This window comes from Kribbella deserti (genome assembly GCF_042434725.1).
GTDB lineage: Bacteria > Actinomycetota > Actinomycetes > Propionibacteriales > Kribbellaceae > Kribbella > Kribbella deserti.
This window is the reverse complement of sequence record NZ_JBHLTC010000018.1, coordinates 629369-684625: the sequence shown is the minus strand read 5'-3', so window position 1 is coordinate 684625 and position 55257 is coordinate 629369. Positions and strand designations below refer to the sequence as shown.

Annotated in this window: 54 protein-coding genes and 1 riboswitch (2 of these 55 only partly in view); of the genes, 28 read left to right on the top strand and 26 right to left on the bottom strand. The window is 68.2% G+C overall.

Annotation, left to right across the window (positions count from 1 at the left end):
• The 6 genes from ACFFGN_RS16465 to ACFFGN_RS16440 all read right to left on the bottom strand — a co-directional run.
• Positions 1 to 1596 carry the 5' portion of a copper resistance CopC/CopD family protein gene (locus tag ACFFGN_RS16465; RefSeq protein ID WP_380048336.1) on the bottom strand. The gene continues 111 nt to the left of window position 1, outside the view, so only the first 1596 of its 1707 coding nucleotides appear in the window; it begins with the start codon at positions 1594 to 1596; its stop codon lies beyond the left edge, outside the window.
• Positions 1596 to 2285, bottom strand: a complete 690-nt coding sequence (locus ACFFGN_RS16460) for a YcnI family copper-binding membrane protein (protein WP_380048334.1) — start codon at positions 2283 to 2285, stop codon at positions 1596 to 1598. The genes ACFFGN_RS16465 and ACFFGN_RS16460 overlap by 1 nt, the downstream gene beginning before the upstream one ends.
• 72 nt (positions 2286 to 2357) lie before the next feature.
• Positions 2358 to 2963 (bottom strand): hypothetical protein, encoded by a 606-nt coding sequence (locus ACFFGN_RS16455; protein WP_380048332.1) that lies wholly within the window; start codon positions 2961 to 2963, stop codon positions 2358 to 2360.
• Between the two features lie 43 nt (positions 2964 to 3006).
• Positions 3007 to 3366: a hypothetical protein gene (locus ACFFGN_RS16450; RefSeq protein ID WP_380048330.1), complete on the bottom strand. Its 360-nt coding sequence runs from the start codon at positions 3364 to 3366 to the stop codon at positions 3007 to 3009.
• A 94-nt stretch (positions 3367 to 3460) separates the two neighbouring features.
• Positions 3461 to 4522 carry a ribosome small subunit-dependent GTPase A gene (rsgA, locus tag ACFFGN_RS16445; RefSeq protein ID WP_380048328.1) on the bottom strand — a complete coding sequence of 354 codons (1062 nt, stop codon included), beginning with the start codon at positions 4520 to 4522 and terminating at the stop codon, positions 3461 to 3463.
• Between the two features lie 154 nt (positions 4523 to 4676).
• Positions 4677 to 5801, bottom strand: coding sequence for a YihY/virulence factor BrkB family protein (locus tag ACFFGN_RS16440; protein WP_380048326.1), 1125 nt, complete (start codon positions 5799 to 5801; stop codon positions 4677 to 4679).
• 78 nt (positions 5802 to 5879) lie between these two features.
• On the opposite strand from ACFFGN_RS16440, the gene ACFFGN_RS16435 reads away from it, so the two are divergent.
• Positions 5880 to 7487, top strand: a complete 1608-nt coding sequence (locus ACFFGN_RS16435; protein ID WP_380048323.1) for an acyl-CoA dehydrogenase family protein — start codon at positions 5880 to 5882, stop codon at positions 7485 to 7487.
• 2 nt (positions 7488 to 7489) lie between these two features.
• Positions 7490 to 7572: riboswitch (ZMP/ZTP riboswitch) on the top strand.
• A gap of 23 nt (positions 7573 to 7595) precedes the next feature.
• Positions 7596 to 9044: a glycine hydroxymethyltransferase gene (locus ACFFGN_RS16430; RefSeq protein ID WP_380048321.1), complete on the top strand. Its 1449-nt coding sequence runs from the start codon at positions 7596 to 7598 to the stop codon at positions 9042 to 9044.
• 61 nt (positions 9045 to 9105) lie between these two features.
• Here the strand turns inward: ACFFGN_RS16430 and ACFFGN_RS16425 are convergent, their stop codons facing one another.
• Entirely contained in the window at positions 9106 to 9816 is a 711-nt protein-coding gene (locus tag ACFFGN_RS16425; RefSeq protein WP_380048318.1) for a hypothetical protein, read from the bottom strand.
• A 108-nt stretch (positions 9817 to 9924) separates the two neighbouring features.
• Positions 9925 to 11868 (bottom strand): glycoside hydrolase family 9 protein, encoded by a 1944-nt coding sequence (locus ACFFGN_RS16420; RefSeq protein ID WP_380048316.1) that lies wholly within the window; start codon positions 11866 to 11868, stop codon positions 9925 to 9927.
• Between the two features lie 283 nt (positions 11869 to 12151).
• Here ACFFGN_RS16420 and ACFFGN_RS16415 point away from each other — a divergent pair, with 283 nt between their 5' ends.
• Positions 12152 to 12316: a mycothiol transferase gene (locus ACFFGN_RS16415; RefSeq protein ID WP_380048313.1), complete on the top strand. Its 165-nt coding sequence runs from the start codon at positions 12152 to 12154 to the stop codon at positions 12314 to 12316.
• Here the strand turns inward: ACFFGN_RS16415 and ACFFGN_RS16410 are convergent.
• A complete protein-coding gene (locus ACFFGN_RS16410; RefSeq protein ID WP_380048311.1) occupies positions 12299 to 13072 on the bottom strand; it encodes an MFS transporter in 774 nt (257 codons plus the stop codon). The genes ACFFGN_RS16415 and ACFFGN_RS16410 overlap by 18 nt on opposite strands.
• A gap of 34 nt (positions 13073 to 13106) precedes the next feature.
• A complete protein-coding gene (locus tag ACFFGN_RS16405) occupies positions 13107 to 13673 on the bottom strand; it encodes an ArsR/SmtB family transcription factor (RefSeq protein ID WP_380048309.1) in 567 nt (188 codons plus the stop codon).
• A 412-nt stretch (positions 13674 to 14085) separates the two neighbouring features.
• Here ACFFGN_RS16405 and ACFFGN_RS16400 point away from each other — a divergent pair, with 412 nt between their 5' ends.
• The 9 genes from ACFFGN_RS16400 to ACFFGN_RS16360 all read left to right on the top strand — a co-directional run bounded on the left by ACFFGN_RS16400 (position 14086) and on the right by ACFFGN_RS16360 (position 23080).
• On the top strand, positions 14086 to 15786 hold the full coding sequence (locus tag ACFFGN_RS16400) for a nitrite/sulfite reductase (RefSeq protein WP_380048307.1): 1701 nt from the start codon (positions 14086 to 14088) through the stop codon (positions 15784 to 15786).
• Positions 15783 to 15932 carry a hypothetical protein gene (locus ACFFGN_RS16395; RefSeq protein ID WP_380048305.1) on the top strand — a complete coding sequence of 50 codons (150 nt, stop codon included), beginning with the start codon at positions 15783 to 15785 and terminating at the stop codon, positions 15930 to 15932. The genes ACFFGN_RS16400 and ACFFGN_RS16395 overlap by 4 nt, the downstream gene beginning before the upstream one ends.
• On the top strand, positions 15929 to 16615 hold the full coding sequence (locus ACFFGN_RS16390) for a phosphoadenylyl-sulfate reductase (protein ID WP_380048303.1): 687 nt from the start codon (positions 15929 to 15931) through the stop codon (positions 16613 to 16615). The genes ACFFGN_RS16395 and ACFFGN_RS16390 overlap by 4 nt, the downstream gene beginning before the upstream one ends.
• Positions 16612 to 17514, top strand: a complete 903-nt coding sequence (gene cysD / locus ACFFGN_RS16385; protein ID WP_380048301.1) for a sulfate adenylyltransferase subunit CysD — start codon at positions 16612 to 16614, stop codon at positions 17512 to 17514. Before ACFFGN_RS16390 ends, cysD begins: the two co-directional genes overlap by 4 nt.
• Positions 17514 to 18803 (top strand): sulfate adenylyltransferase subunit 1, encoded by a 1290-nt coding sequence (locus tag ACFFGN_RS16380; RefSeq protein WP_380048299.1) that lies wholly within the window; start codon positions 17514 to 17516, stop codon positions 18801 to 18803. The genes cysD and ACFFGN_RS16380 overlap by 1 nt, the downstream gene beginning before the upstream one ends.
• Positions 18800 to 19582 carry a sirohydrochlorin chelatase gene (locus tag ACFFGN_RS16375; protein WP_380048297.1) on the top strand — a complete coding sequence of 261 codons (783 nt, stop codon included), beginning with the start codon at positions 18800 to 18802 and terminating at the stop codon, positions 19580 to 19582. The genes ACFFGN_RS16380 and ACFFGN_RS16375 overlap by 4 nt, the downstream gene beginning before the upstream one ends.
• Before the next feature lie 166 nt (positions 19583 to 19748).
• Complete coding sequence (locus tag ACFFGN_RS16370) at positions 19749 to 20558, top strand: alpha/beta fold hydrolase (RefSeq protein WP_380048295.1); 810 nt, start codon at positions 19749 to 19751, stop codon at positions 20556 to 20558.
• A gap of 9 nt (positions 20559 to 20567) precedes the next feature.
• Positions 20568 to 21464, top strand: a complete 897-nt coding sequence (locus tag ACFFGN_RS16365; protein ID WP_380048293.1) for an SDR family NAD(P)-dependent oxidoreductase — start codon at positions 20568 to 20570, stop codon at positions 21462 to 21464.
• Positions 21461 to 23080, top strand: coding sequence for an AMP-binding protein (locus tag ACFFGN_RS16360; RefSeq protein WP_380048291.1), 1620 nt, complete (start codon positions 21461 to 21463; stop codon positions 23078 to 23080). The genes ACFFGN_RS16365 and ACFFGN_RS16360 overlap by 4 nt, the downstream gene beginning before the upstream one ends.
• Before the next feature lie 6 nt (positions 23081 to 23086).
• Here the strand turns inward: ACFFGN_RS16360 and ACFFGN_RS16355 are convergent, their stop codons facing one another.
• From ACFFGN_RS16355 to ACFFGN_RS16345, 3 genes are read right to left on the bottom strand one after another with little or no spacing between them, the layout of a single operon-like run.
• Complete coding sequence (locus ACFFGN_RS16355) at positions 23087 to 23875, bottom strand: citryl-CoA lyase (RefSeq protein ID WP_380048289.1); 789 nt, start codon at positions 23873 to 23875, stop codon at positions 23087 to 23089.
• The gene (locus tag ACFFGN_RS16350) at positions 23872 to 25086 is read right to left on the bottom strand and encodes a CaiB/BaiF CoA transferase family protein (RefSeq protein ID WP_380048287.1); all 1215 of its coding nucleotides are present in this window, start codon (positions 25084 to 25086) and stop codon (positions 23872 to 23874) included. The genes ACFFGN_RS16355 and ACFFGN_RS16350 overlap by 4 nt, the downstream gene beginning before the upstream one ends.
• The gene (locus ACFFGN_RS16345; protein ID WP_380048285.1) at positions 25073 to 25870 is read right to left on the bottom strand and encodes an IclR family transcriptional regulator; all 798 of its coding nucleotides are present in this window, start codon (positions 25868 to 25870) and stop codon (positions 25073 to 25075) included. The genes ACFFGN_RS16350 and ACFFGN_RS16345 overlap by 14 nt, the downstream gene beginning before the upstream one ends.
• Before the next feature lie 109 nt (positions 25871 to 25979).
• On the opposite strand from ACFFGN_RS16345, the gene ACFFGN_RS16340 reads away from it, so the two are divergent.
• The 5 genes from ACFFGN_RS16340 to hrpA all read left to right on the top strand — a co-directional run bounded on the left by ACFFGN_RS16340 (position 25980) and on the right by hrpA (position 33574).
• Positions 25980 to 26990, top strand: coding sequence for a Bug family tripartite tricarboxylate transporter substrate binding protein (locus ACFFGN_RS16340; RefSeq protein WP_380048283.1), 1011 nt, complete (start codon positions 25980 to 25982; stop codon positions 26988 to 26990).
• Positions 26987 to 27487, top strand: a complete 501-nt coding sequence (locus tag ACFFGN_RS16335; protein ID WP_380048281.1) for a tripartite tricarboxylate transporter TctB family protein — start codon at positions 26987 to 26989, stop codon at positions 27485 to 27487. Before ACFFGN_RS16340 ends, ACFFGN_RS16335 begins: the two co-directional genes overlap by 4 nt.
• Positions 27484 to 29046 (top strand): tripartite tricarboxylate transporter permease, encoded by a 1563-nt coding sequence (locus ACFFGN_RS16330; protein WP_380048279.1) that lies wholly within the window; start codon positions 27484 to 27486, stop codon positions 29044 to 29046. The genes ACFFGN_RS16335 and ACFFGN_RS16330 overlap by 4 nt, the downstream gene beginning before the upstream one ends.
• A gap of 33 nt (positions 29047 to 29079) precedes the next feature.
• On the top strand, positions 29080 to 29469 hold the full coding sequence (locus ACFFGN_RS16325; RefSeq protein ID WP_380048277.1) for a universal stress protein: 390 nt from the start codon (positions 29080 to 29082) through the stop codon (positions 29467 to 29469).
• 136 nt (positions 29470 to 29605) lie between these two features.
• Entirely contained in the window at positions 29606 to 33574 is a 3969-nt protein-coding gene (gene hrpA / locus ACFFGN_RS16320) for an ATP-dependent RNA helicase HrpA (RefSeq protein ID WP_380048275.1), read from the top strand.
• 79 nt (positions 33575 to 33653) lie between these two features.
• Here hrpA and ACFFGN_RS16315 read toward each other — a convergent pair whose 3' ends face one another.
• Positions 33654 to 34046, bottom strand: coding sequence for a VOC family protein (locus tag ACFFGN_RS16315; protein ID WP_380048273.1), 393 nt, complete (start codon positions 34044 to 34046; stop codon positions 33654 to 33656).
• 145 nt (positions 34047 to 34191) lie between these two features.
• Here ACFFGN_RS16315 and ACFFGN_RS16310 point away from each other — a divergent pair, with 145 nt between their 5' ends.
• The 3 genes from ACFFGN_RS16310 (at position 34192) to ACFFGN_RS16300 (ending at position 36979) form a co-directional block, all read left to right on the top strand.
• The gene (locus ACFFGN_RS16310; protein WP_380048271.1) at positions 34192 to 34476 is read left to right on the top strand and encodes a YiaA/YiaB family inner membrane protein; all 285 of its coding nucleotides are present in this window, start codon (positions 34192 to 34194) and stop codon (positions 34474 to 34476) included.
• Positions 34477 to 34509: 33 nt separating this feature from the next.
• On the top strand, positions 34510 to 35283 hold the full coding sequence (locus tag ACFFGN_RS16305) for a fructosamine kinase family protein (RefSeq protein WP_380048269.1): 774 nt from the start codon (positions 34510 to 34512) through the stop codon (positions 35281 to 35283).
• A gap of 70 nt (positions 35284 to 35353) precedes the next feature.
• Positions 35354 to 36979, top strand: coding sequence for a beta-N-acetylhexosaminidase (locus tag ACFFGN_RS16300; protein WP_380048267.1), 1626 nt, complete (start codon positions 35354 to 35356; stop codon positions 36977 to 36979).
• 62 nt (positions 36980 to 37041) lie between these two features.
• Here ACFFGN_RS16300 and ACFFGN_RS16295 read toward each other — a convergent pair whose 3' ends face one another.
• Complete coding sequence (locus ACFFGN_RS16295) at positions 37042 to 37314, bottom strand: protealysin inhibitor emfourin (protein WP_380048750.1); 273 nt, start codon at positions 37312 to 37314, stop codon at positions 37042 to 37044.
• 474 nt (positions 37315 to 37788) lie between these two features.
• Here ACFFGN_RS16295 and ACFFGN_RS16290 point away from each other — a divergent pair, with 474 nt between their 5' ends.
• Both ACFFGN_RS16290 and ACFFGN_RS16285 read left to right on the top strand, forming a co-directional pair.
• Positions 37789 to 37992 (top strand): cold-shock protein, encoded by a 204-nt coding sequence (locus ACFFGN_RS16290; protein ID WP_325057449.1) that lies wholly within the window; start codon positions 37789 to 37791, stop codon positions 37990 to 37992.
• 90 nt (positions 37993 to 38082) lie between these two features.
• On the top strand, positions 38083 to 38571 hold the full coding sequence (locus ACFFGN_RS16285) for a DUF6328 family protein (RefSeq protein ID WP_380048264.1): 489 nt from the start codon (positions 38083 to 38085) through the stop codon (positions 38569 to 38571).
• On the opposite strand, the gene ACFFGN_RS16280 is transcribed toward ACFFGN_RS16285, so the two are convergent.
• Positions 38568 to 39449 (bottom strand): LLM class flavin-dependent oxidoreductase, encoded by an 882-nt coding sequence (locus ACFFGN_RS16280; protein WP_380048262.1) that lies wholly within the window; start codon positions 39447 to 39449, stop codon positions 38568 to 38570. The genes ACFFGN_RS16285 and ACFFGN_RS16280 overlap by 4 nt on opposite strands.
• A gap of 120 nt (positions 39450 to 39569) precedes the next feature.
• On the opposite strand from ACFFGN_RS16280, the gene ACFFGN_RS16275 reads away from it, so the two are divergent.
• Together ACFFGN_RS16275 and ACFFGN_RS16270 are read left to right on the top strand one after the other, a co-directional pair.
• Positions 39570 to 41348 (top strand): BCCT family transporter, encoded by a 1779-nt coding sequence (locus tag ACFFGN_RS16275; RefSeq protein WP_380048260.1) that lies wholly within the window; start codon positions 39570 to 39572, stop codon positions 41346 to 41348.
• 79 nt (positions 41349 to 41427) lie between these two features.
• Positions 41428 to 42219, top strand: coding sequence for a dioxygenase family protein (locus ACFFGN_RS16270; protein WP_380048258.1), 792 nt, complete (start codon positions 41428 to 41430; stop codon positions 42217 to 42219).
• On the opposite strand, the gene ACFFGN_RS16265 is transcribed toward ACFFGN_RS16270, so the two are convergent.
• From ACFFGN_RS16265 to ACFFGN_RS16255, 3 genes are all read right to left on the bottom strand, one after another.
• Entirely contained in the window at positions 42216 to 43205 is a 990-nt protein-coding gene (locus tag ACFFGN_RS16265; RefSeq protein WP_380048256.1) for an SMP-30/gluconolactonase/LRE family protein, read from the bottom strand. The genes ACFFGN_RS16270 and ACFFGN_RS16265 overlap by 4 nt on opposite strands.
• A gap of 43 nt (positions 43206 to 43248) precedes the next feature.
• Positions 43249 to 44745, bottom strand: a complete 1497-nt coding sequence (locus ACFFGN_RS16260) for a carboxylesterase/lipase family protein (protein ID WP_380048254.1) — start codon at positions 44743 to 44745, stop codon at positions 43249 to 43251.
• A 68-nt stretch (positions 44746 to 44813) separates the two neighbouring features.
• Entirely contained in the window at positions 44814 to 45314 is a 501-nt protein-coding gene (locus ACFFGN_RS16255) for a DinB family protein (RefSeq protein ID WP_380048252.1), read from the bottom strand.
• A 98-nt stretch (positions 45315 to 45412) separates the two neighbouring features.
• On the opposite strand from ACFFGN_RS16255, the gene ACFFGN_RS16250 reads away from it, so the two are divergent.
• Together ACFFGN_RS16250 and def are read left to right on the top strand one after the other, a co-directional pair.
• The gene (locus tag ACFFGN_RS16250) at positions 45413 to 46222 is read left to right on the top strand and encodes an LLM class F420-dependent oxidoreductase (protein WP_380048250.1); all 810 of its coding nucleotides are present in this window, start codon (positions 45413 to 45415) and stop codon (positions 46220 to 46222) included.
• Between the two features lie 60 nt (positions 46223 to 46282).
• Positions 46283 to 46882, top strand: a complete 600-nt coding sequence (gene def, locus ACFFGN_RS16245) for a peptide deformylase (RefSeq protein ID WP_380048248.1) — start codon at positions 46283 to 46285, stop codon at positions 46880 to 46882.
• A gap of 16 nt (positions 46883 to 46898) precedes the next feature.
• Here the strand turns inward: def and ACFFGN_RS16240 are convergent, their stop codons facing one another.
• Positions 46899 to 47456 carry an AAA family ATPase gene (locus ACFFGN_RS16240; protein ID WP_380048247.1) on the bottom strand — a complete coding sequence of 186 codons (558 nt, stop codon included), beginning with the start codon at positions 47454 to 47456 and terminating at the stop codon, positions 46899 to 46901.
• Between the two features lie 148 nt (positions 47457 to 47604).
• Between ACFFGN_RS16240 and ACFFGN_RS16235 the strand changes: the two genes are divergently transcribed.
• Positions 47605 to 48171, top strand: coding sequence for a hypothetical protein (locus ACFFGN_RS16235; RefSeq protein ID WP_380048246.1), 567 nt, complete (start codon positions 47605 to 47607; stop codon positions 48169 to 48171).
• Here ACFFGN_RS16235 and ACFFGN_RS16230 read toward each other — a convergent pair.
• From ACFFGN_RS16230 to cobT, 3 genes are read right to left on the bottom strand one after another with little or no spacing between them, the layout of a single operon-like run.
• Positions 48133 to 48984, bottom strand: coding sequence for a TrmH family RNA methyltransferase (locus ACFFGN_RS16230; protein ID WP_380048244.1), 852 nt, complete (start codon positions 48982 to 48984; stop codon positions 48133 to 48135). The two genes, ACFFGN_RS16235 and ACFFGN_RS16230, sit on opposite strands and share 39 nt — an antisense overlap.
• Positions 48981 to 50237 (bottom strand): uroporphyrinogen-III C-methyltransferase, encoded by a 1257-nt coding sequence (cobA, locus tag ACFFGN_RS16225; protein WP_380048242.1) that lies wholly within the window; start codon positions 50235 to 50237, stop codon positions 48981 to 48983. Before cobA ends, ACFFGN_RS16230 begins: the two co-directional genes overlap by 4 nt.
• Entirely contained in the window at positions 50234 to 51316 is a 1083-nt protein-coding gene (cobT, locus tag ACFFGN_RS16220; RefSeq protein ID WP_380048240.1) for a nicotinate-nucleotide--dimethylbenzimidazole phosphoribosyltransferase, read from the bottom strand. The genes cobA and cobT overlap by 4 nt, the downstream gene beginning before the upstream one ends.
• 197 nt (positions 51317 to 51513) lie before the next feature.
• On the opposite strand from cobT, the gene ACFFGN_RS16215 reads away from it, so the two are divergent.
• A complete protein-coding gene (locus ACFFGN_RS16215) occupies positions 51514 to 52041 on the top strand; it encodes a YbhB/YbcL family Raf kinase inhibitor-like protein (RefSeq protein WP_380048238.1) in 528 nt (175 codons plus the stop codon).
• Positions 52042 to 52077: 36 nt separating this feature from the next.
• Here the strand turns inward: ACFFGN_RS16215 and ACFFGN_RS16210 are convergent, their stop codons facing one another.
• The 3 genes from ACFFGN_RS16210 to ACFFGN_RS16200 all read right to left on the bottom strand — a co-directional run.
• Entirely contained in the window at positions 52078 to 52545 is a 468-nt protein-coding gene (locus ACFFGN_RS16210) for an aminoacyl-tRNA deacylase (RefSeq protein ID WP_380048236.1), read from the bottom strand.
• Between the two features lie 106 nt (positions 52546 to 52651).
• Positions 52652 to 53917 (bottom strand): putative glycoside hydrolase, encoded by a 1266-nt coding sequence (locus tag ACFFGN_RS16205; protein WP_380048234.1) that lies wholly within the window; start codon positions 53915 to 53917, stop codon positions 52652 to 52654.
• Positions 53918 to 54024: 107 nt separating this feature from the next.
• Positions 54025 to 55257, bottom strand: partial view of an MFS transporter gene (locus ACFFGN_RS16200; RefSeq protein ID WP_380048232.1) — the 3' portion only. 111 nt of this gene lie beyond the right edge of the window; only the last 1233 of its 1344 coding nucleotides appear in the window; its start codon lies off the right edge, out of view; its stop codon occupies positions 54025 to 54027.

Here is a 55257-nt window from a genome sequence, read left to right as displayed (position 1 = left end):
CTGCCCCGGGCCGACCCGGGTCATCGGCGCCGTCAACGGGCCAACGCCCTCCTCGGCCTGGGTGAACCGAACAGATGGCGCAGCCAACGGCTCCAGCGCCTTACCCGACGCGTCCCGCAGGTAGATCTGCACGTAGTTCGACCCGGTCGTGACCGGCGAGATCCGCAAGCGCACCAGGCCCGTTCCCAACCGCGCCTCGATCCCCCGCGCCCGGCTGATCTGCTCCCCCGCCGAAGACGCGAGCGACTCCTCCCGCGGCGGCTGCGTCACGAGTACGCCGGTGGCCCCGAGCAGCACCACGAGACAGACAGCCTCAGCGAGTACGGCGGAGCGCAGCAGGCCTCGCGCCGCGTTGTCGCGTGGTTCCTTCAGCACCTTCGGCATAAGACCGAACCGGTTCCACGAGGCGATCCCCACGATCACCAGCGCCACACCGAGCTTGACCAGCAGCGCTTTGCCGTACGACGTCTGCCACAAGCCCGGGATCGACCCGAGAATGCGCCAGGCCATCACCGTGCCGGAAATCGCGACGGCGAGTACGGCCCATGCCGCCACCATCGAGAACCGGGTCGCCGTACTGGCCGCACGGCGAGGTGACGCGTCAGACGACTTCGACAGCGTGAGGAACAGTCCGATGATGCCGCCGGCCCAGATCGCCCCAGCGCTGACGTGGATCAAGTCCGACGCGACCACAAGCCACGTCGGCCCGTAGGTGCGGGTATGACCCGTCCACGGCAACGCGATGAGCGCCACCAACGCGCCCACGGCTACCCCCGCACGCGCCAGGATGACGGTCGGCACGGTGACCAGCAGAGCCGTCACGACCAGACCCGCCACGGCCAGTACGGCGCTCGTGAGTAGATCCGACCGGAAGCCGTCGGACCAGATCGAGCCGTCGCCGAGACTGGCGAGGCTTCCCGCCTGTTGCCAGGCCGTCGTGAGCGGTATCGAGGCGAAGAACCCCAGTGCCGCAAGGCCGATCAACCCGCGAGCGGTCCAGCGCAGCCGGCGGCGAAGGCCTACCATCGCGCCGACGGTCGCGTCCAGCAGGAACACCTCGAACACGGCGAGGCCGATCGCGCCGAGCACGCCGAGGTAGCCGAGTGACGTCGCGACGAGCCGAACGACGTTGAGGCTGCGGGTTGGCTCGTTGTCGGCGGCGGTGGCGACCGGCGTGGACTTCTGGCCGATCGTGAACACGAACCCGCCGGAGACCGGATGGTCGTCGGCCGAGATGACCCGCCAGGTGACGGTGTACGTACCTTGCCCGAGGCCGGTGGGCAGGGCCGCGACAGCCCGTTTGTCGACGCCCTTGACGTCCACCTTCAGGCGTTCGCCCGCGGGGTCGAAGATGCTGATCGAGGTCGGCCAGACCACGACGGCCTCGTCGAAGGTCAACGTCACCGCCGTCGGCGCCTTCGCCAGGACGGCGTCGGCCTTCGGATCCGTACTCAGCAAAGTCGCGTGCGCCGAAGCAGGCGCCGCGGTCAGGCCAAGCCACAACAGCGCCAGGAGCAGCCACAGCGGCGCCAGGAGGAGCCCGGCGGGCACGGTGAACCAGGTCCACCGTGCCCGCCGGGAAAGGTGCTCCTGCATCAGGATTTGCGGCTACGAGCCAGCGCGGCGCCACCCGTCGCCAGACCGAGTACGCCGACCGCGAGCGCCACCCAGGTGACGGCAGGCGTGCCGCTGTCCGAAGAGGTCGTCGCGGCAACCGGCTTCACATCAACATCATGGCCGTCCTTCTCCGCGGCGGTGACCACGATGCTCGGGGCCGGGGCCTCCAGATCGTCCTCGGTCTTGCCGTCCTTCGGCACCTCCACCCAGGCGGTCTCACCCTTTTGGCAGGTCTGCACGGTCGGGAAGACCAGAGTCTCGCCGACCTTTTCGGGCAACTTGGCCTGGAGCTGGAACGTGTCGCGGTAGCCGTCCGGCAGCGGGGTCTTCGCGGTGTAGACGACCTCGCCGACCCGCTCGGTCACCTCGTTGCCGTGGCTGTCCTTGATCGGCGTGGCCAGCTTCACCATCACCTTCTGGACCTGCCAGTTCGGGTTCACCGTGGGCGTGACGGAGGCGAACTGCTCCGGGATCTTGATCGACACCTTGGTGGTGCCCGAACCGTCGCAACCGTGCGGTACGGCGAAGGTCAGCACGCTGTACGCGCCGGCCGCGGTGGTGTTGGGCGTGACGCCGACGTGCGCGGACGCCGTACCGGCGGTGAAGAGCAGCAGGCCGGTGCCGACCGTCGCGATGGCAGCAAAACGTCGCTGAGCGGAATTCAACATGAGAGGGCTTTCTGTCTGAGCGGAAACAACGGATGTGGTGGATCCATGGACACCACCGAGCACCCGGTCGGCTCAGCAGGCCTGCTGAGCCGACCGGGTGATGGATGGAGTCCGCTCGGACAGCGGCGGACCACGCGGCCGGTCGGGCCGGGCGAAGGCGGTGACGCGCAGCGGGCGGCGGATCGTTGCGATCGGCAACGGCTTGGGCCGCGACACCGCGACGAAGCCGCCGGGCACGACGAGCAGCGGCCGCAGCAGGGACCACAGCGCCCAGAGCAGGGATTCGCCGTGCGCCAGCAGCAGGCCGGTCAGCAGGGTGGCGACGACGTGGGCGATGAGCATCGTCGGTCCCTCGGTCGGGACCGGTGCGGCTGGATGCACCATCGGCGGCATCTCGTGTGGATGCCCGCCAGGCTGCATCGTGGCCATCGCCATCAGCAGATGGTGAACGACGAACTGGCCGCCGCCCAGCAGAACCAGCAGCAAGCCGAACCCGAGCCGCCGGCCGCTGAGCAGGTGGACCGGAACCGCCGCCAGCACGCTCAGAATGAGCAGGGCCAGCGGATGCGGAGGGGCTCCCCCGCCCAGCACGTGACTGCCCGCCGCGATACCGACGGTGACCACGGCCACCGCGGCAGCGCGCACGGAACGCAGTGCGCCGGCGCCGGGCGAATTCACGAGTGAACTTTATCCAATCCTGCGGAGCTGAGCTGAGCCGAGCTCAGCGCACCTCGAACTTCACGATCAGCTTCTTCAGCCGGTGCGACTCCATCTCATACGTCCCGGTGGCGCCGAAGCTGAAGGTCTCCTCGACCTGCTGGCCGGCCGCGACCTGGAACGAGCGATCCGGGGTCGAGTGCACGTGCACCTCGTCGTCGATATCGCTGCTGATGTTCACGGTGATCTGCTCGTCCTTCGAGACCTTCACCACCGAACCACTCGGCTCGGTCTTGCCACCGGAGATCTTCACGTCGACGGTGACGCCGGGATGACCGGCGTGCTCGTCCTTCGCCGCGCTCTGGCCCGAACATGCCGAGACCAGCAGCAGAACGGCAGCGAGCGCCGGAACCGCTTTGAACAAGGCAGAGCTCCTCTCCGCCCCGGGATTCCCCGAGGCGGTGCCACCTAATCACATCGCTCCGACGGTGCTATCTGCGAGGCGTTCGCAACTAGCACTAGCCACGCGGTTTGCTGTCGCGCTTGGCCGCCTTGCTCCGCGCGGCCCATTCCTTCTTGACCTGCGAGCGCATCCGCAGGTCGTTGCGCCGCGCCATCCAGGCCGCCTCCTTCTGCAGCTTCACCCAGCTGTCGTACCGCCGGAACGGCAAGGTGCCGTCGTCCAGCGCCGCCAGTACGGCACAGCCCGGCTCCTTCTGATGCGAGCAGTCCTTGAACCGGCAGCCGGCGATCAGCGCGGCCACATCCGGAAAGGCCGAGGCCATTCCGTCCCCCGTCTCCTGCAGGCCAACGGTCCTCAGCCCGGGCGTATCGATCACGACACCGCCGCCGGGAATCGGGATCAGCTCACGCCGTACGGACGTGTGACGGCCCTTCCCGTCCTCGCGGATCGATTGGACCGCCAGGACGTCCGCGCCGGCCAAGGCGTTCACGAGCGAGGACTTGCCCGCGCCGCTGACTCCGAGCAAGGCGACGGTCTTGTTGCCGTTCAGGAGTTCAGCGACCTGCTCGAGGCCCTGGCCGGTAGCCACACTGCAGACCAGTACGTCGGCACCGGGCGCGGCCGTCGCGACATCCTCGGCGACGTCGTCCGCGTCGTTGACGAGATCGGCCTTCGTCAGGATGACCACCGGGTGGGCACCGCTTTCCCAGGCCAGCGCGAGGAACCGCTCGATCCGGCCGATGTTCGGCTCGGGTTCGAGCCCGACCACGATGGCGACCACATCCACGTTCGCGGCGAGGACCTGGCCGCGGGAGGTCTTGCCCGCCTCGGCCCGGATGATCCGGGTACGGCGCGGGGCGACGGCCTCGACGGTGATCCGGTCGTCCGGCCAGTAGCGCAGCGCCACCCAGTCCCCGGTACACGGAGTCGCCTGGGCGTCGAGCGCGATGGCCGCGAGGATGTCACCGGACCAGGAGGCCCGAGCCGGACCGTCGGCGGTGAGTACGGTGCTGAGGCCCTTGTCGACCCGGGCGACCCGGGCGGGGACCAGCGAGAGTGCTTCGAAGTACGCCGCCGTCGGGCCATCCAGGCCGAGGGCGGTCAACGCTGCAGACATCTGCGACGAACCTTTCGAGAGGTCCGGCCGCGAGGATCAGATCAGGCGGCCGGACGGAACAGGAGTGGCCGGATGGCCAGGTGCACGGTCATCGCTTCACTCCCTTCGGGTTCACACTCCCGCGCCCGGATCTCGGTGCGGTATCGCGACGTCGTCAGCGTACGTCGTCGGCCTTCGCGGGCGCATGCGGTTTTCCCGCGGCCGCTGACTCGGCCTTCGGGGCGGCGCTCGGCTCCACCACTGGGCCGGGATCCGGCGGCGCGGGTACGACCGGCGCCGGGTCGTCGTCACCGCCCATCGCCTCGACCGCCTCGGCCATCTTGATCTCCGGGCGCTGCCGCCGTTCCGGGTCCTCGTCGTCGAGGTCCTGCGCGTGCGCGTGCGCCGGCTCCGGCTCGGCCCGCATCTCCGGCTCGGCGTGCTCGCCGCGCTTACGCGCCGGTTTACGGGCCTTCTCGGGCCACATCCGGTCCACCACCGCGTTCAAGGCGGCGCCGATCAGTACCGCGATCGCCGTCAGGTACAGCCACAGCAGTACGGCGATCGGAGCAGCGAGCGGTCCGTAGATCGACGTACCACCAACGGTGGTCTGCAGTGTCCAGCGCAGTACGAAGCTGCCGAGGATCCAGATCGAAAGGGCCAGGAACGAGCCGGGCAGATCGGAGATCCACGGCGTCCGGACCGGTACGGACAGGTGGTACAGCGTGTTGAGGAAGCCCGCCGACAAGACGGTGACGACCGGCCAATAGAGCTGGTTCAGGAAGTCCACCCGCTGCGGCAGCAACGAGTCGACCGTCTCCGGACCGGCCAGCACCAGCGGCAGCACGATCACGCCGATCAGCAGCGCGACGCAGTACAGGCTGAACGACAGCGCGCGGGTCTTCACGATGCCGCGCTTTCCGCCCATCCCGTACATGATCGTGATGGTGTCGACAAAAACGTTCAGCGCGCGGCTGCCCGACCACAGCGCGAGCAGAAAACCGACTGAGATGACATCGGGGCGGCCGCCGTCCAGCACGTCGTCCAGGGTCGGCACGATGACCGCCTGGACCGAGTCGTCGGTCAGGGCCCGGGCCGCCAGCTCGGCGATTTCGAGCTTGATGCCGTCGATCGTCGCGACGTCGAAGAACCGCGACACGATGAAACCGATCGAGCCGGCCAGCCCGAAGATCAGCGGTGGCAGCGACAGGATCGCGAAGAACGCCGCCTCCGCCGCCAGCCCTGTCACGCGGTAGCGCAAACAGGTGCCGACGGTCTGGGTGAGCACCTTCCAGGTCACTCCAAGTATCCGCCGGACCCAGACCAGTGAGACAGAGGTCTCAGACCCCACGCGTGCCATACCGCTTACCGTACTGACATGTCGGACCCATTTGCGGTAATCAACCAGACTCCGCCGCTGGACGGCGTGAACTTCTTCACGGCGGACGCCAGTTTGCGCGACGCCCTCACGCCGTACGGCGACCTCGCCGACGACGGTTCGCTGACCCGGATCGGCGCGCTCGCGGGCAGCCGGGAGGCCCTCGATCACGCGCTGCCCGCCAACCAGAATCCGCCCGTGCTGCGGACGCACGACCGGTACGGGCATCGTGTCGACCAGGTGGACTTCCACCCGTCGTGGCACTGGCTGATGGACAAGGCCGTCGGCTTCGGGCTGCAGGCGGCGCCCTGGTTGTCCGGTGAGCCCGCGGCCCAGCTGCGCCGCGCGGCCGGATTCTTCGTCTGGGGCCAGGTCGAACCGGGACACGGCTGCCCGATCTCGATGACGTACGCCGCGGTGCCGGCGCTCCGGGCCGATCAACGCCTCGCGGAGCAGTGGGTTCCCCGCCTGGCGGCCACGTCGTACGACCCGGGTGGTTCGGGTCCGGGCGCGCTCGCGGGAATGGGCATGACGGAAAAGCAGGGCGGTTCCGACGTACGGGCCAACCTGACCGAGGCGGTTCCGGTCGGCGACGACGGCGAGTACCGGCTCACCGGGCACAAGTGGTTCTGCTCCGCGCCGCAGGTCGACGTCTTCCTGGTGCTGGCCCAGGCGCCGGAGGGCCTCAGCTGTTTCGTCGTACCGCGCGTGCTTGCCGACGGCAACCGGAACGTCTTCGCGCTGCAGCGGCTGAAGGACAAACTCGGCAACCGGTCCAACGCGTCGAGCGAGGTCGAGTTCCACGGCACGGTCGGATATCGCCTCGGCGACGAGGGCGCCGGCGTGCGGACGATCATCGAGATGGTGGCGGCCACCCGGCTGGACTGCGTTCTCGGTTCGGCCGGGTTGATGCGGCGGGCCCTCGTCGAGGCGACCTGGCACGCGACGCATCGAAGCGCCTTCGGCGGCGTACTGCGGGACAAGCCGGTGATGCGCAACGTACTGGCCGACCTGTCGCTGGAGTCGGCCGCGGCGACGATGCTGGCGATGCGCCTCGCGGCCGCGGTCGATGCGGGCGAGGCCGACGCGGCGTTCCGGCGGATCGCGCTGCCCCTGGCCAAGTTCTGGGTGTGCAAGCGGACGCCGATGATGGTGGCGGAGGCGCTGGAGTGCCTCGGCGGCAACGGGTACGTCGAGGAGTCGGGCATGCCGTTGTTGTTCCGCGAGTCGCCGCTCAATTCGATCTGGGAAGGCTCGGGCAACGTCAACGCCCTCGACGTACTCCGCGCGCTGCAACGGCCCGAGTCGCTCAACGCCTGGCTGACCGAGGTGGGCCTCGCGAAGGGTTACAGCCGTCACCTCGACCGGGCGATCACTGACGTCCTGACGATGCTGGCAGACCTTGAGGGGATCGAAGGCCGCGCACGCATCCTGGCGGCGCGCATGGCCGTCGTACTGCAGGCGTCGCTGCTAGCCCGGTTCGCGCCGCCCGAGATCGCTGACGTGTTCATCGCGTCCCGGCTCGGCGGCGACTGGTCTGGCGTGTTCGGGACATTGTCACCGTCCGTAGAGCTGCCCGGCATCGTTGACCGAGTGCTGGTCCACTAGGCTCGGTCCGTCGCGACTGGCGCTTGGGTGGGATTGACCACCAGGGAGCGAGAACCTGTCGGCACCGCGCGCCTGGGTGCCACGCCGCACACACTCTGGAGACGAGCAATGAGTCAACCGTTTGACGCCTCCGCCGCATCCGCGGCCTACAAGAACGCGCTGGAGGTGATCGGCGCGGTCGAACCCACCGTGGCCGGCGCCATCCGCTCCGAGCTCGCCGACCAGCGGGCCTCGCTCAAGCTGATCGCCAGCGAGAACTACGCCTCCCCCGCCGTGCTGCTGACGATGGGCAACTGGTTCTCCGACAAGTACGCCGAGGGTACGGTCGGCCACCGCTTCTACGCCGGCTGCCAGAACGTCGACACCGTGGAGAAGCTCGCCGCGGACCACGCCAAGGAACTCTTCGGCGCCCCGCACGCGTACGTCCAGCCGCACTCCGGCATCGACGCCAACCTGGTCGCGTTCTGGGCGATCCTGGCCCAGCGGATCGAGTCCCCCGCGCTGGCCGAGGCCGGCGCCAAGCACGTGAACGACCTGTCCGACCAGGACTGGGCCAACCTGCGCAAGGCGCTCGGCGACCAGAAGATGCTTGGCATGTCGCTCGACGCCGGTGGCCACCTCACGCACGGATTCCGCCCGAACATCTCGGGCAAGATGTTCCACCAGACGTCGTACGGCACCGACCCGGAGACGGGCCTGCTCGACTACGACGAGGTGGCCCGGCTGGCGCGCGAGTTCAAGCCGCTGATCCTGATGGCGGGCTACTCGGCGTACCCGCGCAAGGTGAACTTCGCCAAGATGCGCGAGATCGCGGACGAGGTCGGCGCCACCTTGATGGTCGACATGGCGCACTTCGCCGGTCTGGTCGCGGGCAAGGTCTTCACCGACGACTTCAACCCGGTCCCGCACGCGCACGTCACCACCACGACCACGCACAAGTCGCTGCGCGGCCCGCGTGGCGGCATGGTGCTGTGCCAGCCGGAGTACGCCGACGCCGTGGACCGCGGTTGCCCGATGGTGCTGGGCGGTCCGCTGAGCCACGTGATGGCGGCCAAGGCCGTCGCGCTGGCCGAGGCGAAGCTGCCGTCGTTCCAGACCTACGCGGGCAACGTCGCCGACAACGCGGTCTCGCTGGCCGAGGGCCTGATGAAGCGCGGTACCAAGGTCGTCACCGACGGCACCGAGAACCACATCGTGCTGCTCGACGTCTCGTCGTACGGCATCACCGGCCGCCAGGCCGAGTCGGCGCTGCTCGACGCGGGCATCGTGACCAACCGCAACGCCGTACCGCGTGACCCGAACGGCGCCTGGTACACCTCCGGCGTGCGCATCGGCACCCCGGCACTCACCTCGCGCGGCTTCGGCGCGGACGACTTCGACCGCGTGGCCGAGCTGATCGTGGACGTGTTGTCCGCGACCACCCCGACCAACACGGCCGCGGGCGCGCCCTCGAAGGCGAAGTACGTGCTGGCCGACGGCGTGGCCGGCAAGACCCGGGCGGCGGCAGCCGAGCTGCTCGACGTCCACCCGCTCTACCCGGGCCTCGACCTCGACTGACCGCTGCTTTACCGGAACGGCCCAGGGATTTCTCCTGGGCCGTTCTGCTATTTACGGACGGCTACTTTCGGATGGTGGCGCTGGCTGCGTTCCAGATGACGCTGGTTTCGGGGAAGTAGACGCGGTAGTCGCGGGCCGCCGATGCCGTGTAGGCGTAGGTGTATTTGCCGGTTGAGGTGGTCTTCACGGACTTGAGGGCGATCCACTTGGTCGCGCCGGGAGCCTTGTACTGGAGTTGGCCGACGGCTCCGGCGTACGGGACGAACTTGTCGAGGCTTACGGCGTAGCGGGCGGCCGAGACGTTCAGGGTTACCTTGGAACCGCTACGGCTGGCGGTGAGACCGGCCCAGGAGCCGACCTTCACGTAGCTGTTCGGGCTGTTCTGGCTCATTGCCCCCGAGAACGTGTCGTAAGCGCCGTTCGGGCGCCAGTTCCACAGCCCCGGGTCGGCGTAGTCGTAGAGGTCCATCGTGACCGTGGTCGACGTACGGAAGAAGTAGAGGACTTCCTGCACGCCCTGGGTCGGGTGGTACGACGTCCAGGCGGCGTTGTCCCAGTTCCCGGCGACGCAGTCGGCGGCGACGCGCATCGTGATCGCGCGGTAGGGCGCGGAGATGACGATGCGGCTCGGCGCGATCAAGCTACATCGGCCGGCGGCCGCAGAAGAACCTTCAGCGGCTCCAGAAGCTCCAGCGGCTTGGGCGGTCGGCGCGGTGACCAGCAGGCTGGTCGCGAGCAGACCGGTCGCGGCGAAGACGGATTTCCAGCGCATGAATACTCCCCCAGCTCAGACAAGACGGCCCCCGGCCGGTTGGCCGGGAGCCGCCTGGACCTTACCCGCCGACAGGGTGATCAATCGGCGGGTTGGAGCCCTGGGAGATCAGAACAAACCGTTCCCCTCCAGGGTGAGCGCGTAGGCGGCGGTGACGGCGAAATCGATCGCCGGTTCGGCCGTCTGCCACGATCGGACATCGTCGACATAGCGGGCCCCGCGGGCGGAGAAGACCTCATGGCTGTCGACGCCGTTGGCCGGGCACGGTTTCATCCGGTCCATGTGACCGTAGAAACCACCCTCGAAGAAGTCCACATTGTTCGGCCCGTTCACGACCGCGCCGATCGCGGGCTTGCCCAGGATGTTGGCCACCTGGTGATGCGGGCACTGCACGTACGACGTACCGACCCCGACCACAAACGACGTACCCCAGGGGTTACTGCCCAGCGCCCAGTTGCGCTGCTGCGTTCCGAGGGCGTCGTAACGGCGGTCACCGGTGACCTGGCGGTACAGGTGACTCGTCGCGACAAGGCCGAAGGTCTTCGGAATCGCGTCGAAGTCGTCGTACTTGGCGCCCGCGCGGAACGGGTCTTGTCCCGCTCTGGCGAGGCCCCGGTCGAGCTGGGCCTTCAGATCGCCGGCGATGTCGCGCGTCGAGGCCGACGAACCACCGTGGGCGCGGATCGCGCGGATGAGGTCCGCGTGCGCGAGCGCGCTGACGTCGTACAGGTCGAGACTTCCGCCCTTGTCCTGCGGGCCGACGCTGCCGCCCTTCTCGTGCAGCAGGTACTGCCCGGCCCAGTGCTTCGCCTGATCGAGCCACACCTTCGACCGGGGATCGCCGAGGCGCTTCGCGGCCAGGGAGAGCTCGGCCGCACCGAGTTCGAGGTCGTCGCGCCACCTGTTCTCCGGGTAGTACGCGAACGGCAGCGACGTGGTCAGTTGAGTGACGCCGGTCGTTTTCGCCTGCGCGTAGATCTGCGCGGCCGTGGTCAGGTAGCCGCGGGCCTTCGTGCGGTTCGGCTCGACCTGCGCCGCGATCGCGAAGGCGGCCGCCATCCGGCCGGCGATATTCGGACTGACCTTCTCACCAGGTGCCGCCGCACGGAAGACGGGCCGGTTCTTCAAGTGACGGTGGTACGGGTCGTTGTCGGCGTCGTCTTCTTCCGGCAGCCGCCAGACATCGTGGTCGCCCGCGAACGTCTCCTCAGCGTTGCCGGATCCGATACCGACCTGCATGTACACCGTGCGGGTCTTCTCGTCCCACATCTTGTCCAGCCACTTGAGCCCGTGCCGCGCCTCGCCAACGAGTTTCGCGTCGCCGGCTCGCCCGTCGCGAGCCGATGCCCACAGCATCAGGTCCGCGTACGCCGCGATGTGGGTGAACTTGACGTAGTCCCCCGCGTCGAACCAGCCGCCCTCGACGTCGACCTTCTCGCCGGGAACCGGCTTGAGTTCACCGACGGTCGTACCGGAGTCGGGCGACTCGAAGACCGGCAGTTCGTAGACCTGCGCGGACTTGTCCGTCAGGTGTGCCGGCTTGCGATCGAGCTGCCCCGGTACGACGTTGACGCCGTCGCGCTGCGAGCCGAAGAACGTGATCGTCTTGTCCGCGGCTTGCCGGAACATACCCCGGGTGCCGACCTGGAAAGGCGCCGAAGTCGCACCGGCGGCCTGGACCCGGTAGGTGCCCGGGAGCAGCAAACCCTTCAATTCAAGGGCGTAGACGTGCGGATAAGCGTCGTTCCACTTGCCGAGGTCCGCCCCGGTTCGGCCGGACAGCACCTTGCGGCCATGCCGGTCGATGACGGCATACGGCTGGCCGGCGGCGACCTTCGGACTCATCAGGTACGCCGATTTGGATTCCCCGATCGCGAACCCCAGCTGGTCCACCCGGATCAAAGCCCCGGTCTGCGCGGCGGCCTGCACCGCGGTTCGGGTCGTTGCCCGCTCTTCGGAAGCACCGGCGGTCGACCCCACCACGACCGCGGTGCCGGTAATGGACGAACAAACGGCGAGTGTAGCCAGCGCTACCCGGCGTGACGATCTCACAACCGCGCCCCTTCCCTAATCGTTAGGAAACTTTCCTAACGACCAGACCGTAGGGCCTCACCGCCCCGGCGGCAATAGGAAACCGCGGTGCGCTCACGGGAAAGCGACGCAAAATCGTCGGTGGCCGGCGCTACGGTTTCGGCTATGACACAAAGCGGTGCTCCTTGGCAGCCACCACCCGGCCTACCGTGGGAACCACCCTTCGCCGGGACCGAGCCCGACGCCCTGGCCGGTGCGCTCGACCGGCTGCGGTACACGTTCCGCTGGAAGGCAGACAGCCTCGATGCGGCTGGACTGCAGACCCGTATCGGCGCCTCGAGGTCGGCTCGTCTGCGACCTCATCGAGGAGTACGGCCGCCACACCGGCCATGCCGACCTGCTCCGCGAAGCCGTCGACGGCCGAACCGGGGAGGATCCACCTCGCGGCTGGCTACCGACTCGGCCGTAGGCGGATCGTGGACCAGGTGACGAGGACGGCGAAGAGTGCCGCCGTGATCAGACAGGCCGTCGCGACGCCGAGCGAGCCCGCCGCAAACCCGAAGGCCGTCATCGCGATCGGCACGGCCGCCGCGATACCCGAACACGCCTGGAAGAGCCCGAGCGTTGGCGCGCCCCAACCTGCCTCGCTCGTCCGCAGGACCAGGCCGACCGCGAGCACCGGCCCTACGCACAGGTTCAAACCGAACAGCGCGATCACGAGGGTGCGAGCCGACGCGGCCCGTCGCAGGTACGCGAAGCCGTCGCGCAGATCCGCCCGGATCGTCGTACCGGTCGAGGGTGGTCGCGGATAGCGCGGCTTGATCACGAAGGCGAGGGCGATCGCGACCACTGCGAACGAGAAGGCGTTCACGGCCATCACCGCGGCCAGCCCGCCGTACGCGACGAGCAGGCCGCCGATCGGCGCGCCCGCGAACACCGCGAGGCGGCTCGCGAACTGGGACATCGCCGCGGCCGGCACCAGGTCCTCTGTTCGTACGAGCTGTCGCGGCATCGTGCCCGAGGCCGGTCCGTAGATCGCGTCCATCAGGCCGAACACCACCGCGACGGCCAACAGCAGCGCCAGCGAAACGCCCTGCGTGACGGCGACAACGGCTGCTGCGGTGAGTACGGCGATCCGGCCGAGGTTGGCCAGGATCATCGTGCGGCGCGCGTCGATCCGGTCGGCCAGGGCGCCACCGAAAAGCAGCATGAGCGCACGCGGCAAGGCCCCGCCTCGGCACTCCCGGTGATCGCGGTGGTCATGGGCGGGCGGGCACGCCGTGGGCGAAGACGAAGACGTTCGCGGCGTCTGGATCAGCGCTTGGGTCGGCGACGTACTCCTGGATGAGGGCGTCGATCCGCCCAGCCAGTTCCTCGAGCCGCGCAGGCGTCAGCTTGAGCCAGCTGTCGGTGCTGAAAGCGGCCCGCAGCCATTGCTCCGAGGCCTCGGACTGCCTCTCACGCCACTGGTTCAGCTTGACCAGGTGGTGCGCGACGTTCGCCTCTTCCGCGCTCAGCGCCACCAGCTCCGCGGCCGGATCGCCCTTCGCGTCCGCCAAGGACCAGCTGTACGACGCCTTCGCGCGGCGCCACCACCGCTCCCGGCGGTTCTTGGCAAGCTCGGGCGCCTCCTCGATCACGCCCGCGGTCGCGAGCACCTTGAGGTGGTGACTGATGTTGCCGGGAAGCTCCCCGGTCGCGTCGGCAAGGCGGCCCACGGTGGCCGGGCCTTCGACGCCGAGCAGCTCGACCAGACGACGCCGCAACGGGTGATGAATGGCGGCGATGACGCTGGAGTCGGCGGTTCGCCGGTTGGCTGGACTCATGGCTCCACGGTAAATCGACAAGAATTCTTGCGCAAGATTTCTTGTGAGACTGATGTGATCCGCGGCACTCAATTCGGCTGCGAGGTTGGGGAATAAACTGGGAAATCGTTCAAATATTGAGATTTGATCTCGACATGCGGGATGGTCGGTTGCTTTACGCGGCGATTCGGCTGACTCTTATCAGCATGTTCGCTGCCCACACGCCGCATCTCGTAGGTCGGATTCATCTCGACCTCGGGCGTATGCGCAGTGCCATGTGTCGTCCTTCGAGCTGACCCCAGCCACCCGCCGGCCCCTTTGGGCCTACCGATGATCATCGCTGGGTGCGCTTCGCGCAGACCGCTTCGAACCGACGACGTTTCGAGCCCGCCTCGCGGACGCACCTGTCTTCGCAGACAAGGACACGTTCCGGATGACGACTGGCGCCACCCCAGCCACCAGGACTCCAGCTCCCAAGCCCTCCCGGCCGCGTAAGGGCAAGGGCGAAGGTCAGTGGGCCCTCGGCTACCGCGAGCCGCTGAACAAGAACGAAGAGAACAAAAAGAACGACGACGGCCTGAACGTGCGGGCCCGGATCGAGAACATCTATGCCCACCGCGGGTTCGACTCGATCGACCCGGCGGATCTGCGTGGACGCTTCCGCTGGTGGGGGCTCTACACCCAGCGCAAGCCCGGGATCGACGGCGGCAAGACCGCGACCCTGGAGCCCGAAGAGCTCGACGACAAGTACTTCATGCTGCGCATCCGGATCGAAGGCGGCCAGCTCAGCACCGAGCAGCTGCGGGTGATCGCGGACATCTCCACCACCTACGCCCGCGACACCGCGGACATCACCGACCGGCAGAACATCCAGCTGCACTGGATCCGGGTCGAGGACATCCCCGCGATCTGGCAGAAGCTGGAGGCCGTCGGCCTCTACACGACCGAGGCCTGTGGCGACGTACCGCGCATCATCATCGCAAGCCCCGTAGCGGGTATCGCCGCGGACGAGATCATCGACCCGACGCCGGCGATCGACGACATCGTCAGCCGGTACATCGGTTCGCCGGAGTTCTCGAACCTGCCGCGCAAGTTCAAGACCGCGCTGACCGGCCACCCGTCGCACGACGTGGTGCCCGAAGTGAACGACGTCGCCTTCGTCGGTGTGAACCACCCCGAGCACGGGCCCGGGTTCGATCTGTGGGTCGGTGGCGGCCTGTCGACGAACCCGATGCTGGCCAAGCGGCTCGGCGTCTGGGTTCCGCTCGAAGAAGTCCACCTCGCCTGGTGGGGCGTGTGCAGCATCTTCCGCGACTACGGCTACCGGCGGCTGCGGACCCGCGCCCGGCTGAAGTTCCTGGTGGCCGACTGGGGCGTGGAGAAGTTCCGCGAGGTACTCGAGGAGAAGTACCTCAAGCGCAAGCTGATCGACGGACCCGCGCCGGAGATCCCCGCCGTACAGGGTGATCACGTCGGCGTGCACAAGCAGAAGGACGGCAAGTACTACATCGGCGTCGCGCCGGTGGTGGGCCGCGTGAACGGCGCCACCTTGGCGAAGGTCGCGGATGTCGTCGCCGCGCACGGTTCGGACCGGATCCGCACCACCGCCCAGCAGAAGCTGATCGTGCTGGACGTCGAGGAAAGCCGGGTCGAGTCGCTCGTGACCGCCCTGGCGGGTCTCGGTTTCCAGGCCCGCCCGTCGGCCTGGCGGCGCAACACGATGGCCTGCACCGGTATCGAGTTCTGCAAGCTGGCCATCGTCGAGACGAAGGGCCGCGCCGCGGAGCTGATCGGCGAGATGGAGGCGCGCATCCCCGAACTGGATGTGCCGATCACCGTGAACGTCAACGGCTGCCCGAACTCCTGCGCCCGGATCCAGGTCGCGGACATCGGCCTGAAGGGCCAGCTGGTACTCGATGCCCAGGGCAACCAGGTCCCCGGTTACCAGGTCCACCTCGGTGGCGGGCTCGGCCTCGACGCCGGGTTCGGCCGCAAGCTTCGCGGTCACAAGGTCGCTTCGTCCGATCTGGCCGACTACGTCGAACGCGTTACCCGGAACTACCTGTCCCAGCGGTCCGAGGGCGAGCGGTTCGCCCAGTGGGTCGTCCGTGCCGAGGAAGGAGCTTTGCAATGAGTGAGCGTGCTGCGCCGTTGTATTGCCCGTACTGCGGGGATGAGGACTTGCGTCCTGCTGAGGACGGGCACGGCACCTGGGAGTGCCGGCCCTGTGCACGGGTGTTCCAGCTGAAGATGATCGGACTGCGGGTGAGTGTGCAATGAGTACGGACCTGAAGATGCTTGCCGAAGAGGCGAACGAGCGATTAGCGGATGCCACGCCGGTCGAGGTACTGGCCTGGGCCCGCGAGACCTTCGGTGACGAACTGGTTGTGACCGCCTCGATGGCCGACGGCGCGCTCCCCCACCTGGCGGCCGAGGCGGCGCCCGGGGTCGACGTACTGTTCCTCGACACCGGCTACCACTTCGCCGAGACGATCGGGACGCGGGACGCCGTCGCCGCGACGCTGCCGATCAACCTGATCAACGCCACGCCGAAGCAGACCGTCGCCGAGCAGGACGCCGAGTACGGCAAGGACCTGTTCGCCCGCGATCCCGACAAGTGCTGCGCGTTGCGCAAGGTCGAACCGCTCAACCGGGTGCTGTCCGGCTACAAGGCGTGGGTGACCGGCGTACGGCGCGAGGAGGCGCCGACGCGGGCCAACACCCCGATCGTCGAGTACGACGCGAAGCGGGACATGGTCAAGCTCAACCCGATCGCGCCGTGGACCCAGGAAGACCTGGACGCCTACATCACCGACAACGGTGTGCTGGTCAATCTGCTGCAGTACGACGGTTATCCCTCCATCGGATGCCAGCCCTGCACCAAGCAGGTCGCGCCGGGCGAGGATCCGCGCAGTGGCCGCTGGGCCGGTTCCGGCAAGGTCGAATGCGGGTTGCACACATGAGCACAACTGTCGTGAGTGAGCTGGACGCACTGGAAAGCGAGTCGCTGTTCGTATTCCGTGAGGTCGCGGCCGAGTTCGAGCGCCCGGTGGTGCTGTTCTCCGGTGGCAAGGACTCGATCGTGATGCTGCACCTGGCGCGTAAGGCGTTCGCGCCGGCGCCGGTGCCGTTCACGCTGTTGCATGTCGACACCGGGCACAACTTTCCCGAGGTGCTGGAGTACCGCGACCGGGTCGTTGCCGAGCTGGGCCTCAAGTTGGTCGTGGCTCGCGTTGAGGACTACCTGGCCGATGGGCGCCTGCGCGAGCGGGCCGACGGGACGCGGAACCCGCTGCAAACCGTGCCGTTGCTGGACGCGATCAACGGCAACCGGTTCGACGCCGTCTTCGGTGGCGGTCGTCGCGACGAGGAGAGGGCCCGCGCGAAGGAGCGGATCTTCAGCCTGCGCGACGAGTTCGGCCAGTGGGACCCGCGCAACCAGCGGCCCGAGTTGTGGTCGCTGTACAACGGGCGGCACAAGCCCGGTGAGCACGTCCGGGTCTTCCCGCTGTCGAACTGGACCGAGCTCGACGTGTGGAACTACATCGACCGCGAAGGCATCGACCTGCCGTCCATCTACTACTCCCACACCCGGGACGTGTTCGAGCGCGACGGCATGTTGCTTGCCGTCGGCCCCTACTCGCAGCCGCGTGCTGGGGAGACCGTCACGGCTCGCGTGGTCCGGTACCGGACGGTCGGCGACATGTCCTGCACGGGCGCCGTACTGGGTGAGGCTCGGTCGGCCGCCGAGGTCGTCATCGAGGTCGCCGCGAGTGAACTGACCGAGCGCGGCGCCACCCGGGCCGACGACCGGGTCAGCGAAGCAGCCATGGAAGACCGCAAGCGCGAGGGGTACTTCTGATGAGCACACTGCTGCGACTCGCCACCGCCGGTTCGGTGGACGACGGCAAATCCACCCTGGTCGGGCGGCTGCTGCACGACTGCAAGGCGATCCTGGCCGACCAGATCGCCCACGTCCAGCACGTCTCCTCGACGCGTGGTGCCGGTGACTTCGACTTCGCCCTGCTGACCGACGGCCTGCGGGCCGAGCGCGAACAGGGCATCACCATCGACGTCGCCTACCGCTACTTCGCGACCGACAAGCGCTCGTTCATCCTGGCCGACTGCCCGGGCCACGTGCAGTACACCCGGAACACGGTGACCGGCGCGTCGACCGCGGATGTTGTCATCATCCTGGTCGACGCCCGGCACGGCGTACTCGAGCAGACCCGGCGGCACCTCGCCGTCGCGGGCCTGCTCCGAGTGCCGCACGTGGTGCTCGCGGTGAACAAGATCGACCTGGTCAACTACGACGAGGCCGTTTTCAAGGCCATCGCGAAGGACGTCGTCGACCTGGCGGACCAGCTGGGCATCAGCGACGTCAAGGCCATTCCGGTCTCGGCGCTGGCCGGGGACAACGTGGTGGACCGCTCGACGCGTACCTCCTGGTACGACGGGCCGACGCTGCTGGAGTTCCTGGAGAACGCCGACGGCCGGGACGACATCTCGTCGCAGCCGCTGCGATTCCCGGTGCAGTACGTGATCCGGCCGCAGACCGACGACGAGTACCGGGACTACCGCGGGTACGCCGGGACGGTTGCCGCCGGCAAGGTTTCCGCCGGTGACGAGGTGATCGTGCTGCCGGCCGGCCGCCGTACCACCGTGGCCGGGGTCGACCGGGCCGTGGTGAGCCCGTCTTCCTCCGCTGTCGCGGACGCCGGTACCGCTGTTGCCGGTCAAGCCGTCACCATTCGGCTGGCCGACAATCTCGACGTGGCCCGCGGCTCGGTCATCGTCGCGGCCGACAGCTCCCCCGGCACCCGCCGCGAGCTCGTCGCCACCGTCGCCTGGCTGTCCGACCGCCCACTGACGGTCGGCGCCCGCGTGCTGATCAAGCACACCACCACGACCGCCCAGGCGATCGTCACCCGGATCGGTGGCGCTCTCGACCTGGACACGCTCGGCGTCATTGATGCCACCGAGCTGAACCTGAACGACATCGGCAAGGTGCAGCTCAAGGTAGCCGCGCCGCTCGCCGCCGATCCGTACTCCAGCAATGCCATCACCGGATCGTTCCTGCTGATCGACGCCCACGACGGATGGACGTTGGCGGCCGGCATGATCGACGACGTAGAAGGGGAACCGCTGTGACTGCTCCAGCACTTGTGATCCTCGCCCACGGCAGCCGCGACCCGCGCTCGGCTGCCACCGTTCACGCGCTCGTCGACTGCCTGCGCGAGATGCGGGACGACCTGCGCATCGAAGCGGCGTTCCTGGACCACTGCCCCCCTTCCCCGTACCAGGTCTTCGACAAGCTCGGCTCCGAAGGCGTCGAGGAGATCGTCGTCGTACCGCTGCTGCTGTCCGAGGCGTTCCACGCCCGGGTGGACGTGCCGGCGGTCATCGACGAGGCGCGCGGCCGCTACCCGGCGCTGCGCATCATCGCCTCCGACGTGCTCGGGTACGACGACTCGCTGCTGGACGTACTCGACCGGCGTATGCGCGAGGAACTGCGCAACGGCCGCGTGCGTGAACTCGACGCCCTCGTACTCGCGGTCGTCGGTTCCAGCGACAACCAGGCCAACGCGGCGGTCTCCCGTCTTGCCCGTGTCTGGGGTCAGCGGCACCGCCTTCCGGTCACGGCCGCCTTCATCACCTCGGCGACCCCGACCCCGGCGGAGGCCGTACTCCAGTGGCGTCTGGAAGGCCGTCGCCACGTGGCCGTCGGCGCGTTCTTCCTCGCACCGGGTCTTTTGCCCGACAAGGCGGAGGAAACCGCCCGCAAGGCAGGCGCCGTCGCCGTCTCCCGTCCGCTGGGCGTCAGCAACGAAATCGCCCGCCTGGTCCTGCTCCGCTACGGCGTAGCCGGCCTCGACCTGCTGACCCTGGCCCCGGTCGCCCCAAGGCCGACCCTGGTCCGCACGGCGTAATCCGGCCGGCCCGGTCCACACGGCGTTCTACCGCGCGTCGGGTGGGCCGGGCCGAGCGGGAAACGGAAATTGTCGGAGGGGCCTGGTAGATCTTTGGCCATCGCAAGACTGGTTGAGGAGAGACCGCATGACCCTGCACTTCGTGGCGTACGGCGAGGGCACTCCGGTGCTGGCGCTGCACGGCTGGACCCCGGACCACCGGCTGATGACCGGCTGCCTGGAACCGGTTTTTGCCGAGCGCCCCGGCTATCGGCGGTATTACCCTGATCTGCCGGGCATGGGCCAGAGTCCAGTGGGAGACGCCCGGAGCGCGGAGGATCTGCTCACCGCGGTGCTCGCGTTCATCGATGAGCAGATCGGGTCCGAGCCGTTCCTGCTGATCGGTGAGTCGTTCGGTGGATTGCTCGCGCGCAGCCTGGTCGCCCGCCGGCCGGATCAGGTGCTCGGGCTCACCTTGATCTGCTCGGTCGGTACGAACCTTGATCCGGCGGACCGGATAGTGCCCGAGCATCAGGTGATCCGGGCCGACCCGGCGCTGCTGGCGTCGCTGGACCGCGCCGAGGCCGAAGAGTTTGCGGGGCTCGCGGTGGTGCAAACGCCGGAGACGCTGCGTCGGTTCCGTTCCGATGTCGCGCCGGGGCTCGCGGCAGCCGACTACGAGCGCTTGGCGGAGATCAGGCGGGACTGGGTGCTGGCGGCGCCGCCCGAGTCGGGTCCGGTCTATTCCCGGCCGGCGCTGATTCTGGCTGGGCGGCAGGACTCGGCCACCGGGTTCGCCGAACAGTATGAGCTGCTGCCGCACTATCCACGCGCGTCGTTCGTCGTGCTGGACCGTGCGGGGCATAACCTCCAGTTCGAGCAGCCGGCGTTGTTCGACTGGCTGGTGTCGGAGTGGCTCGACCGCGTGGCTGAGGCCGCGACCAGCGATCGACCACAGAGTGAACTGGTCCTATCTCCTGCGGCTACCTGCCGGTAATATCCGATCATGGAGCCCACTCGCAGACGTCCGCCCGGCTGGCCCTTGCTTGTCGCGCTTGCGAACGGGCGGACCAGACTGCCGGCCGAGCGGTTGGCCGCGGCCGTTCGTGGCAAGGTCGTTCTGGTCACGGGCTCCTCGTTCGGCATCGGCGAGGCGACCGCCAGACGACTGGCGGCCGCGGGCGCGACGGTGCTGCTTGTCGCCCGTACGGCGGACCGGCTCCAGCTCGTTGCCGACGGCATCAATCAGAGCGGCGGTACGGCGTACTGCTATCCGGCTGACCTGGCTGATCCGGCGGCGGTGGAGGAGCTTGTTCGAAGGGTGCTGGCTGATCACGGGCGCGTGGACGTGCTGGTCAGCAACGCGGGGAAGTCGATCCGCCGTTCGGTCGCCGACTCCTACCAGCGCTTCCACGACATCGAGCGCACCAACGCGATCAACTACCTAGGCCCGGCCAAGCTCGTGCTGGAGTTGCTGCCGTCGATGCGCGAGCGGCGCTCGGGCCACATCGTCAACATCTCCACCGCCGGGGTGCGAACGCCGCCGATGGCCCGCTGGTCGGCGTATTTGGCGTCGAAGAGCGCTTTCGACGTGTGGCTGCGCTGCGTCGCGCAGGAGATCCACGGCGACGGCGTGACGGTCTCCACTGTGTACATGGGCTTGGTGCACACGCGGATGAGCGAGCCCACCGCCGCGTTGAACAAGTTGCCCGGGTTGACGCCCGAGCAGGCGGCCAACCAGGTGTGCGCCGCGGTCGCCGAGCGGCCGCACCACCTCGCACCGGGGTGGGTCCGCCCGATCGGGGCCGTGGGCGACCTGCTCCGGGTCCCGACCGACCAGGTCCTCCGTCGGTACTTCCTCCGCACTGAGCCCAAACCGAAACCGCCGGGAGATACGCCATGACGGGCGATCGCACCCGTACGGCGGCCGAGGCCTTCGCACTGCCGGGTGCGTTGCTGCGCTCCGGGGTGTGGCGTGGTGCCGGGCCGGCCCAGCTCGTGCCGATCAGCCGGACCCTGTACCGGTTCGGCCAGTCCATCGCGACGCTCGGCGCGGTCGCCGCGATCCGCTTTCCGCACCGCCCGGCGGTGATCGACGAACTCGGCTCCATCACGTACCAGCAGCTCGATCGGCGCTGTGCCGCGCAGGCCGCAGGACTGGCCGCGTCGTTCGGCATCACCGTGGGCAGCAAGGTGGCGGTGCTGTGCCGCAATCACAAGGGTTTCCTCGAGGCGACCCTGGCCGCGAGCCGCCTCGGCGCCGACGTGTACTTCCTCAACACCGGTCTTGCCGCGCCGCAACTGGACGACCTGCTGAAGCGCAACGATCCGGATCTGCTGATTCTCGACCAGGAGTTCGTGCCGCTCGTGGACAAGAGCGGCCGCGGCGTCCGCCGAGTTCTCGCCTGGCATGACGAAGACACCGGCGCAGCCTCCCTCGACCGCCTCGCCGCGGGGAACTGGCCCGAGCCGCCGACGCCTTCGCGGCCCGGCCGGATCGTCATCCTCACCTCGGGTACGACCGGCACGCCGAAGGCCGCACCCAGGGTGCCGACGGCGTCGTCCCTGAGCGGATTGACCGCCACGGTGTTGCGCCGGGTCGGCCTGCGCGCCGGTGAACCCGCGTTGATCTGCCCGCCGTTGTTCCACGGCCTCGGGCTGTTGACCTCGATGCTCGCATTGTTCCTCGGCTCGCCGCTCGTGCTCGCCCGCAAGTTCGATCCGGCGTGCGCCCTTGCCGCCGTGGAGAAGCACCGGGCCGGCTCGATCGTCGCCGTGCCGGTGATGCTGCAGCGGCTGCTGGAGCTACCCGGTGACGAGATCGGGAAGTACGACCTGACCTCCCTGCGGGCCGTCGTCTCCGGCGCGTCCGCGTTGAGCCCCACATTGGCGGAGCGGTTCATGGCCAGGTTCGGCCCGATCCTCAGCGACGCGTACGGGTCGAGTGAGATCGGTATCGCCACCCTCGCCGGTCCGGCGGACCTGCGCGCCGCGCCGGGAACGGTCGGCCGACCCTGCCTGGGTAGTTCGGTCGCGATCCTCGACGAGCGCGATCGGCCTCTGCCGGTGGGCGAGACCGGGCGCATCTTCGCCGGCGGCGGCCTGGTGTTCGGCGGCTACCTTGGCGGCGGTACCAAGACGGTGGTGGACGGGCGGATGAGCACGGGCGATCTGGGCCACCTGGATGCCGAGGGCCGGTTGTTCGTGGACGGCCGCGAGGACGACATGATCGTGTCCGGCGGTGAGAACGTCTACCCGGTCGAGGTGGAGAACTGCCTCGCCACCCATCCGGCCGTCGCGGATGTCGCGGTGGTCGGCGTCGATGACGAGGAGTTCGGGCAGCGCCTCCTCGCCTACGTGGTAGCCACGTCAGGTCATCCGGCCGATCCGGAGGCGCTGCGCGATTACGTTCGTACCAACCTGGCCACGTTCAAGACCCCGCGTCAGGTCAAACTCGTCGACGAACTCCCCCGCAACGCCACCGGGAAGGTGCTACGCGGGAAGTTGCCCACCGACTAGGCCGCTTCAGGGCAAGGTGCGTGGTGGTGGGCCGGTGTAGGTGGGATTGGCCGAGCGCGGCAACGGTCCCTTGATCCGGGTCGGCTCGTTGTGCTGTTCCCACGCGTGGGCCAGCAGGCCGACCGACCGGGACAGGACGAACAGGCCGCGGCCGAGTTCCGGTGCGAAACCCAGTTCGCAGTAGATGGTGGCGGTGGCGCCGTCGATGTTCATCGGCACGGGCCGCGCTCCCCCGGCCAGCACCGCCTCCAGCGCGAGTGCCGCCTCGACGTACCGGCCCTCAACGGTGCCGTCGGCAACAGCCTCCGCGATCGCCGTCATCAACGGGTCCCGGCGGGGATCACGTGGGTGGAAGCGATGGCCGAAGCCTGGCACGTAGGCGCCGCGTTCCTTGTACGCGGCAACCAGCGCGGTCGCCGCCGCACCGACCGGCTGGCCCGAGTCGACGAGTGAGCGGAGCACCTCCATGCACTGCTGACCGGCGCCACCGTGAACGTCGCCGAGCAGGTTCACGCCTGTCGCCATCGCGTTGTTCAGGTCGAGCCCGCACGACGCGGCCATGCGCGCGGCCGCGACCGAAGGCGCCTGCGGGCCATGGTCGACGGCCGCCACCAGGGTTAGCTCGAGCAACGCCGCCTCGGCCGCGGACGGCAACGAGCCGCGGGTCATCAACCAGACCATCTGCGGGTACGACACTGAGCCGATCAGGTCCTCGATCGCGTAGCCGCGCAACCGGATCGAGCCTGGCGAGATGTCGGAGATCGCGGTTGCCCACCAGTCCTCTGCCTCGGTCACAAGACCCCCTCCGCATGCAGCGCCGCGATCTCGGTGGGACTGAATCCGGCCTCGGCCAGCACCTCGTCGGTGTGTTCGCCCAGCAATGGCGGTCCGGCCGAAGGACCAACGGCCTGCCCGTCGATGTGCACGCTGCTACCCAGCACGCGCAGCGAATCCGGCCGGGCCCCCGGCATCGGTACGTCGTGCAGCAGGTCCCGTTCCGCCAGCTGCCGCAGCCCGAGCGATTCCTGCAGCGTCAGTACGGGCGCCACCGGCACACCGCTGGTGGCGAGCAGTTCGTCCCACTCGACGGCGGTCCGCGTCCGCAAGGTCTTCTCCAGCTCGCGCTTGAGCTCGGCGCGATGGGTCTTCCGCGCTTCCCGGGTTGCAAAACGCGGGTCCTTCACAAGTTCCCGACGATCGAGCAACCGGCACAACGTGACGAACTGATCCTGCTTGTTCGCCGCGATGTTCAGCTGTCCAGCGGCCGTCTCGAACGTGCCTGACGGCGCCGAGGTGACGTTCTCGTTGCCCATCGCGCGAGGCGCCCGGCCGCCGACGAGGTAGTCCGACACCACCCAGCCCATCGCCGCGACGGCCGTCTCCAGCATCGAGACATCCAGGTACGACCCGACGCCTGTGCGGGCCCTTTTCACCAGCGCCGCCGAGATCGCGAACGCCGCCGCGTAACCGCCCAGCGTGTCGCAGATCGGGAAGCCCGTCCGCGTCGGTGACGTATCGGGCATTCCCGTTACGCTCATGATGCCGGAAAGCCCTTGGATGATCTGGTCGTACGCCGGCCGCGCGCGCATCGGCCCGGTCTGCCCGAACCCGGACACCGCGCAGTACACCAGGCCCGGGTTGATCTCACGCAGTCGTTCAGCGCCGAACCCGAGCCGTTCCAGCACGCCCGGGCGGAAGTTCTCCAGCAGTACATCGGCGCCGGCGATCAACCGGGTCAGGACCTCCCTGCCCGCCGGCGTCTTCAGGTCCACCGTCAGGGATCGCTTGGCCGCGTTCTGCGCGAGAAACGAAATGCCCAGGCCTTCGGCGGACAACTCCGGCGATGCCCCGAGATTGCGGGCGAGATCCCCGGTGCCGGGGACCTCCACCTTCACCACGTCCGCGCCCATCAACGCGAGCTGGTAGCCCGCGAACGGTCCGGCCAGCACGTTGGTCAGGTCGAGCACCCGCACACCGCTGAGCAGATCCGCGTCAGGCTGCGGCACTGAATCCGCTCCAGCCGCTGGACGAGATGAGCCGCGCGCATCGCCGTACGGCGTCGACGTAGGCGGGCAACCGGTCGTCGCTGAAGCGGGTGGTCGGACCACCCACGCCGACGGCCGCGACCACCCGGCCGTCGGAACGGTGGATCGGCGCGGAGACACCGGAAGCGCCCAGCTCGCGTTCGCCGTGCGTGACGGCGAAACCGCGTTCGACCACCCGGGCCGCGGCCGCGCGCAGCTGGTCGCCGAACTCCTCGCCGTACGGCGACTCCGCGGCGATCTCGTCCACCACGGTCGGGCCCGGCACCAGCAGCGGCGGGTCGCTCAGCAGAACGGCGGACGCGGCGCCGCCCCACATCGGCAGGGCCACACCGACGCCGATGGTGTGGCGCACGCTCAAGGTGCCCGGGCTTTGCGCCAGGCAGACCCGGGAGCGTCCAACCCTGATGTAGAGGTTGACCGTTTCGCCGGTCTCCTCCGCCAGCCGGGCCATCGCGGCCCGAACCGTCGGTGGCACCTCCATGCTGGCGCTGCTCAGCCGGGACCACCGCAGGAAGCCCGGGCCGATCGCGAACCGGCCGGGGCCGATCGCCACCACCAGGCCGCGCTGTTCGAGCGTTGTCACCAGCCGCAACACGGTCGTCTTGGGCAGTCCGCTGGCCTGGGTCAGCTCCGCCAGGGTCCAGACCGGGTGCTCGTCGTCGAAACGCTCCAGCAGATCCAGGGCCCGGTGCACGCTTCGTACGCCGCCCTGGCCGCCTTCCGGCGCGATGTCGCCATCCGTCATTCCGCCACCTCCTGCCGACGAGAATAACTCGCGGGTCCGCCTAGCAGAATATCTAGTCCTCTAGATGGAATGCTGTTAGCGTCTTTGCCCAGACCTACCGGAGGTGACCATGCCTACCCACCGGCCCATCCGACGTACCGCTGGTCTCGGCGTTCTGGTGGCGAGCCTGCTGGTCAGCGGCTGTGCCGCGCTCGAGGGCGGCAGCGTCGCGGGCCCGTTCCCGTCGCGCAACGTCGAGATCATGGTGCCGGCCGCGCCCGGTGGTGGCTGGGATCTGACGGCGCGACAGCTCCAGCATGTCATCCAGAACGAGAAATTGTTGCCTGATCGCTCTATTTCGGTGGTGAACGTGACCGGCGCGGGCGGTGCGGTCGGCATCTCGAAGCTGGCGACCAAGAACCGCAAGGACCCGCACACGCTGATGATCACCGGGCTGGTGATGGTCGGCGCGCTGACGCTGAACGAATCGCAGATCACGCTCACCGACACCACCCCGATCGCGACCATCACCGCCGAGCAGGAGGTGCTGGTGGTGAAGGCCGACTCGCCGATCAAGACGCTGAAGGACCTGGTCGCGAAGTACCAGGCCGACCCGACTTCGGTGAGCTGGGGCGGCGGAACGATCGGCGGCACCGATCACATCACCGCCGGCACGCTGGTCAAGGCCGCGGGCGCCGATCCGTCCAAGGTGAAGTACATCAGCTACTCCGGCGGCGGCGAGGCCACCGCCGCGATCTTGTCCGGTGACGTCACTGTCGGTATCTCCGGCGTGAGCGAGTTCGAGGAGCAGATCACCGCGGGCAAGATGCGCGTGCTCGCGACCACCGGCACCGAGCCGATCACCATCGCCGGCAAGGCCCTGCCGACGCTGAAGTCCGAGGGGTACGACGCGGAGGTGCTCAACTGGCGGGCCATCGTCGCGCCACCGGACATCCCAGACGCGGACCGGCAGAAGCTGATCGAGTTCGTCACGAAGGCGCACGACACCCCGGCCTGGGCCGAGATCCGCAAGAAGCAGGGCTGGACGGACTTCTATCGAACCGGTGACGCGGCGACGGCCTTCATCGCCGAGGAGACCACCCGGGTGCAGGCGCTGCTGAAGGAGCTGGGCATCGTATGAGCGTTGCTGAGGAAACCTCCCCTGACGTCGACGACACCGACGTGGAAGCGTCGAGACCGGTCCGGATCATCGCCGCCATCGTGCTGGTGGTGCTGAGCGTGACCTTCCTGATCGGCGTCTTCGACATCCGCAGTCCGAAGGGCCTCGATCCCGCCGGGCCGAGGTTCTTCCCGTTGATCGTCACGTCGGCCTGGGTGCTGTTGTCGCTGGCCTATCTCGTGGAGGGCCTTCGCTCGCCGCGAGCGGCCGCCAAGAGCGACCGTACGTGGTTTGAACCCGTCGCGATCGCCGTACTACTCGTGTTGTACGCCTTCCTGGTCGTACCACTCGGGTACATCCTCGCCACCTTGCTGCTGTTCTTCGGAGCCGCCCGGGTGCTCGGTAGCCGTAATACCTGGCGTGACGCGATCGTGGCCGTCGTACTGTCCGTACTGGTCTATGTCGCCTTCACGCAGTTCCTGGACATCTCGCTGCCTGAGGGGGTGTTGGGGCTGTGACCGTCTTCGGGGACCTCTTGCACGGGTTCGGCACCGTGCTCGCGCCGATGAACCTGCTGTGGGCCGTACTCGGCGTCACGCTCGGCATGATCGTCGGCATCCTGCCCGGCATCGGCCCGGCCCTGACGATCGCGCTGCTGCTGCCGATCACCTTCAACTTCAGCGATCCGATCGGCGCGTTCATCATGTTCGCCGGGATCTACTACGGCGCGATGTACGGCGGCTCGACCACCTCGATCCTGATCAACACCCCGGGCGAATCGTCCTCGGTCGCGACCGCCATCGAGGGTCACAAGATGGCCCTGAAGGGCCGGGCCCGGGCGGCCCTGGCCACGGCGGCGATCGGCTCGTTCATCGCCGGGACCATCTCGACCGTGCTGCTGACCTTCGTCGCGAAGCCGATCGGCAACCTGGCCGGCCAGTTCCAGGCGACCGACTATTTCGCGATCACCCTGCTCGCGATGGTCGCGGTCACCGCGCTTGTCGGGCACTCGCTGGTACGCGGTCTGCTGTCGCTGACCGTCGGCCTTTTCATCGGGTTGATCGGCCTCGACGGCCTGTCCGGCGCGCCGCGCTACACCTTCGGCACGCTGCGCCTGCTCGACGGCGTGGACGTGGTCATCGTGATCGTCGGCCTGTTCGCGATCGGCGAGACCCTGCACGTGGCGTCCAAGCTCCGCGGTACGCCGGACCGGGTCGCGCCGCTGGAGAAGGGCCGGCTGCGGACGGGATACCTGAGCCGGTCCGACTGGGCTCGCTCGTGGGCGCCCTGGCTGCGCGGTACGGCGCTGGGCTTTCCGTTCGGCGCGATTCCGTCGGGTGGTGCCGAGGTACCGACGTTCCTGTCGTACACGATCGAGCGGCGTCGGGCCCGTAAGGCCGGGCGGAAGCACCCGGACGAGTTCGGCAATGGCGCGATCGAGGGCGTGGCCGGGCCCGAGGCGGCGAACAACGCGTCGTTCTCGGGTGTGCTGGTGCCGCTGCTCACACTTGGTCTGCCGACGTCTGCGACCGCCGCGGTGATGCTGGCGGCGTTCCAGATCTTCAACGTGCAACCCGGGCCGCAGCTGTTCGAGAACGAGGGCACGCTGGTCTGGACGCTGATCGCCTCGCTGTACGTCGGCAACCTGATCCTGCTGATCATGAACCTGCCGCTGATCCAGATCTGGGTCCAGGTGCTGAAGGTGCCGCGGCCGCTGCTGTACGCCGGCATCCTGGTCTTCGCCTGTCTCGGCGTCTACTCGCTGTCCGGCAGTGGTTACGAGGTCCTGATGGCGCTGCTCATCGGGGTGGCCGGGTTCTTCATGCGCAAGCTGGACTTCCCGATCGCGCCGGTCATTCTCGGCGTCATCCTGGGGCCGACGATGGAAGAGCAGTTCCGCCGCTCACTGGTCATCTCGAACGGTGACCTGAGTGTGTTCGTCACCCGCCCGCTGAGCGCGATCATCATCGTGCTGACCGTGCTGGCGCTGTTCGTGCCGTACCTGCCGAGGATCATCGCCAAACTGCGCGGCACCCAGCCGGCCCGCGACCGGCTGACGTTTGGCGAGGACGACTGACATGCGCGGCTATCTTGGCGGGATGGAGCGACGATGAAGATCCTGGTCGGCTACGTACCGACACCGGAAGGCGAAGCCGCTCTGGAGGCCGCCGCGGCCGAGGCGGTCCGACGGTCCGCCACGATCGTTCTGGTCAACACCAGCCGCGGCGACGCCTACGTCGACGACCGCTACGCGAACCAGGCCGAGCTCGACACCGCCGAGGCCAACCTGCGCGAACGAGGCCTCGAGGTCACGATCCGCCACGGCGTCGGCGGCGGCGACGTCGCGACCGAACTGCTCAACGCCGCCGTCGAGGAAAACGTCGACCTGATCATCATCGGACTGCGCCGCCGAACCCCAGTAGGCAAACTCATCCTCGGCAGCACCGCCCAACGCATCCTGCTCGAATCCCCGATCCCAGTCCTAGCCGTCAAAGCCTAACCACCCCACGCCGTGTCGGTATTCCGTTCATCGGACGCTTGTGACGCGGCGTGTCGGCGTTCATCGGACCCTTGTGACCAAGCGGACGGGAAACTCGGATGTGACGCCACCAGGCGCCACCTATCCTTGGGGTGCCATGCCTGATGCCCGGATCGAATCGCCGAACGACAGCCAGTCCGCCGACCCCACCTCTCCGTCCCTCGGCGAGTTGGCGAAGCGCCTCAGTGGGCTCACGCGGTACGACGCGGAGCAGCTGGGGCGCCGGCTCGAGCGGATCCGCGGGATTCGCGAGCCTGGTAAACGCGCGAAGGCGTTCGCGGAGATCGAGATGGCGTTCGCGAAGGCCGAGGAACACGTCGCGCTGCGCCGGAACGCCGTACCGGAGATCACGTATCCCGAGCAGCTTCCGGTCAGCCAGCTCAAGGACGAGATCGCCGAGGCCATTCGCGATCACCAGGTAGTGGTTGTCGCGGGTGAGACCGGTTCGGGCAAGACCACCCAGATCCCGAAGATCTGCCTGGAACTCGGCCGGGGTGTCGAGGGCTTCATCGGGCACACCCAGCCCCGGCGGCTGGCCGCGCGAACCGTGGCCGACCGGATCGCCTCCGAGCTCGGTACGGAACTCGGCGACACCGTCGGTTTCGCGATCAGGTTCACCGACAAGGTGTCCGAGCGGTCCCTGATCAAGCTGATGACCGACGGCATCCTGCTGGCGGAACTCCAGCGCGACCGCGACCTCAGCCGGTATGACACGCTCATCATCGACGAGGCGCACGAGCGCAGTCTCAACATCGACTTCATCCTGGGGTATCTGCGCCAACTGCTCCCCCGCCGTCCCGACCTCAAGGTGATCATCACCTCGGCGACGATCGATCCCGAGCGGTTCGCCGAGCACTTCGCCGACGCCGACGGCAAGCCCGCCCCGATCGTCGAGGTGTCCGGCCGGACGTATCCGGTGGAGGTGCGGTACCGCCCGATCAACGACCCGGACGATCCGTCCACGATCGACCGGGACCAGACCCAGGCGATTATCGACGCCGTGGACGAGCTGGCCCTGGAACCGGACGGCGACGTACTGGTCTTCCTCAGCGGCGAGCGCGAGATTCGCGACACCGCCGACGCGTTGCGAGACCACAACCTGCGCAACACCGAGGTACTGCCGCTGTACGCCCGGCTGTCGAACGCCGAACAGAACCGGGTCTTCCAGTCGCATCCCGGCCGCCGGATCGTGCTCGCCACGAACGTCGCCGAGACCTCGCTCACCGTGCCGGGCATCAAGTACGTGATCGACCCCGGTACGGCGCGCATCAGCCGGTACTCGCATCGTACGAAGGTCCAGCACCTTCCGATCGAACCGGTCTCCCAGGCCAGCGCCAACCAGCGCAAAGGCCGTTGCGGCCGGACCAGCGACGGCATCTGCATCCGGTTGTACTCCGAAGAGCATTTCGAGAGCCGCCCCGAGTTCACCGATCCGGAGATCCTGCGCACGAACCTGGCCTCGGTCATCCTGCAGATGACGTCGATCGGCCTCGGCGATATCGCGAAGTTCCCGTTCATCGACGAACCGGACAAGCGCAGCATCACCGACGGCCTGCAGCTGCTCACCGAGCTGGGCGCGATCGACCCGGCCCAGAAGGACCCGCGCAAGCGCCTCACCCCGATCGGCAGGCAGCTCGCGCAGATCCCGCTCGACCCGCGGCTGGCGCGGATGGTGGTCGAGGCCCATCGCAACGGCTGCGTGCGGGAGGTGATGGTCATCGCCGCCGGGTTGTCGATCCAGGACCCGCGCGAGCGCCCGACCGACGCCGAGGCCCAGGCGGCGCAGCAGCACGCGCGGTTCCGTGACCCCAACTCGGACTTCCTCGGCTATCTGAACCTCTGGAACTACCTGAAGGAACAGCAAAAGGAGCTCTCCGGCAACCAGTTCCGCCGGCTGTGCAAGAGCGAGTACCTCAACTACCTACGCGTGCGCGAATGGCAGGACATCTTCGCCCAGCTCCGCCAGGTCGCGGCCCAGATCGGCGTCACGCTCAACACGGGCGCGCCCGCCGATCCGCAACGCGTGCATGTCTCGCTGCTCGCGGGACTGCTCTCGCACATCGGCATGAAGGACCCGGCCAACCAGCACCAGTACATCGGCGCCCGCAACGCCCGGTTCGCGGTGTTCCCGGGCTCGACCTTGTTCAAGAAGCCCCCGCAGTTCGTGATGGCGGCCGAGCTGGTCGATACCTCGCGGCTGTGGGCCCGGGTGAACGCGCGGATCGAGCCGGAGTGGGCCGAGGAACTCGCGGCGCATCTAGTCAAGCGCCAGTACTCCGAACCGCACTGGGAACGTAAAGCCGGCGCGGTGATGGCGTACGAAAAGGTCACGCTGTACGGCGTACCGATCGTGGTTCAGCGCAAGGTCAACTACGGGCGGATCGATCCCGTGGTCGCCCGCGAGCTGTTCATCCGGCACGCCCTGGTCGAGGGTGACTGGGATACCCGGCACAAGTTCTGGCACGAGAACCGCAAGCTGATCGAAGAGGTCGAGGAACTGGAGGAACGGACCCGGCGCCGGGACCTGCTGGCCGACGACGAAACGTTGTTCGCCTTCTACGACGAACGGATCGGCGCGGACGTCGTCACCGGGCGGCACTTCGACACCTGGTGGAAGGAGGCCCGGCAGGCCGATCCGGATCTGCTGGACTTCGAGCGATCGCTGGTCGTCCGTGAAGGCGCCGAGGTCAAGGTGGAGGACTTCCCGACCAACTGGACGCAGAGCGGCATGGTCTTCGATCTCACCTACGCGTTCGAGCCGGGCACCGACGCGGACGGCGTGACCGTGCACATCCCGCTGCTGGTCCTGAACCAGGTCAGCGCCGACGGGTTCGAGTGGTCGATCCCGGGCCTGCGCGAGGAACTTGTCACCGCGCTGATCAAGTCCTTGCCCAAGCACATCCGCCGCAACATCGTGCCGGCGCCGGACCACGCCCGGCAGGTGCTTCCGAACCTCATCCAGGGCGCAGGTGCACTGACCGAGGTCCTCGCGAGGGAACTGCGCGAGCTGCGCGGCGTGGTGATCGACGAGGACGACTGGGACTGGTCGCGTGTGCCCGAGCACCTGCGGATGACCTTCCGGGTGATCGACGAGAAGCGCCGGAAGGTGGCCGAGGGCAAGGATCTCGGCCGGTTGAAGGAACAGCTCAAGCCGAAGACGAAGGCCGCGATCTCCCAGGTGGCTGCGAAGGCCGTCAGGGGGTTGGAGCGTAGCGGGCTGACCGACTGGACGTTCGACGAGCTGCCGCAGAGCTTCTCCGAGCAACGCGGCGGCCTAACGGTGGCAGGGTTTCCGGCCCTCGTTGACGAAGGCAACAGCGTCGCCGTCCGGTTGCAGGAGTCCGAGCGGGACCAGGCCGCCGCCATGTGGCTGGGACTGCGCCGATTGCTGCAGCTCACGATGCCGTCGGTGATCGAGGTCGTACAGCGCAATCTGACGAACCAGCAGAAGGTGACGCTGACGAACAACCCGCACAAGAACGTCGGCGACCTGCTCGACGACTGTGTCACGGCGGCGGTCGACAAGCTGATGCGCGACAACGGCGCGCCCGTCTGGAACCGCGAGGACTTCGGCCGGTTGCGCGACGCCGTCCGGTCCGAGCTGGCCGATACCGTGCTCGCGATCCTCGACCAGGTGGCGACCGTGCTCGCGTCGGCCCGGGCGGTCGACAAGCAGATCTCCCGCGCGGCGAGTCCGGCATTGCTCCAGGCCCTCACCGACGTACGGGGCCAGCTCAACGGGCTGGTGCACCGGGGGTTCATCACCGAGGCCGGTGCCGCCAGGCTGCCGGATCTGGTGCGGTACCTGAAGGGCATCGAACAGCGCCTCGACAAGGTGGCGTCCAACCCGCAACGCGACCGCCAGGGCATGTTCCTCGTGCACGCGTTGACCGAGGACTACCAGCGCCGGCTGAACGCCGTACCGGCGGGCAAGTATCCGAGCCCGGAGCTGCTGGACATCCGCTGGATGCTCGAGGAGCTTCGCATCAGCTTGTTCGCCCAGACCCTCGGTACGCCGTATCCGGTCTCGGAGAAGCGCATCCGCAAGGCCCTGACGACGGCCTAGCCAGCCGGGCATGCCGCGGGGCACGGTTCGAGTCGCTCGGTGGCGGCTCGGACCGTGCCCCGGTCAGGTCAGTAGCGGGTCAGTCGAGCCAAAGGCTGAAGACGTGGCCGGCCGGATCGGCATACACCCGTTGCCGGCGATCCCCCTCGGCCGGCGGCGGCTCGACCGGGTCGAGCGGAACCGCGCCCAGCCGGGTCACCGTCGCATGGCCACTGGCGAAGTCCTCCACGATCAGATCCAAGTGCGGGCGGCTGACCGGCCACGGTGGTGGCACGGCCCCTTCCACCCGTCGAAAGCACAGGGACAGGCCCGGCTCGGCAAGGCTCTGCCAGTCGTCATCCCCGTTCGGGTCGAGCTCCTGGCCGAGCAGCGCCGAGTAGAACCCGGCCAGCTCGCGCGGGTGCTGACAGTCCAGTACCACCGGGTCGAGTCGCCCGAGGATGGGGCTCGACTCCTGTGTTACCTGTGACATCTGTTTCCACGTCCCTCTCTGCAGACGGTGTTGTCTTGCCGACGAGAACAATGACAGGTCGCACCGACAGTTCGCAGCTATCAACACGGCTTGTTGAGTAGTCACACTCATGCGCACGTCCCGCGGCCCCGACAGGCTTACCCGCATGGACACTCCCTCGAACACGAAGAACACCACCGCCTTCTACGCCCAGGCCGCGATCTCGTTCGGCATCGCCCTGGTCTCCGTCCTCGTCGGCGTGCTGTACCTGCCGGTGGACACCTGGATCCGGGCCTTTCTCGGCCTGGGCACGATGTACCTGGTCACCTCGTCGTTCATGCTCGCGAAGGTGATCCGCGACGCCCAGGAAAGCAGCGTGCTGGTGCAGCGGCTGGACCAGGCCCGGGTGGACAAGCTGCTCGCCGAGCACGACCCGTTCAGCGTGAAGTAACACCCTGTCGGTGGGACCTGGCAGAGTTCGGCCATGACGCTCCCGGAGTCCGTCTTCGTGAAGGAGCAGGCCGGCGCCCCGGCGGGCTTCTTCGAGGTCGAGGCGGCCGGCCTGCGCTGGCTGGCCGTGCCCGGCGGAGTGCCGGTGGTGCCTCCGCTGGAGGTCTCCCCCGGCCGGCTGGCCACGCCCAAGCTCTCGCCCGTTCCACCGACGGGCCTGCTGGCCGAAGAGTTCGGCCGGCGTCTCGCGGTGACGCACGACGCCGGCGCCAGGTGGTTCGGCGTACCGCCCGACGGCTGGCAGACCGACGGCTTCATCGGGCCCATCCCACTTCCGCACGCGTTGACCCCCGTCGCCGCCTGGGGCGCGTTCTACGCGGAGTTCCGCCTCCGGCCGTACCTGCGCCAGGCATATGACCGCGGCCTGATCGACAACAGCCACCTGGCCGTCTTCGACCAGCTGTGCGCCCGGCTCGAGAGCGGCGGGTACGACGACCCGGCCGATGGTGCTGCCCGGGTGCACGGTGATCTGTGGTCGGGCAATGCGGTCTGGTGCGCCGATGGCGTGACCATGATCGACCCCGCGGCGCACGGCGGCCACCGCGAGACGGATCTCGCCATGCTGGACCTGTTCGGATTCCCCCTGCTCGAGCGGGTGCTGCGGGGCTACAACGAGGTCCATCCGCTCGCGGACGGCTGGTGGTCGCGGATCGGCCTGCACCAGCTCCACCCGTTGCTCACGCACGTTGTCATCTTCGGCGCCGCCTACGTGCCGAGGGCGCTGGCGATGGCCCGCAAGTACGACTAAAGCAGGGAGTTGTCCAAATGGTGAATGCTTACTCTTGACTCGCAGAGTCATCAGTCGAACACTTTCGGCCATGAGTCGACACGCCCGCCCTCGTCGCCGCCCATCCTTCGTCAGCATCGTCACCGCCCTCGCGCTTGCCGCTCCTGCGGGAATCGCGGCCGGGGCGACCGCCGCGGCAGTCTCCCCCGGTCAGCAGACAGCCGTCACCAGCAGCGCGCCCGGCTTGATCCCGAAGCCCTCGTCGCAGCGCGCTTTGGCCGGTCAGACCTTCACCCTGGACCGCTGGAGCCACGTCGGCGTCCAGACGTCGGTCAAGGAGGCCAAGGCCGCCCGAAAGATCGCCGGCAAGCTGGCCGGCCAGTTGCGCCGGTCGACCGGCTATCCGCTTCCGGTGGTCGGCTCACGCCATGCCGCGATCACGCTGTCCACCAACGGCCCGGCCTCGCTCGGCGCCGAGGGCTACACGCTGCGGTCCGACCGCTCCGGCATCGACGTGATCGCCGCGACGCCGGAAGGGCTCTACCGCGGCGTCACGACCCTGCGCCAGCTGCTGCCCGCGAAGGCCGAGGCGGCCACCCGGCAGGCCGGTCCCTGGCAGGTGCAGGGCGTCGCAATCGCGGACCAGCCCCGGTACGAGTACCGCGGCGCCATGCTGGACGTGTCTCGCCATTTCTTCTCCGTGGCCGAGGTCAAGCGCTACATCGAGCTGGTCTCGCTCTACAAGCTCAACAAGTTGCACCTGCACCTCTCGGACGACCAAGGCTGGCGGATCCAGGTCGACTCCTGGCCACGCCTCACGACGTACGGCGGCAGCCTGGAGGTCGGCGGCACGCCTGGCGGTTCGTACAGCAAGGCCGACTACGCCGAGATCGTGCGGTATGCCGCCGAGCACTACCTGACGGTGATCCCGGAGATCGACACTCCGGGGCACACCAACGCGGCCCTCGCGTCGTACGCGCAGCTGAACTGCAACGGCGTCGCCCCGCCGCTGTACACCGGCACCGCCGTCGGCTTCAGCTCGCTGTGCACGACCAAGCAGATCACGTACGACTTCCTCGGTGACGTCTTCCGCGAGGTGGCCCAGCAGAACCCGGGCCCGATCCTGCACCTCGGTGGTGACGAGGCCCACTCGACCCCGCACCAGGAGTACCTGGACTTCCTGCCGAAGGCATCCGCGCTGGTCACGGCACAGAACAAGTCGGTGATGGGCTGGCAGGAGATCGCGGAGACACCGCTGCCGGCCGGGAGTATCGCGCAGTACTGGGGTACCGACGACGCCCGCTCGCAGGAACTCGCCCGCAAGGCGGCCGCGCAGAACGCGAAGGTCGTACTCTCCCCCGCGAACCGCGCCTACCTGGACATGAAGTACAACGCGAGTACGCCGTACGGGCTCGATTGGGCCGGGCTCGTTCCGGTTGAGAAGTCGTACTCGTGGAACCCGTCCACGCTGATCCCGAACCTGCCGGCCAACTCCATCGCAGGCGTCGAGGCCCCGCTGTGGAGCGAGACGCTGGACGACATCGACAAGGTCGAGTTCATGGCGTTCCCGCGCCTGCCGGGCATTGCGGAGCTCGGCTGGTCCAAGGAGGCCGACCTCGGCTGGGACACCTACAAGGACCGCCTGGCGGCCCAGGGCTCTCGCTGGGACGCGCTGAGCGTCAACTTCTACCGCGCGCCGGAGATCGCCTGGCGCTGAGTACACGCTCTAGGCGGCCGGGGACCTCTGCGTGCGGAGACCCCGGCCGTCGTACGTCTAGGTCACCCCAGGACCCGGTCGACCAGCCAGGCTAGGTCTGGGTCCAGGTCCTGCTCGGCCACGGTGATCTCCGTAGCGGCCGCCTCGGGCTCTGGACGAACCTGTAGGCGGTAGATGTACCTGTCGGGCTGGGGACGGCCTCCGCCGGGCTGAGCCGCCTCCAACCGCCGTACGGTCTCCTCCAGCCGACCGCCGTCCTCGGCCTCGTTCGTATCGACCTCACCCCGGGCCACCAGACCCGCGAATCCGCCACTGCGTACGACCGTCACAATCACCGTCAACCAGCTCCCACCATCTCGGCTCAGCCCTCACGATCGAGCCCGAGCGACCTAACTGTCCAGTACCCGGGCACCCCGCGGGCCTTCGACGGCCGTCGCGACACGCCGGGACGGCCGATTTCGGCTGTCCGTCCTTGTCTGGCAGGGATGAGCGGCCGATAACGCGTCCGGTGATATATCAGCAGGTCGGCGGGGGTTTCGTTGTCGGCGGCAGACCGGGGCCGTCGGCCCGTACCCACAAACGGGCGCCACGACACAGCGCTACAGGTCACAACTTTCCGCGACACGAGTCGAAGTTGACCCCCCACACGAGCCCCCGAATCGGTTACAGTTATCGCGTTGCAGTTTTGGACTCCCATTGACTTTCGCTGTGCTGCATGGCCGGTTTTGTCGTCTGGGGCCTTTCGGCGACACGCGGCTCATGAGGTGTGGGTCGCGGTTTGTTACAAGCCATCAAGGAGATAGACAACAATGGCTGTCGGTACTGTCAAGTGGTTCAACGCTGACAAGGGCTTCGGCTTCATCACCCCGGATGACGGCGGCGCGGACGTGTTCGCGCACTACTCGGCCATCCAGACCTCGGGCTTCCGCTCGCTGGACGAGAACCAGCGGGTCGAGTTCGAGATCACCCAGGGCCAGAAGGGCCTGCAGGCGGAGAACATCCGCCCGCTGTGACCTTTCCGGTCTGAGCGAGACAGAACAAAAGGTTGGGGCCACACACTCCGGTGTGTGGCCCCTTCCCCTGTCCTGGGCCAGGATGGGCAGGTGAACGAACCGCCCAACGCCCCGTACACCCGTCACGACGAGAACGACGCCGAGCGCCTCGACCGGCAGTGGAACGAACTGCTCCAGGAGCTTCGCCTCGCGCAGACGGGCACGCAGATCCTCTTCGCCTTCCTGCTCAGCATCGCCTTCCAGCCACGTTTCCAGGATGCGGACGACTTCACCAAGATGGTCTTCGCCGGCACCTTGATCACCTCGGCACTGGCGATGGGGCTGTTCCTCGCACCGGTGTCGTTCCACCGGATCGTGTTCCAGCAGCGCGTGCGGCACCTGATGATCCCGATGGCCGACAAGATGGCCGCGGCCGGCCTGATCTTCCTCGTCGCCGCGATCGCGGGTGGTCTGCTACTCGCGCTGGACGTCGTACTGTCCCGTTCCACCGCCCTGATCGTGTGCGGCCTCGTGCTCAGCTGGTTCGTCGTGCTCTGGTACGTCGTGCCCGCCTGGGTCAAACGCGCCGCCAGCCGCTAGGTATAAGCGAGTTCCTTGCGGAGGCGCGGGATGACCGAGGTGGCCACCTCGGTGAGAACCTCCTCGGATCCGGCGTACACGCCTTCGGCGCGCGGGTAGTGCGTGATCACGTCGGTGAACCCGAGCCCGTGCGCCCGCCGTACGACGTGCTCGAAGGCCTCCGGGCTGGACAGGGAGTAGCGGGCGGAGTCGAGGGCCAGATGGCGTTCGAAGCCCGGCTTGGGCGTTTTGGCGAGGGTCTCGTCGAGCTTCGCGCTGAGCTCCTCCACCGAGGCGAACCAGGTCTCGAAGTCGTCGGACTTCCGCCCGGTGGTGACCCAGCCGGCGCCGTACTTGACCGCGAGCCGCAATGAGCGCGGGCCGTTCGCGGCCATGACGAACGGCACCCTCGGCTGCTGGATACAGCCCGGCCGGGTGCGGGCGTTGTTGGTGCTGAAGTACTCGCCTTCGACCGTCACGCCGTCCTCGAGCAGCAACCGGTCCAGCAGGGCCACGAACTCGGCCAGCCGGTCGACGGTTTGACGCGGCGTGAGCGGATCGCCACCGAGAATGGTCGAGTCGATGCCACCACCGGACCCGATACCGCAGACGAACCGGCCCCCGGAGATGTCGTCCAGCGCGAGGATCTCGCGGGTGAGCGACAGCGGGTGGCGGAAATTCGGCGAGGTGACGAATGTCCCAAGGCGGATCCGCTCGGTGACCAGCGCGGCCGCGGTCAGCGTCGGCGTGGTGCCGTACCAGGGGTGGTCCGGCAGGCCACCCCAGGTCAGATGATCGTAGGTCCAGGCGTGATCAAAGCCGAGTTCCTCGGCCCGTCGCCACTTCGGCGCGGCCTCGGCCCAGGTGTACTCCGGCAGGATCGTGATTCCGAAACGCATGGCATCCAGCCTAGACGCGCGGCTGGGAAAGTTGCTTTTTGCATCGTTGTCCGGCACGGTCGAAAGGTTGTTTTCCAGATGAGAATAAGGAGGCGCGCCGAAGCGAGGCGTGATTCAGCTGTGGCCATCGGCACCCGGATCGATCAACCGAGCCAGCAACCAGGCAACGAGCACAACGAGCACCCGGCCCTTGTCACCCCCCCACCACCCGGCAGCCGAAGTCGCGGCTCCGGTCTGGACACCGTTGTTTTTGGTGTCACCGCGCTGATCGCCCTGGCCTTCGTGGCTTGGGGATTCGCCGACGCGAGCAGTCTCGGCAGCGCGTCCGGCTCGGCCCTGAGCTGGGTCGAGCACAACACCGGCTGGCTGTTCGTGCTGCTGGCATCGGGATTTGTCGTCTTTGTGATCTGGCTCGCAGCCGGCCGGTACGGGCGGATTCCGCTCGGCCGTGACGACGAAGAGCCCGAGTTCAAAACCGTGTCCTGGGTCGCGATGATGTTCAGCGCGGGCATGGGCATCGGCCTGATGTTCTACGGCGTGAGCGAGCCGCTGGCCCACTTCGCCAGCCCGCCGCCGCGTACGGTCGAGGCCGGTTCGCCGGAGGCGTTGCAGACGGCGATGGCGACCACGTTGTTCCACTGGACCCTGCACCCGTGGGCGATCTACGCCGTGGTCGGTATAGCGATTGCCTACGGCACCTTTCGCCGCGGCCGCTCGCAGCTGATCAGCGCGGCCTTCGCGCCGTTGCTCGGCCGCCGTACCGAGGGCCCGGTCGGCAAGGTGATCGACGGGCTCGCCATCTTCGCCACCTTGTTCGGCTCGGCCGCGTCGCTCGGCCTGGGCGCGTTGCAGATCGGCTCCGGCGTACAGATTCTCGGCTGGCTCGACCACACCGGGAACGCCGTGCTGATCGGCGTGATCGCCGTGCTGACGGCCGCGTTCGTGGCCTCCGCGGTGTCGGGTGTTGCCAAGGGCATCCAATGGCTGTCGAACCTGAACATGGTGCTGGCGGTCGCCCTGGCCGCGTTCGTGTTCGTGGTCGGCCCGACCGTGCTGATCCTCAATCTGGTACCGACCGCGATCGGCGACTACTTCCGCGACCTGGCCTCCATGGCGGCGCGAACCGAGGCCAGTGGTGGCGACGCGATGGCCAAGTGGCTGTCGGGCTGGACCGTCTTCTACTGGGCCTGGTGGATCTCGTGGACGCCGTTCGTCGGTATGTTCATCGCCCGGATCAGCCGCGGCCGCACCATCCGCCAGTTCGTCACCGGTGTGCTGCTGGTTCCGAGCCTGGTCAGCCTGGTGTGGTTCTGCGTCTTCGGCGGCGCGGCGATCGACACCCAGCGCAACGGGGTGGACCTGGCCGGGCAGAGCACTCCGGAGGCCCAGCTGTTCGGATTGCTCGACACGTTGCCGTTGAGCTCGATCACGGTCGTGCTGGTCGTCGTACTGGTCGCGATCTTCTTCATCTCCGGCGCCGACGCGGCCTCGATCGTGATGGGCACGTTATCCTCGCGCGGTGCGATCGAGCCGAAGAAGGCGCTCGTCATCTTCTGGGGCTGTCTCACCGGTGCCGTCGCGGCCGTGATGCTGCTGTCCGGTGGCGGTGGCGCCGAGGCGCTGACCGGGTTGCGGGACATCACCATCGTCGCGGCGCTGCCGTTCGCGATCGTGATGGTCGGACTCGCGGTGGCACTGACCAAGGACCTGCGCACCGACCCGCTGATGCTGCGCAAGGAACTCGGTACCGAAGCGATCGAGCAGGCGGTGATCGACGGCGTCAGCGCCCACGGCGACGACTTCGTGCTCGTGGTGAAGGGCAACGGCGTCGAGCACGCGGAGCCGGAGTTCCCGGAGTCGGAGCAACCGCGCGGCGAGGTACCACCACCGAAGCCCTGATCCGGTCACTGGGAATATGTTTAGTGTTCAACTACGTTGGGAGTAGGTGACAGCGCGGACTGACGTGAGAGGCACGACCATGAGCGACACCATTGCCAGGACACCGGTGCTCTACCTCAGCCACGGCGCGCCGCCCCTGGCCGACGACCGCGTCTGGACCCGGGAGCTCGCCGGGATCGGGGCGCGGCTGGACAAGCCGACGGCCATCCTGATCGTGTCCGCTCACTGGGAGGCGGCGCCGCTCACGCTGGCCGCCACTCAGACCGTGCCGCTGGTCTACGACTTCTGGGGGTTCCCGGAGCGCTACTACCAAGTGGAGTACGCCGCTCCGGGAGCGCCCGAGCTCGCCGACCAGGTCCGCAAGCTGCTGCACTCCCCCGCGACACCCGTGTACGACGACCCCGATCGCGGTCTCGACCACGGCGCGTACGTGCCGCTGAAGGAGATGTATCCGGACGCGGATATTCCGGTCCTGCAGGTCTCGATGCCGACGCTGGACCCGCTGAAGCTGTACGAGGTCGGCCGCAAACTGGCTCCGCTGCGCGACCAGGGCGTGCTGATCGTGGGCAGCGGTTTCACCACGCACAACCTGAGCGGGCTGAACATGAGCCGCGACGCCGGCCACACCCCGCCCGCCTGGTCGAAGGAGTTCGACGACTGGGCGGAGCGGGCCTTGGCGGAGCAGGACGTGGACGCGCTGATCGACTTCCTGCACAAGGCACCGGCCGCGACCATCGCCCATCCCCGGACCGAGCACTTCGCGCCGTTGTTCGTCACGCTCGGCGCGGCCGAACACGAGCTGGACAAGGCCGACAGCGTGATCGAAGGCTTCTGGTACGGCCTGTCGAAGCGGTCGTGGCAGATCGGCTAGACCTTTGGTACGTCGAAGACGGCGAGGCTGGTGCCCATGATGCTGGCGAGCCAGACCAAGCCGTCGGCCTCGCGGGCGCTGGTCGGCCCGTGGAACTGGGCATGCCGCCCGCGCAGGTCGTGCACCAGCCGGCCGGTCTCGTCGTACGCCTGGATGTCGATCACCGACGCGGCCTTCGGCTTCACCGCGTCCGGCAACGCCCAGATCACCTTGCGCAGAGCCGGCGGTTTGTCGAGCAGGAAGTCCAGCAGGGCGTTGCGCGGTGAGCCGATCGCGATCCAGATCAGGCCGTCGGAACCGGTCGAGATGTTGTCCGGAAGTCCCGGCAGCATCAGCATCTGCTCGGGCCGCGCGCCCTCGGTCGTCAGGTCCAGCTTGAGCAGCCGGTAACCGGCCGTTTCCACGAAGAACAAGGTGTTCCCGTCGGCGCTCAACGTCACGCCGTTCGGAAATGCCAGACCGTCCGCGAGCTTGGTCAGCACACCATCCGGCGTACGGCGGAAGAGGCGGCCGGTGGCGGAATGCTCGAGCAGATCCGCCATCCACTCGTCCACGCTGAACCGGGTGGACGAGTCGGTGAAGTAGATCGTGCCGTCGGGCGCGACCGCCGCGTTGTTGCAGAACTTCATCGGCACGCCGTCGACCGACGCGGCGAGTGTCTCCACGTTTCCGCTGGCCAGATCCAGTCGGAGCAGGCCTCGCCCGGCGTCGCAGACCAGCACCGCACCGTCGGGCAGCCACTCCAGGCCGAGTGGGCGGCCGCCGGTGTTCGCGAGCTCGGTGATGGTCTTGCGATCGGCGCTGATGCGCAGAATCCGGCCGTCCAGTAAGCCGGTCAGAATGTTGCCTTCGGCATCGAGCAGGGTGTCCTCGGGGCCCTCGCCTGGCATCGGTACGACCGTCACGGCGATCGCCTTCTTGTTGCCGGGCGGTACGGCGGGCGGCGGGGTCCAGCGAACAGGGGTGATGCTCGACTTGGGGCTCATGCCGCAAACCCTAGTGGCGATGGGCTTGGCGGCGCCACGAGTGTCACTGCCAGCGGGCCAGCTCGTCGGGGCGCGGGTTCTCCACCTGGCATGACTCCGGGTGGTCGAACCGCAGGACCGGCCGCGCGCCATTGCCGTACCGCCCCCAGCCGGGATCACCGGTCGCCGCGAACGAAACCCAGGCGCCGTGAACCTCGTCCGCTAGGGATTGCGGCGGGTTGGGGCCGGTAAGCCGGGCAGCAGCTTCCCCCAAAGTGTCGAAGACGAAACCGATCTCCAGAGCGTGGCAAGCGCCCAAACCACCTAGCGGACTTGGCCAAGCGAATTCGTACATGAACGACTTGCCGCCGGTCGAGGCGTGCGCATCGGCCAATCGGACCGTGGGCATCGTGAAGAACCCGTCGGTGACTATGGCGGCCAGTACGTCGCCAGGCGATTGCCGGGGCCTGTTGGCCGCGTAGACGCCAGCAAGGGCCGGATCGATCCCCAGCTGCGCGAGCGCCTGCGGCAGCGCCTCGGCCGGGAGACCCGCAGCAACGCCCGTAGGGACCATGAACAGCCTGAACTCGTCACTGGTCGTCCCGGTCAGCAGGTCGACGTCCCGGCCCTCGCCGTCGATGATCGCGTCGAGCGGCATCCTCGAGATGAGCCGGCCGTCGATCACCGGGAAGAACGGCATCACGCCGAATCCGGCCGAGATGGTGGTCCGTCCCCAGCGCTGCGGATCCGGCCGGGCCCGAAGCTCCGCCGCGACGTCGCCCTGGGCCGCGATCAACGCCGGTACGGCGACACTGCCGAGGCCTTCCGCGGTGGGCTCCACGCCCAGGCGCTTCGCCACCTCCAGCGTGACGTTGGCGGCGTCGGCTTGTTCGGCGACGGCCTGGGCGGAACCGCTCTGCACGATCGCGCGATGGAACAACCCGCGGGCCGCCGGCATCGAGACCAACGTGGCAACGCTCATCCCGCCCGCCGATTCACCGAAAACCGTCACCCGCGCGGGATCGCCTCCGAACACGGCGGCGTTCTCCTGCACCCAGGCCAGCGCCGCGAGCTGGTCGAGCAGCCCGCGATTGGCCGGGGCGTCCCGAACCACGCCGAAGCCTTGGACCCCGAGCCGGTAGTTCGCGCTCACCAGCACGACGCCGTCGCGCGCGAACGCGGTGCCGTCATACGTCGGCACCGCGTTCGAGCCGTTCCGGAAGGCGCCGCCGTGCAGCCACACCATCACCGGCAGGCCTTCGCCCGACGGCAGGCCTTCGCTGTCCGCGGGGGCCCAGACGTTCAGGTTGAGAAAGTCCGGCCCGTCGATGAACGGATTCGCCAGCAGTTGATCGTACGGCGGCTGGTAACTCGGTTGAGGCGCCGTTGGCCCGAGGGTGATCGCGTCCCGCACGCCGTCCCAGGCGCGGACCGGCCGGGGCGCCGCGAAAGCCCACGGGCCGATCGGTGCCTCGGCGTACGGAATGCCGAGGAACGCGGAAACGCCGCCGACCGTCCGCCCGCGAATCTTGCCCGTGCTCAGTACGACCGTCGGCTGCATGCCAGTAATACTGCGGCGTCAACAGCTTCGTGTCGACGCGAAGCCTTTCGGTCCGCTTGGCGGACGCACTACTCGCCGGTCGCGCCGTCGATGCGTTCGCGCAGCAGGTCAGCGTGGCCGCAGTGGCGTCCGTACTCCTCGACCATGTGGGTCAGCACCCAGCGCAAGGTGATCGGCTCGTCGCGCCACTTGCCCAAGGTGCCTGGTTCGAGCTCGTCGACGATGGCGCGCGCCTTCGCGACGGCTGCGTCGTACCGCTCGAGGTCAGCGGCGTACGAAGCGGGGTCGAGGTCGTTCCAGTCGCCGCCGGGGTTGGACGCCGTGTACGGATACACGAGAGGCTCATCGGTGAAGCACTCCACAAACCAGCTGAGCTCCACCTCGGTGAGATGGCGCAGTAGCCCGTGCAGGGATAGCTGGGACGGCTCGACGGCGCGCAGGCCGAGTTGCTCCGGGGTCAGGCCCTCGCATTTCCAGCGGAGCGTGGCACGGAGGAACTCAAGAAAGCCGACGATCGTGGCCTTCTCTTCGGCGTTCATCGGAGGCTCGGGGCGAGTGTCGTTCTCCATACCCGGAAACTTAGTGGGAGGCACCGACACTTTCCCACTGCACTGGCCGGAAGCGCTGGTCTACTGATCGGCTGGAATCCGGAGATAGGCTCGGTGATATGACATCAACCGAATCCAGCAGTCGTCCCTACGGTGCGTTCCCGGTGCGGATCGGATTCCAGGTCCAGCCCCAGCACGCCGAGTACGGCCAGATCCGGCGAGCCGTCGCAGCCGCCGAAGAGGCCGGGGTCGACATCGTTTTCAACTGGGACCACTTCTATCCCTTGTCAGGTGAGCCCGAGGGTCTGCACTTCGAGTGCTGGACCATGCTCGGCGCGTGGGCCGAGGCCACCGAGCGGGTCGAGATCGGGGCGCTCGTCAGCTGCAACTCCTACCGCAACCCCGAGCTGCTGGCCGATATGGCCCGCACGGTCGATCACATCAGCAACGGCCGGCTGATCCTCGGTATCGGTTCGGGCTGGTTCGAGAAGGACTACCAGGAGTACGGCTACGAGTTCGGCACCGCCGGTGGGCGGCTGGACATCCTGGCCGAGGCGTTGCCGCGGATCGAGCAGCGCCTGAGCAAGCTCAACCCGCAGCCGACGCGGAACATCCCCGTGCTGATCGGCGGCGGTGGCGAGAAGAAGACGCTCAAGCTGGTCGCGAAGCACGCCACGATCTGGCACGGCTTCGGTGACGCGGAGACCGTCGCGCACAAGCACGCCGTACTCGACCAGCACTGCGCCGACGTCGGCCGCGACCCGGGTGAGATCGAGCGGTCGGTGGCCGTCAGCGACTCGCCGGAGAAGGTCGGCCAGGGCCTGCTCGACGTCGGTACCCGCCTGTTCACGGTCAGCGCGAGCGGTCCGGACTACGACCTCGGCCTGCTGCGCGAGTGGATCAGCTGGCGCGACGAGCAGAACAAGTAGCGTGCCCGCGCCCGGAGAACCGCCGTCAGGTTTTCCGGGCGCAGCCGCTAGGATTCCGGCATGCCCACGCTTCCCACCGACGGTACGGTTCTGCCCATCACCCGCTGGGGTGAGCCCGTCATGCACCAGCTCTGCAAGCCCGTCACGACCTTCGACGACCAGCTGAAAAAGCTGGTCGCGGACATGGTCGCGACGATGAACGCCGCCGAGGGCGTCGGCCTCGCGGCGAACCAGGTCGGCGTGGACCTGCAGCTGTTCGTGTTCGACTGCCCGGACGCGGACGGCGTTCGGCATCAGGGTGTGGTCTGCAACCCGACGGTCGAGGTCGTCGAGGGCAAGGACCGCAAGCTCGACGAGGGCGATGAGGGCTGCCTGTCGCTGCCCGGCGCGTTCACCAAGTGCGCCCGGCCGGACTGGGCCCGCGTCACCGGTGTCGACGAGAACGGCGAGCCCGTCACCTTCGAGGGCAACGGCCTGCTCGCGCGCTGTCTGCAGCACGAGACCGATCACACCCAGGGCACGGTCTTCGGCGACCGTTTGTCCCGCAAGTACCGCAAGCGCCTGTTCGCCGAGGCCGAGGAACTGGCCCCGCACTACCCGGCCGACTGGCCCGTGAGCCCGATCTACGACCCCGAGAACGAGCTCACCGACGCCGAGTAGTCAGTACGCCGGGCAGTCAGTACTTCGATGCGGCGAGACCGTCCGCGAGGATGGCCTCGACCGCTTCCTCAGCGGTCATCTCGGTCGTGTCGAGCCACAGACCGCGCTGGGGCATCGCAACCAGCTCGGCGCGCATGGAGTCCACCGAGGCCGCGAGGTCCATCCCGGCCGCCAGCCAGTCCTCGTACGCCGCGCTGCCGCGGCCGAGCTCCCGGGCCACGATCGACTCGGTCGACGGGTTCAGGACCACCAGGTGCTTCTCGACGTCGCCCACCTGGTCCATCCAGCGAACCAGGTGCTCGCCCATGATGATCTCGCTGCAGACGAAGTCGAAGCCCGCTTGCACGTACTGGCGAGCCACCAGCGCGGAGGCGTCGTACCGCAGTTGTAGCTGGCGTAGCGCCTCAGGGTCCGGATCGGGCGTCATGTCGACGTTCCCGGACTTGACCATCGTGTAGAACACGTCGCCGTCCAAGGCCGCTGCGGGAGGCCCGAGCCGTTTCGCCAACATGGGCGCCACAGTGCTCTTTCCTGATGCCTGCAAGCCTGTTACGAGGATGACTCGGCTACTCATGAGTCATTAGTCTGCCTTGCGTCTCAACTGATTTTCGGCGCGCCGCCGGTCGTGGATTTCAGTACCACCCTGGGGTACCGTCGCGATATTCGCGTGCTGGGTCCAAAAACGCTGCCCGTTTGCACGCGCTTGCTCGAAGGTCTGCTCGATGACCCGCTTACCCGTTCGAACCGGTCGCCCGAATCGCGACGGCCGGCAGATCAGCCGTTTCGCGCACCGGCTGACCGTGCTCACCGGTGTGCCGGTCAGCCTCCGCTGGCGGCCGACCACCTCGCCGTACTGGTTCGGCAAGGACTGGCAGCTTGTCTGGTCCAACGGCCCGACCATCGCCCGAATGCGCGCCCTCGCGGGCAAGCTCGCCGGTCATACCGGCAGCGTCACGGTGGAACACCTGCAATGGAGCAGGTGCGTCCTGCCGTCCGCGTTCGGCCTCGCCCTGATCCACAACGTCCGCGCCGGCCTACCGCCGCTCGGTGACGCCACCAGCTGCAACGAACTACTCGCGCAACTCGACGAGATCGACTACCCCGAGCACGGCTCGCCCCGCGACGTACTGCTCGCCGAACGCCTGACCCGCTTGGGCAATCACCACGAACAGGACATGCTCGACTTCCTCACCCGCTACGGCCTACCCGGCCTAGGCGAAGGCCCCCTGGCCCCCACCTCCAACCTGGCCCTACTCCCCCAACTCCAAAACGACGCCCACCCCGGCTGATGCGTCAGGGGGGCGGGTGGCGTAGAAGGTTACGGCGGCGGCGGCGCCTACGTTGAGGCTGTCGACGTTGCCGGACATGGGGATTCGCACGGTCAGGTCGGTCGCGTCGAGGACGTGGCTTTTGAGGCCGTGGCCTTCGGTGCCGAACAGCAGGGCCAGTTTCGGCAGCTCGCGGGCGGCCAGGTCGTCGAGGGTGATCGAGTCGTCGTTCAGCGCCAGGGCCGCGGTCACGAAACCGTGCTCGCGGACGCGTTCGAGATCAGCCGGCCAGGAGGTCAGCCGGGTCCACGGGATCTGGAAGACCGTGCCCATCGACACCTTCACCGACCGCCGGTACAGCGGATCGGCGCAGCCCGGCGTGACCAGTACTGCGTCCACCCCGAGGCCGGCCGCGTTGCGGAAGATCGCGCCGACGTTCTGGTGATCGACGATGTCGTCCAGGATGACCACCCGGCGCGCGCCTTCGAGCATGGTGCCGAGGTCCGGCGCCGGTTTCCGGTGGTACGACGCGATGGCGCCGCGGTGAACGTGAAAACCCGTCACCTCTTCGGCAAGCTCGGGCGACACGACGTACACCGGCACCTCCGGCCAGCGCGCGAGTACGTCCTCGAGCGAGGCCAGCCAGCGCTCGGCCAGCAGGAACGAGCGTGGTTCGTAACCACCTTCGGCCGCCCGGCGAATCACCTTGTCGCCCTCGGCGATGAACAACCCGTGCTCCGCCTCGAGCAACTTGCGCAGGCTCACCTCGCGCAGCTTGACGTAGTCACCGAGGCGTTCGTCCGCCGCGTCGGTGATCGGGATCAGCCGGCTCACTCCGCGGCGGCCTCGGCCGTACGGCGTACCGCTTCCCGGCGTAGCTCGTCGGCGACGGCGACAACGTTGCCGACGACAACGATCGCGGGCGCGCCCACGCCGGCGTCAGCCATCGCGGCGGCGATTCCACCGAGGTCGGACGTGACCGAATGCTGACCGGGCAACGTGCCGTCGGCGATCGCGGCGGCGGGCGTACTCGCGTCCCGGCCGTACCGGATAAGAGTTTTCGCGATCTCCGGCAGATTCTCCACCGCCATCAGCAGTACGAGCGTGCCGCGCAGATGCGCGAGCGCCTCCCAGTTGACCAGCGAATCCGGATGACCCGGCGGGATATGACCGGAGACGACGGTGAACTCATGCGCCACCCCGCGATGCGTGACCGGGATCCCCGCGGCGGCTGGAACCGAGATCGAGCTGGTGATCCCGGGAACCACGGTCCACGCCACTCCGGCCTCGGCGCACGCGATGCCCTCTTCGAAGCCGCGGCCGAAGACGTACGAGTCGCCGCCCTTCAGCCGGACCACGAGTTTGCCCTGTTGGGCGCGATCCACCAGGATCCGGTTGATCTCCTCCTGCTGGGCGGCACGACCCCGCGGAAGCTTAGCGGCGTCGATGAGCTCCACATCGGGGTGAAGCTCTTCCAACAGCTGCTGCGGCGCAAGCCGGTCCGCAACCACTACGTCAGCCTCAGCCAGTAGGCGCCGCCCTCGCACGGTAATCAGGTCCGGATCGCCTGGACCGCCTCCAACCAGGTAAACCCCGGCGGACTTGTCGACGGAGTCACGCGCGCCTAGTGCGCCCGTACGAAGCTCTTCGAGGATCGCGTCCCGTACGGCGGCCGAGCGGCGGTGGTCGCCTCCACCGAGTACGCCGATGGTGACGTGGTCGTGCTGGCCCGAGGCCGGCGTCCATGCCGTGGCGCGGGAGCGGTCGTCGGACCGTACACAGAAGATCCGGCGCCCCTCCGCCTCGGTCGACACCTGGTCGTTGACCTCGCTTACGTCGGTGGCGACGATCACGTACCAGGCGCCTTCGAGATCGCCCTCGACGTACCCGCGCTGGATCCAGTTCAGCGACGGATTGCCCAGCAGGCCTTCGATGGTCGGCGTGATCGCGGGCGAAATCAGATCGATCCGCGCGCCCGTCTCGAGCAGCCGGGGCAACCGCCGCTGCGCGACACCGCCACCGCCGACGACCACCACGCGGCGATCGGTCAGCACCAGACCGGACAGGTACGGCGCCTGCTCACTCATGCCTGTTCTCCTTCGGCAGGGCCTTGACCGGCCTCCGCTTGATCGTCGATCCCGGCGCTCTCGAACGTCGCCATCTCGGCCAGGGCCCGCACCGCGCAACTCAGGATCGGATAGGCCAGTACCGCGCCCGTACCCTCCCCGAGTCGCAGGTCGAGATCCACCAGCGGCTGCAGCGCGAGCGCCTTCAACGCCACCGCGTGACCCGCCTCGGCCGAACGATGCCCCGCCACGCAGTAGTCGATCGCCGCCGGGTGAATCGCCTGCGCGACGAGCGCGGCCGCGCCCGCGATGACCCCGTCGAGCATCACCGGCACGCGGTTCGCCGCCGCACCGAGGATGTACCCGGCGAGCGCGGCGTGCTCCAGTCCGCCGTACGCCGCCAGCACGCCGACCGGGTCCGTCGCGGGTACGTCGTGCAGCATCAGCGCGGAGCGGACCACCTCGGTCTTGTGCGCCAGGGTCCGATCGTCGATCCCGGTCCCCCGGCCCGTCACGTCATCGGCCGTGGTCCCGGTGAAGGTGGCGATCAGCGCGGCCGAGGCCGTCGTGTTCGCGATGCCCATGTCACCGGTGAGCAGGCAGCCGTATCCATCGCGCACGAGCTGGTCCGCGAGGTCGAATCCGACCTGGATCGCGGCCATCACCTCGTCGCCGGTGAGCGCCGGGCCTTGTGACATATCGCGCGTTCCGGGCCGCACCTTGGCGTGCACGATGTCGAGCCCGCTCACGTCCGCCGCGACGCCGACATCCACCACTCGTACGTCGACCCGGTTGTTCGCCGCGAAGGCGTTGACCGCGGCACCACCGGCGGTGAAGTTGGCCAGCATGCCGGCGGTGACCTCCTGCGGCCACGGCGACACCCCCTGCGCGTGCACCCCGTGGTCGGCCGCGAACACCGACACCACGGCGGCGGACGGTACGGCCGGAGGGCAGACGCCCGTCATTCCGGCCACCCGGATCGACAGCTCCTCCAGCACACCGAGTGAGCCGGCCGGCTTCGTGAGCGCGAGCTGCCGCTCGGTCGCCGCACGCATCGCCGCCTCGTCGGCCGGTTCGATCCGGGTCAGATACCTCTCCACCGCACTCCCTTTCACAGGCCCCACCACGGGTGGTCCCTTCGACTGTCCACCCGCATCTTCGCACCCACCGGCCAAACCCCCGACCCGAGCCGCCCGGGACGGACAGTAATCTCGGACCCGAGGTGGATCTGCTATCACAGCGGATTACCGCTTCGGTTACGGCCTGTGTTATTCGGCAATCACCTGGAGGACATTCGATGTCGCTCGACCGACCAGTCGCCCCGGACCCGTACGAGCTGCTGCCCGCGGCCGGCACCTTCACCGTGACCAGCGAGAACGTCGCGCACGGCGAGACCATGCCGGAGGATCAGGTCTTTGCCGGCGGCAACACCTCGCCGCAGCTCAGCTGGGAAGGCTTTCCCGAGGAGACCAAGGCCTTCGTCGTCACCTGCTTCGACCCCGACGCGCCGACTCCTTCCGGCTTCTGGCACTGGGTGCTGGTGAACCTCCCCGCCTCGGAGACGTCCCTGCCCGCCGGCGCCGGCGCAACCCCCCGGCTGGAGAACGGCGCGTTCCACGTCCGCAACGACATGGGCCAGCTGGCGTACGCCGGTGCCGCCCCGCCCGCCGGTGACCAGGTGCACCGCTACTACTTCGTGGTCCACGCCATCGACGTCGAGGCCCTGGACGTAGACGCGGACGCCACCCCGGCTGTCGTCAGCTTCAACCTCGCCTTCCACACCCTCGCCCGCGCCATCCTCACCCCCACCTACCAACAGTCCTGACGGCCTGGAGCGGCCTCCACATCGGTTACCTCGGGGTCAGACGACTTTGCGGAAGTCCCCTACCGTCGTCGCAGATAGTTTTGCGAACGCGTCGGCGGTCAGTTCGAGGGTCACCTCGCGCCGGCCACTTCCGCACAGGATGAGGTCCAGCTCGAGCACGGCCCGATCAACAAAAACCACCGCGTTCGGCACCGGGATGGGCGCGATGCCGCCGACCTGCATGTCCAGTTGCGCCTCGATCCGCTCCGGCGGGGCCTTGCGCAGGTCAGCTCGCCGTACGCCCAACGCCGTCGCCACCCGCCGGTAGTCCACGCTGTCCGCCGCCCGCAACGCGATCACGGCGATCGATCCGTCCGGATGCTCGAAGGCCAGACCTTTGACCATGCAGCCGGGATCGAAGGGCAGAACGGCCTTGGCATCCTCGAACGTCACGATCGACTCGTGCCGATGGAGGATGAAGGGGATGTCCCGGTCCGTCAGGTATTGCGCTGCTGCCGTTCCCATGCCAGCCACGCTAGGCCGTGGCCGCTGCCGCCGCGAGATCCATAACCCGACTTACCAACAGGACCAATCGAGGCGGTACGTCGGCGGTACCCTGACCGGCCGCACGTCAGGGGGTACGGAGGAGGCGGGCTCGGCGGGCGGGGAGGTCGATGGTGGTGACGCGTTGGCCCGACTCGTCCAGGTAGGCAGTGGGGAGGGTCACGCGCCGCGTGGTTTGGGGGTCGGCGTTGACCAGGACGAGACCGCGTTCGAAGGTCCGCTGGTACAGATTGGGTTGTGGCTGGGTCCGGGCGCCGGTGGCGGCTCCGAACTGCCAGTCGTACATGTCGCGCGTGGCCACCCAGTCGCCGACCACGGCATCGACGTTCGACTCCATGAACAGCTGGCTGCCGTCATCCCCCAGCAAGAACGTGGCGAATCCGTACCGAGCGCATTCCAGGCAACGACCGCCGGAGGTCTGCGCGCTGAAGACGCCGAGCTTCCCACGGGCGGCGTTCGTCTCGACCTCGGCAAGCTGAACCTGCCATCCCGATGGTTCGTACGCCGGCAGGTTGTTCGGCTCGGACTCGGTTCCGCCGAAGGTGGTCCAGAACTCGTCGAACCCGCCGGACTGGTGCGTGGAGTACTGGTCCCACAGGCCCGGGAACAGCCTGGCGTCGGCCATGTTGGCCATGATTCCGTAACCGCCATCGCGGAGCTGCTGGCTGACGTAGTCGATGAATGACTGGTACGCCGCGTGGCCGGCGTTGTTGCCGGCGTACTGGTCGGGCGCAACACCGCCGGGGGTGTAGGCGCCGATCTTGGTCAGCTGGTTGTCCACGAAGACGCCGTCGATCACGGTGCTGGCACGGAGTTCGGCCAGGACGTTGGCCGCCCAGCGCTCCTTGTACCCGGCCGCGCCGACGTCGGCATGCCAGTGCGACGGATATCCGACGTACTCGAAGCGCTTGCCACCAACGGTGAGGAACCAGTCCGGGTGGTTCGCCACCGTGTGGCAATAGTCCACGCCCCAGTCGCGGCCGATCGTGCCGCCGTCCGCGTTGCACCACTGGCTCGCCGGCTGGTTCAGATCCCGCCGGGTAGAGCTGGCGTCCTTGTAGACGTAAACGAGCGCATCCGCACGGGTTTGCTTCACCGCGGCGGCGATCCGGCGCATATACGGGCTGAGCAGGAACAACCGATACCGGCTCACGTCCACCTGTGCCAGGCGGGCCGGATCGTCCGCGCCGCCGAACAGCCGGAACGCGAAGCTGTCCGCCGTCGACTCGGTGGCCTGCGCGGGCCGCGACCTGGTGACGGTCATCCCGGTCAGCAGCAGAGCGACCGTCATTCCAGCGGCGATCAACCGCCGCCTACTCGACGGCTTGAACATGATCGAATCCTCTTCCGTAGCGGTGGAGAGCACCCTAGTTCGCACGGGTTCATCCATGGCACGTTTCGATCCAGCTCGAACGGCGCCAGCGTGCCGATGCCGTTTGCTCAAGCCGCGGCCGGGATTGGCTGGGCGGCGTCGGGGCTTTCCGTGGGGAGGACGACCAGCTCGGCGGTGTCGGCGGGTTCGGTGCTTTCGGCGTCCAGCGGGTGGGCGATCTCGTCGCGGGTGAGCTTCGCCGCCAGGATGACGATCAGGCCGATGGCGGTGGGGACCAGGCCGGCGATCAGGAAAGTGGTGGACAGGCCGAGGGACAGGCCGACCGGGCCGGCGACCGCCATCGAGACCGGCATGAACGCGGACGAGACGAAGAAGTCCAAGCTGGATACGCGGCCCAGCATCGCCTTCGGAACCCGGCGCTGCAGCAGCGTTCCCCAGATCACCACGCCGCCGTTGAACGCCGCGCCGACCGCGAAGGCCGCGACCGCCATCAACCAGACCTGGGTGGTCAAGCCGAACACCACCAGCGGGACGCAGCCGCCCATCCACAGCGACAGCATCACGGTCAGGTAGCGCCGGGGCAGTTTGAACGAGGCGACCGCGAACGACCCTGCCGCGCCGCCGATTCCGAAGGCGGCCAGTACCAGTGCGTGGTGCTGCGGGCCGCCGCCGGCTTGATCCTTGATCGCGAACGGGACCAGCACCTCGAACGGGCCGATGATCAGCAGGATCAGCAGCGAAGCGAAGACCAGCGTGCCGAGCAGCCAGGCCGTGCGGACCATGTAGCGAAAGCCTTCGCGGACGTCGATCAGCAGGGACATCGCCGGGTGCCGGCCGCCCTCCTGCGGACGCTCCTGCGCCGGCAGTTGTGGCAGGGCCCGCAGGAAGCACACCGCGATCACCCCGGTCAACGCGGCCACGGCCAGCGCCGCACCCGGTGAAGACATCGCGATGAGCGCACTGGCCAGCGCCGGACCGGCCGCCTGTCCCAGCACGGGCCGGGCCATGCCCTCGAAGCCGTTCGCCGCGAGCAACTGGTCCTCGGGCAGTACGGCGGGCAGCAGCGCGGAGTAGGCCGGGTAGTACAGACCACCCATCGCGCCGCCCACGAAGGATGCCAAGGCCAACTGCCACACCTGGAGCATGCCGGCCATCGACAGCGCCGCGACGGCGCCGACCGTGATCGCCCGGGTCGACTCGACCACGAGCAGAATCCGGCGCTGCGGGAGCCGGTCGGCCAGCGCACCGCCGACCAGGATGGTCACCAACATGCCCACCGCCGCCGCGGAGCCGATCAGCGACAGCTCCGACGCACCGCCGTCGAGGGCGACGACCTGCCA

Excerpts from the sequence above, each read along its gene's own strand:
- ACFFGN_RS16235 (WP_380048246.1), top strand. The coding sequence starts at position 47,605 with ATGACCCGCTTACCCGTTCGAACCGGTCGCCCGAATCGCGACGGCCGG.
- ACFFGN_RS16430 (WP_380048321.1), top strand. The coding sequence starts at position 7,596 with ATGAGTCAACCGTTTGACGCCTCCGCCGCATCCGCGGCCTACAAGAAC.
- ACFFGN_RS16240 (WP_380048247.1), bottom strand. The coding sequence starts at position 47,456 with ATGAGTAGCCGAGTCATCCTCGTAACAGGCTTGCAGGCATCAGGAAAG.
- ACFFGN_RS16365 (WP_380048293.1), top strand. The coding sequence starts at position 20,568 with ATGGAGCCCACTCGCAGACGTCCGCCCGGCTGGCCCTTGCTTGTCGCG.
- ACFFGN_RS16380 (WP_380048299.1), top strand. The coding sequence starts at position 17,514 with ATGAGCACACTGCTGCGACTCGCCACCGCCGGTTCGGTGGACGACGGC.
- ACFFGN_RS16390 (WP_380048303.1), top strand. The coding sequence starts at position 15,929 with ATGAGTACGGACCTGAAGATGCTTGCCGAAGAGGCGAACGAGCGATTA.
- ACFFGN_RS16435 (WP_380048323.1), top strand. The coding sequence starts at position 5,880 with ATGTCGGACCCATTTGCGGTAATCAACCAGACTCCGCCGCTGGACGGC.
- ACFFGN_RS16305 (WP_380048269.1), top strand. The coding sequence starts at position 34,510 with ATGACGCTCCCGGAGTCCGTCTTCGTGAAGGAGCAGGCCGGCGCCCCG.
- ACFFGN_RS16210 (WP_380048236.1), bottom strand. The coding sequence starts at position 52,545 with ATGGGAACGGCAGCAGCGCAATACCTGACGGACCGGGACATCCCCTTC.
- ACFFGN_RS16270 (WP_380048258.1), top strand. The coding sequence starts at position 41,428 with ATGAGCGACACCATTGCCAGGACACCGGTGCTCTACCTCAGCCACGGC.
- ACFFGN_RS16255 (WP_380048252.1), bottom strand. The coding sequence starts at position 45,314 with ATGGAGAACGACACTCGCCCCGAGCCTCCGATGAACGCCGAAGAGAAG.
- ACFFGN_RS16425 (WP_380048318.1), bottom strand. The coding sequence starts at position 9,816 with ATGCGCTGGAAATCCGTCTTCGCCGCGACCGGTCTGCTCGCGACCAGC.
- ACFFGN_RS16345 (WP_380048285.1), bottom strand. The coding sequence starts at position 25,870 with ATGACGGATGGCGACATCGCGCCGGAAGGCGGCCAGGGCGGCGTACGA.
- ACFFGN_RS16460 (WP_380048334.1), bottom strand. The coding sequence starts at position 2,285 with ATGTTGAATTCCGCTCAGCGACGTTTTGCTGCCATCGCGACGGTCGGC.
- ACFFGN_RS16340 (WP_380048283.1), top strand. The coding sequence starts at position 25,980 with ATGCCTACCCACCGGCCCATCCGACGTACCGCTGGTCTCGGCGTTCTG.
- hrpA (WP_380048275.1), top strand. The coding sequence starts at position 29,606 with ATGCCTGATGCCCGGATCGAATCGCCGAACGACAGCCAGTCCGCCGAC.
- ACFFGN_RS16315 (WP_380048273.1), bottom strand. The coding sequence starts at position 34,046 with ATGTCACAGGTAACACAGGAGTCGAGCCCCATCCTCGGGCGACTCGAC.
- ACFFGN_RS16405 (WP_380048309.1), bottom strand. The coding sequence starts at position 13,673 with ATGAGTCCAGCCAACCGGCGAACCGCCGACTCCAGCGTCATCGCCGCC.
- ACFFGN_RS16300 (WP_380048267.1), top strand. The coding sequence starts at position 35,354 with ATGAGTCGACACGCCCGCCCTCGTCGCCGCCCATCCTTCGTCAGCATC.
- ACFFGN_RS16400 (WP_380048307.1), top strand. The coding sequence starts at position 14,086 with ATGACGACTGGCGCCACCCCAGCCACCAGGACTCCAGCTCCCAAGCCC.
- ACFFGN_RS16335 (WP_380048281.1), top strand. The coding sequence starts at position 26,987 with ATGAGCGTTGCTGAGGAAACCTCCCCTGACGTCGACGACACCGACGTG.
- cysD (WP_380048301.1), top strand. The coding sequence starts at position 16,612 with ATGAGCACAACTGTCGTGAGTGAGCTGGACGCACTGGAAAGCGAGTCG.
- ACFFGN_RS16395 (WP_380048305.1), top strand. The coding sequence starts at position 15,783 with ATGAGTGAGCGTGCTGCGCCGTTGTATTGCCCGTACTGCGGGGATGAG.
- ACFFGN_RS16250 (WP_380048250.1), top strand. The coding sequence starts at position 45,413 with ATGACATCAACCGAATCCAGCAGTCGTCCCTACGGTGCGTTCCCGGTG.
- ACFFGN_RS16265 (WP_380048256.1), bottom strand. The coding sequence starts at position 43,205 with ATGAGCCCCAAGTCGAGCATCACCCCTGTTCGCTGGACCCCGCCGCCC.
- ACFFGN_RS16360 (WP_380048291.1), top strand. The coding sequence starts at position 21,461 with ATGACGGGCGATCGCACCCGTACGGCGGCCGAGGCCTTCGCACTGCCG.
- ACFFGN_RS16290 (WP_325057449.1), top strand. The coding sequence starts at position 37,789 with ATGGCTGTCGGTACTGTCAAGTGGTTCAACGCTGACAAGGGCTTCGGC.
- cobA (WP_380048242.1), bottom strand. The coding sequence starts at position 50,237 with ATGAGTGAGCAGGCGCCGTACCTGTCCGGTCTGGTGCTGACCGATCGC.
- ACFFGN_RS16205 (WP_380048234.1), bottom strand. The coding sequence starts at position 53,917 with ATGTTCAAGCCGTCGAGTAGGCGGCGGTTGATCGCCGCTGGAATGACG.
- ACFFGN_RS16260 (WP_380048254.1), bottom strand. The coding sequence starts at position 44,745 with ATGCAGCCGACGGTCGTACTGAGCACGGGCAAGATTCGCGGGCGGACG.
- ACFFGN_RS16215 (WP_380048238.1), top strand. The coding sequence starts at position 51,514 with ATGTCGCTCGACCGACCAGTCGCCCCGGACCCGTACGAGCTGCTGCCC.
- rsgA (WP_380048328.1), bottom strand. The coding sequence starts at position 4,522 with ATGTCTGCAGCGTTGACCGCCCTCGGCCTGGATGGCCCGACGGCGGCG.
- def (WP_380048248.1), top strand. The coding sequence starts at position 46,283 with ATGCCCACGCTTCCCACCGACGGTACGGTTCTGCCCATCACCCGCTGG.
- ACFFGN_RS16310 (WP_380048271.1), top strand. The coding sequence starts at position 34,192 with ATGGACACTCCCTCGAACACGAAGAACACCACCGCCTTCTACGCCCAG.
- ACFFGN_RS16415 (WP_380048313.1), top strand. The coding sequence starts at position 12,152 with ATGCGGCTGGACTGCAGACCCGTATCGGCGCCTCGAGGTCGGCTCGTC.
- ACFFGN_RS16325 (WP_380048277.1), top strand. The coding sequence starts at position 29,080 with ATGAAGATCCTGGTCGGCTACGTACCGACACCGGAAGGCGAAGCCGCT.
- ACFFGN_RS16280 (WP_380048262.1), bottom strand. The coding sequence starts at position 39,449 with ATGCGTTTCGGAATCACGATCCTGCCGGAGTACACCTGGGCCGAGGCC.